The 57,671-nt window shown below is 35.9% G+C and carries 59 protein-coding genes and 1 riboswitch; of the genes, 54 read left to right on the forward strand and 5 right to left on the reverse strand.

The window, feature by feature from the left end; genetic code table 11:
- Window positions 1–228 precede the first annotated feature (228 nt).
- From RU96_RS07540 to RU96_RS07600, 12 genes are all read left to right on the forward strand, one after another.
- The gene (locus RU96_RS07540) at window positions 229–2,139 is read left to right on the forward strand and encodes a cell division site-positioning protein MapZ family protein (protein WP_071864930.1); all 1,911 of its coding nucleotides are present in this window, start codon (window positions 229–231) and stop codon (window positions 2,137–2,139) included.
- Window positions 2,140–2,271: 132 nt separating this feature from the next.
- On the forward strand, window positions 2,272–2,943 hold the full coding sequence (locus tag RU96_RS07545; protein ID WP_379924005.1) for an AzlC family ABC transporter permease: 672 nt from the start codon (window positions 2,272–2,274) through the stop codon (window positions 2,941–2,943).
- Entirely contained in the window at window positions 2,933–3,256 is a 324-nt protein-coding gene (locus tag RU96_RS07550; RefSeq protein WP_211269905.1) for an AzlD domain-containing protein, read from the forward strand. Before RU96_RS07545 ends, RU96_RS07550 begins: the two co-directional genes overlap by 11 nt.
- Before the next feature lie 31 nt (window positions 3,257–3,287).
- A complete protein-coding gene (locus tag RU96_RS07555; RefSeq protein WP_071864932.1) occupies window positions 3,288–4,157 on the forward strand; it encodes a CvfB family protein in 870 nt (289 codons plus the stop codon).
- Window positions 4,158–4,246: 89 nt separating this feature from the next.
- Window positions 4,247–4,693, forward strand: a complete 447-nt coding sequence (gene fur / locus RU96_RS07560) for a ferric iron uptake transcriptional regulator (RefSeq protein WP_071864933.1) — start codon at window positions 4,247–4,249, stop codon at window positions 4,691–4,693.
- 111 nt (window positions 4,694–4,804) lie between these two features.
- Window positions 4,805–5,695 (forward strand): site-specific tyrosine recombinase XerD, encoded by an 891-nt coding sequence (gene xerD, locus RU96_RS07565; protein ID WP_071864934.1) that lies wholly within the window; start codon window positions 4,805–4,807, stop codon window positions 5,693–5,695.
- 14 nt (window positions 5,696–5,709) lie between these two features.
- Complete coding sequence (locus RU96_RS07570; RefSeq protein WP_071864935.1) at window positions 5,710–6,462, forward strand: segregation/condensation protein A; 753 nt, start codon at window positions 5,710–5,712, stop codon at window positions 6,460–6,462.
- A complete protein-coding gene (gene scpB / locus RU96_RS07575) occupies window positions 6,452–7,036 on the forward strand; it encodes an SMC-Scp complex subunit ScpB (RefSeq protein WP_071864936.1) in 585 nt (194 codons plus the stop codon). The genes RU96_RS07570 and scpB overlap by 11 nt, the downstream gene beginning before the upstream one ends.
- Window positions 7,036–7,755 carry a pseudouridine synthase gene (locus tag RU96_RS07580; RefSeq protein ID WP_071864937.1) on the forward strand — a complete coding sequence of 240 codons (720 nt, stop codon included), beginning with the start codon at window positions 7,036–7,038 and terminating at the stop codon, window positions 7,753–7,755. The genes scpB and RU96_RS07580 overlap by 1 nt, the downstream gene beginning before the upstream one ends.
- A 52-nt stretch (window positions 7,756–7,807) precedes the next feature.
- A riboswitch (FMN riboswitch) is annotated at window positions 7,808–7,930 on the forward strand.
- 131 nt (window positions 7,931–8,061) lie between these two features.
- Entirely contained in the window at window positions 8,062–8,655 is a 594-nt protein-coding gene (locus RU96_RS07585; protein ID WP_071864938.1) for an ECF transporter S component, read from the forward strand.
- A 581-nt stretch (window positions 8,656–9,236) separates the two neighbouring features.
- On the forward strand, window positions 9,237–10,739 hold the full coding sequence (locus RU96_RS07595; protein ID WP_071864940.1) for a YfcC family protein: 1,503 nt from the start codon (window positions 9,237–9,239) through the stop codon (window positions 10,737–10,739).
- Between the two features lie 181 nt (window positions 10,740–10,920).
- Window positions 10,921–12,261, forward strand: coding sequence for a M20 family metallopeptidase (locus RU96_RS07600; protein WP_071864941.1), 1,341 nt, complete (start codon window positions 10,921–10,923; stop codon window positions 12,259–12,261).
- A gap of 162 nt (window positions 12,262–12,423) precedes the next feature.
- On the opposite strand, the gene RU96_RS07605 is transcribed toward RU96_RS07600, so the two are convergent.
- Window positions 12,424–12,651: a ferredoxin gene (locus tag RU96_RS07605; RefSeq protein WP_071864942.1), complete on the reverse strand. Its 228-nt coding sequence runs from the start codon at window positions 12,649–12,651 to the stop codon at window positions 12,424–12,426.
- A 30-nt stretch (window positions 12,652–12,681) separates the two neighbouring features.
- Between RU96_RS07605 and RU96_RS07610 the strand changes: the two genes are divergently transcribed.
- The 17 genes from RU96_RS07610 (at window position 12,682) to RU96_RS07690 (ending at window position 31,554) form a co-directional block, all read left to right on the forward strand.
- Window positions 12,682–13,710, forward strand: a complete 1,029-nt coding sequence (locus RU96_RS07610) for a helix-turn-helix domain-containing protein (protein ID WP_071864943.1) — start codon at window positions 12,682–12,684, stop codon at window positions 13,708–13,710.
- Entirely contained in the window at window positions 13,694–15,082 is a 1,389-nt protein-coding gene (locus tag RU96_RS07615) for a RecQ family ATP-dependent DNA helicase (RefSeq protein ID WP_071864944.1), read from the forward strand. The genes RU96_RS07610 and RU96_RS07615 overlap by 17 nt, the downstream gene beginning before the upstream one ends.
- A 74-nt stretch (window positions 15,083–15,156) precedes the next feature.
- On the forward strand, window positions 15,157–15,765 hold the full coding sequence (locus RU96_RS07620) for a LysM peptidoglycan-binding domain-containing protein (protein ID WP_071864945.1): 609 nt from the start codon (window positions 15,157–15,159) through the stop codon (window positions 15,763–15,765).
- A 74-nt stretch (window positions 15,766–15,839) separates the two neighbouring features.
- The gene (cmk, locus tag RU96_RS07625) at window positions 15,840–16,514 is read left to right on the forward strand and encodes a (d)CMP kinase (RefSeq protein ID WP_071864946.1); all 675 of its coding nucleotides are present in this window, start codon (window positions 15,840–15,842) and stop codon (window positions 16,512–16,514) included.
- Between the two features lie 280 nt (window positions 16,515–16,794).
- Window positions 16,795–18,057, forward strand: a complete 1,263-nt coding sequence (gene rpsA, locus RU96_RS07630) for a 30S ribosomal protein S1 (RefSeq protein WP_071864947.1) — start codon at window positions 16,795–16,797, stop codon at window positions 18,055–18,057.
- 245 nt (window positions 18,058–18,302) lie between these two features.
- Entirely contained in the window at window positions 18,303–19,613 is a 1,311-nt protein-coding gene (gene der, locus RU96_RS07635) for a ribosome biogenesis GTPase Der (RefSeq protein ID WP_071864948.1), read from the forward strand.
- Between the two features lie 238 nt (window positions 19,614–19,851).
- The gene (locus tag RU96_RS07640; protein WP_016172327.1) at window positions 19,852–20,127 is read left to right on the forward strand and encodes an HU family DNA-binding protein; all 276 of its coding nucleotides are present in this window, start codon (window positions 19,852–19,854) and stop codon (window positions 20,125–20,127) included.
- A gap of 208 nt (window positions 20,128–20,335) precedes the next feature.
- Window positions 20,336–21,094, forward strand: a complete 759-nt coding sequence (locus RU96_RS07645) for a C39 family peptidase (RefSeq protein ID WP_211269904.1) — start codon at window positions 20,336–20,338, stop codon at window positions 21,092–21,094.
- A gap of 703 nt (window positions 21,095–21,797) precedes the next feature.
- Window positions 21,798–23,486 (forward strand): dihydroxy-acid dehydratase, encoded by a 1,689-nt coding sequence (gene ilvD / locus RU96_RS07650; protein ID WP_071864949.1) that lies wholly within the window; start codon window positions 21,798–21,800, stop codon window positions 23,484–23,486.
- 5 nt (window positions 23,487–23,491) lie between these two features.
- The gene (gene ilvB, locus RU96_RS07655) at window positions 23,492–25,201 is read left to right on the forward strand and encodes a biosynthetic-type acetolactate synthase large subunit (RefSeq protein ID WP_071864950.1); all 1,710 of its coding nucleotides are present in this window, start codon (window positions 23,492–23,494) and stop codon (window positions 25,199–25,201) included.
- A 1-nt stretch (window position 25,202) separates the two neighbouring features.
- Window positions 25,203–25,679 (forward strand): acetolactate synthase small subunit, encoded by a 477-nt coding sequence (gene ilvN, locus RU96_RS07660; RefSeq protein WP_071864951.1) that lies wholly within the window; start codon window positions 25,203–25,205, stop codon window positions 25,677–25,679.
- Between the two features lie 50 nt (window positions 25,680–25,729).
- Window positions 25,730–26,725, forward strand: a complete 996-nt coding sequence (ilvC, locus tag RU96_RS07665) for a ketol-acid reductoisomerase (RefSeq protein WP_071864952.1) — start codon at window positions 25,730–25,732, stop codon at window positions 26,723–26,725.
- Between the two features lie 18 nt (window positions 26,726–26,743).
- Window positions 26,744–28,000 carry a threonine ammonia-lyase IlvA gene (ilvA, locus tag RU96_RS07670; protein ID WP_071864953.1) on the forward strand — a complete coding sequence of 419 codons (1,257 nt, stop codon included), beginning with the start codon at window positions 26,744–26,746 and terminating at the stop codon, window positions 27,998–28,000.
- Between the two features lie 272 nt (window positions 28,001–28,272).
- Window positions 28,273–28,542, forward strand: coding sequence for a 30S ribosomal protein S14 (rpsN, locus tag RU96_RS07675; protein WP_071864954.1), 270 nt, complete (start codon window positions 28,273–28,275; stop codon window positions 28,540–28,542).
- A gap of 126 nt (window positions 28,543–28,668) precedes the next feature.
- Complete coding sequence (locus tag RU96_RS07680; protein WP_071864955.1) at window positions 28,669–29,718, forward strand: hypothetical protein; 1,050 nt, start codon at window positions 28,669–28,671, stop codon at window positions 29,716–29,718.
- Window positions 29,718–30,974 (forward strand): tetratricopeptide repeat protein, encoded by a 1,257-nt coding sequence (locus RU96_RS07685; protein ID WP_071864956.1) that lies wholly within the window; start codon window positions 29,718–29,720, stop codon window positions 30,972–30,974. Before RU96_RS07680 ends, RU96_RS07685 begins: the two co-directional genes overlap by 1 nt.
- Before the next feature lie 19 nt (window positions 30,975–30,993).
- Complete coding sequence (locus RU96_RS07690; protein ID WP_071864957.1) at window positions 30,994–31,554, forward strand: ReoY family proteolytic degradation factor; 561 nt, start codon at window positions 30,994–30,996, stop codon at window positions 31,552–31,554.
- 76 nt (window positions 31,555–31,630) lie between these two features.
- On the opposite strand, the gene RU96_RS07695 is transcribed toward RU96_RS07690, so the two are convergent.
- Entirely contained in the window at window positions 31,631–32,539 is a 909-nt protein-coding gene (locus tag RU96_RS07695; RefSeq protein WP_071864958.1) for a YitT family protein, read from the reverse strand.
- A gap of 151 nt (window positions 32,540–32,690) precedes the next feature.
- On the opposite strand from RU96_RS07695, the gene RU96_RS07700 reads away from it, so the two are divergent.
- From RU96_RS07700 to rpmG, 4 genes are all read left to right on the forward strand, one after another.
- Entirely contained in the window at window positions 32,691–33,053 is a 363-nt protein-coding gene (locus RU96_RS07700; protein WP_071864959.1) for a nucleotide pyrophosphohydrolase, read from the forward strand.
- Window positions 33,040–34,260, forward strand: a complete 1,221-nt coding sequence (locus tag RU96_RS07705; RefSeq protein ID WP_071864960.1) for a CCA tRNA nucleotidyltransferase — start codon at window positions 33,040–33,042, stop codon at window positions 34,258–34,260. The genes RU96_RS07700 and RU96_RS07705 overlap by 14 nt, the downstream gene beginning before the upstream one ends.
- Before the next feature lie 469 nt (window positions 34,261–34,729).
- A complete protein-coding gene (locus RU96_RS07710) occupies window positions 34,730–35,185 on the forward strand; it encodes a hypothetical protein (RefSeq protein WP_071864961.1) in 456 nt (151 codons plus the stop codon).
- Between the two features lie 240 nt (window positions 35,186–35,425).
- The gene (gene rpmG / locus RU96_RS07715) at window positions 35,426–35,575 is read left to right on the forward strand and encodes a 50S ribosomal protein L33 (RefSeq protein ID WP_016172256.1); all 150 of its coding nucleotides are present in this window, start codon (window positions 35,426–35,428) and stop codon (window positions 35,573–35,575) included.
- Window positions 35,576–36,001: 426 nt separating this feature from the next.
- Here the strand turns inward: rpmG and RU96_RS07720 are convergent, their stop codons facing one another.
- Window positions 36,002–37,021: an AI-2E family transporter gene (locus RU96_RS07720; RefSeq protein ID WP_071864962.1), complete on the reverse strand. Its 1,020-nt coding sequence runs from the start codon at window positions 37,019–37,021 to the stop codon at window positions 36,002–36,004.
- A 353-nt stretch (window positions 37,022–37,374) separates the two neighbouring features.
- On the reverse strand, window positions 37,375–38,304 hold the full coding sequence (locus tag RU96_RS07725) for an ABC transporter substrate-binding protein (protein WP_071864963.1): 930 nt from the start codon (window positions 38,302–38,304) through the stop codon (window positions 37,375–37,377).
- Between the two features lie 204 nt (window positions 38,305–38,508).
- On the opposite strand from RU96_RS07725, the gene RU96_RS07730 reads away from it, so the two are divergent.
- The 13 genes from RU96_RS07730 (at window position 38,509) to RU96_RS07790 (ending at window position 49,480) form a co-directional block, all read left to right on the forward strand.
- Window positions 38,509–39,309, forward strand: coding sequence for an ABC transporter ATP-binding protein (locus RU96_RS07730; protein WP_071864964.1), 801 nt, complete (start codon window positions 38,509–38,511; stop codon window positions 39,307–39,309).
- On the forward strand, window positions 39,299–40,282 hold the full coding sequence (locus RU96_RS07735; RefSeq protein ID WP_071864965.1) for a FecCD family ABC transporter permease: 984 nt from the start codon (window positions 39,299–39,301) through the stop codon (window positions 40,280–40,282). The genes RU96_RS07730 and RU96_RS07735 overlap by 11 nt, the downstream gene beginning before the upstream one ends.
- 2 nt (window positions 40,283–40,284) lie before the next feature.
- A complete protein-coding gene (locus RU96_RS07740; RefSeq protein ID WP_071864966.1) occupies window positions 40,285–41,274 on the forward strand; it encodes a FecCD family ABC transporter permease in 990 nt (329 codons plus the stop codon).
- A gap of 226 nt (window positions 41,275–41,500) precedes the next feature.
- A complete protein-coding gene (locus RU96_RS07745) occupies window positions 41,501–42,064 on the forward strand; it encodes a 5-formyltetrahydrofolate cyclo-ligase (RefSeq protein ID WP_071864967.1) in 564 nt (187 codons plus the stop codon).
- Window positions 42,057–42,752, forward strand: coding sequence for a rhomboid family intramembrane serine protease (locus tag RU96_RS07750; RefSeq protein ID WP_071864968.1), 696 nt, complete (start codon window positions 42,057–42,059; stop codon window positions 42,750–42,752). Before RU96_RS07745 ends, RU96_RS07750 begins: the two co-directional genes overlap by 8 nt.
- Before the next feature lie 20 nt (window positions 42,753–42,772).
- A complete protein-coding gene (locus RU96_RS07755; RefSeq protein ID WP_071864969.1) occupies window positions 42,773–42,979 on the forward strand; it encodes a YqgQ family protein in 207 nt (68 codons plus the stop codon).
- Between the two features lie 6 nt (window positions 42,980–42,985).
- Window positions 42,986–43,951 carry an ROK family glucokinase gene (locus RU96_RS07760; RefSeq protein WP_071864970.1) on the forward strand — a complete coding sequence of 322 codons (966 nt, stop codon included), beginning with the start codon at window positions 42,986–42,988 and terminating at the stop codon, window positions 43,949–43,951.
- Between the two features lie 15 nt (window positions 43,952–43,966).
- A complete protein-coding gene (locus RU96_RS07765) occupies window positions 43,967–44,362 on the forward strand; it encodes a rhodanese-like domain-containing protein (protein WP_071864971.1) in 396 nt (131 codons plus the stop codon).
- A gap of 114 nt (window positions 44,363–44,476) precedes the next feature.
- Window positions 44,477–45,433 (forward strand): LacI family DNA-binding transcriptional regulator, encoded by a 957-nt coding sequence (locus RU96_RS07770; protein WP_071864972.1) that lies wholly within the window; start codon window positions 44,477–44,479, stop codon window positions 45,431–45,433.
- 485 nt (window positions 45,434–45,918) lie between these two features.
- Window positions 45,919–47,226, forward strand: coding sequence for an ABC transporter substrate-binding protein (locus RU96_RS07775; protein WP_071864973.1), 1,308 nt, complete (start codon window positions 45,919–45,921; stop codon window positions 47,224–47,226).
- 72 nt (window positions 47,227–47,298) lie between these two features.
- Complete coding sequence (locus tag RU96_RS07780) at window positions 47,299–48,162, forward strand: carbohydrate ABC transporter permease (RefSeq protein ID WP_071864974.1); 864 nt, start codon at window positions 47,299–47,301, stop codon at window positions 48,160–48,162.
- Window positions 48,162–48,983, forward strand: a complete 822-nt coding sequence (locus tag RU96_RS07785; protein WP_071864975.1) for a carbohydrate ABC transporter permease — start codon at window positions 48,162–48,164, stop codon at window positions 48,981–48,983. Before RU96_RS07780 ends, RU96_RS07785 begins: the two co-directional genes overlap by 1 nt.
- A 143-nt stretch (window positions 48,984–49,126) precedes the next feature.
- On the forward strand, window positions 49,127–49,480 hold the full coding sequence (locus tag RU96_RS07790; RefSeq protein ID WP_071864976.1) for a DUF488 domain-containing protein: 354 nt from the start codon (window positions 49,127–49,129) through the stop codon (window positions 49,478–49,480).
- A 106-nt stretch (window positions 49,481–49,586) separates the two neighbouring features.
- Here RU96_RS07790 and RU96_RS07795 read toward each other — a convergent pair whose 3' ends face one another.
- Window positions 49,587–49,754 (reverse strand): DUF3042 family protein, encoded by a 168-nt coding sequence (locus RU96_RS07795; protein WP_016172239.1) that lies wholly within the window; start codon window positions 49,752–49,754, stop codon window positions 49,587–49,589.
- 174 nt (window positions 49,755–49,928) lie between these two features.
- Here RU96_RS07795 and RU96_RS07800 point away from each other — a divergent pair, with 174 nt between their 5' ends.
- From RU96_RS07800 to tsaD, 8 genes are all read left to right on the forward strand, one after another.
- Complete coding sequence (locus RU96_RS07800) at window positions 49,929–51,089, forward strand: galactokinase (protein ID WP_071864977.1); 1,161 nt, start codon at window positions 49,929–49,931, stop codon at window positions 51,087–51,089.
- 21 nt (window positions 51,090–51,110) lie between these two features.
- Window positions 51,111–52,100, forward strand: a complete 990-nt coding sequence (galE, locus tag RU96_RS07805) for a UDP-glucose 4-epimerase GalE (RefSeq protein ID WP_071864978.1) — start codon at window positions 51,111–51,113, stop codon at window positions 52,098–52,100.
- Window positions 52,101–52,111: 11 nt separating this feature from the next.
- Window positions 52,112–53,593: a UDP-glucose--hexose-1-phosphate uridylyltransferase gene (gene galT / locus RU96_RS07810; RefSeq protein WP_071864979.1), complete on the forward strand. Its 1,482-nt coding sequence runs from the start codon at window positions 52,112–52,114 to the stop codon at window positions 53,591–53,593.
- 95 nt (window positions 53,594–53,688) lie between these two features.
- The gene (locus tag RU96_RS07815) at window positions 53,689–54,681 is read left to right on the forward strand and encodes a LacI family DNA-binding transcriptional regulator (protein WP_071864980.1); all 993 of its coding nucleotides are present in this window, start codon (window positions 53,689–53,691) and stop codon (window positions 54,679–54,681) included.
- Window positions 54,682–54,908: 227 nt separating this feature from the next.
- Complete coding sequence (gene tsaB / locus RU96_RS07820) at window positions 54,909–55,634, forward strand: tRNA (adenosine(37)-N6)-threonylcarbamoyltransferase complex dimerization subunit type 1 TsaB (protein ID WP_071864981.1); 726 nt, start codon at window positions 54,909–54,911, stop codon at window positions 55,632–55,634.
- Window positions 55,618–56,148, forward strand: a complete 531-nt coding sequence (gene rimI, locus RU96_RS07825; RefSeq protein ID WP_071864982.1) for a ribosomal protein S18-alanine N-acetyltransferase — start codon at window positions 55,618–55,620, stop codon at window positions 56,146–56,148. The genes tsaB and rimI (RU96_RS07825) overlap by 17 nt, the downstream gene beginning before the upstream one ends.
- Window positions 56,141–56,617 carry a ribosomal protein S18-alanine N-acetyltransferase gene (rimI, locus tag RU96_RS07830; protein ID WP_071864983.1) on the forward strand — a complete coding sequence of 159 codons (477 nt, stop codon included), beginning with the start codon at window positions 56,141–56,143 and terminating at the stop codon, window positions 56,615–56,617. The genes rimI (RU96_RS07825) and rimI (RU96_RS07830) overlap by 8 nt, the downstream gene beginning before the upstream one ends.
- Window positions 56,607–57,620, forward strand: coding sequence for a tRNA (adenosine(37)-N6)-threonylcarbamoyltransferase complex transferase subunit TsaD (gene tsaD / locus RU96_RS07835; RefSeq protein WP_071864984.1), 1,014 nt, complete (start codon window positions 56,607–56,609; stop codon window positions 57,618–57,620). The genes rimI (RU96_RS07830) and tsaD overlap by 11 nt, the downstream gene beginning before the upstream one ends.
- The last annotated feature ends 51 nt before the right edge of the window (window positions 57,621–57,671 follow it).

A 57,671-nucleotide genomic window follows, 5' to 3' on the forward strand; every position in this document is an offset into this window, starting at 1 on the left:
CCAACACAAAATATTATAGAACCGTTTTATTGGCGTAACAGTTTTTTTAATTTCTTTAAATTTCTATTTAAAAGCTATTTATGGATTTTGACTGACTTCAATTTTCTTAATAAAATCCTAACTTCCTATCCTAAGCGGAAACGTTTATAATAGACTAGATAGTTTGGCAGAAATTTTGCCAGCTAATGTGAAATCAAAGTTTTATGCAGAAAGGAAGCAAGAAAAACAGTGATTAACAAATGTCCCCACTGTGGGTTTGAGCCTCTTGATGGTCAAATGGTTTGTCCGCGTTGTGGTGAAGAAATAAAAGAAAATATTGCCGGAAAACTTGCGACGATTAAAGAAAACAATCTTGATAATAATGATTCAGTTAAATGGTCAGACTTTAAAGATGTCTCCATTGGTTCTGTGATGGAAGAATCACTAAATGAAGCGACAAAAGAAGATGATCTAGCGGATGTCAATCCTATTTTAGCTGACTATATTAAAAAGCATAAAGATGACTACGAAGAACCTGAAACGCCTAAACTAGGAGATGTTTCTGAAAAAAGTGAAACGACACCTGCAGCATCTTTAGAAACTGAGCAGCCTAAATCATCCCCAGAAATTGTAGCTGGAGAAGAAAATGGCAATAGTGTAGATAATGATGAAAAACTAAGTGAAGAGACTAATCCTGCAAAGTCACAACCTATTGAACCTGAGATAACAGCAGATGAAGAAGAACCTTCAAATGAAACGAAGATAGCAGCACTAAACGACCAAGAGATAATTGATAGCTCTGCAACTAAAAATGAAAGTATCGAAAATGAAGAAACTGAAGAGCAAGAAGCAATAGATGATTCCGTCGATTCAGCTAGTATAAGTCAAACAAACACACCAGCTGATAAAGTTGATGATGAGACGGCTAGTGATTCTGAGTCTTTGGTTTCAAATCCAGCTAAGACAGCTAATAGCTCAAAAGAAGAACGTGTATCAGAAATTGGTAATACAACAAAAGCTCCCCGTAAAAAATGGCCATTTGTGCTCTTGGCAACCGCAATTATCTTAGGTGGTGGCGGCTATGGCTATTATGTTCACGACCAAAACGTTAAAGCGCAAGCTCGTCAAGAACAACAAAAAATAGAAGCGCAAGAAACTAGTATCAAAGAAAAACTCGCCGATTTTTATACGGATACAAGTCATCAATTTATTAAAGCTGATAAAACAAATACACAACTTGAAGACTTAACTAAAGAAGTAAATGAGTTGAAAAAGAAAGCCAATACTGCTGAGACAAAAGGGCAGCTAACGGATTTAGCTAATGAAATCAATAGCCTTCAAGAAAAAATGACGATTGTTGCAGCGGTAAATAACTTATTTGAAAGTCCTGTCGTCAATGGTTCACAAGTAAAAACAACGGTTGCAATTAAAGGAGACGATGTAAACGTTGATCCTTTAACTACAGATGACGAATTTTCTAAAGCCATTAACAACGTTATTAGTGATGCCAAGTCACAATTAAATGACTTAAATGCCGCTAAAAAGGCAATGGCTGTCATTTATGCCGATGACAAAGTCAAAGACAGCGTATCACGTCAACAATATCAAACGGCTCAAAAAGCCGTAGCAAAATTATTTGATGGGGCTCAAAAGAAAACTTTAACGGAAAACTTGAAAAAAGTTGATGACACTCTAACGAAAAAAGAAGCTGCCGCAGCAAAAAAACAACAAGAAGCCCAAGCAGCAGCTGAACAGCAAGCAACAGAACAAGCGGCAAAAGCACAAAGCGAACAACAAAATAATAGTTTGCCGGCAGAAGCCTCACCTAATATGCATCCAAATAATAATAACGACCCTATTATGGCGACAAATCCGAGCGCTGTGGCAGATACTAGTAATCCAGCTTGGGTTTGGAATGCCGGAATCAAAGAAAAAGTCATTCAAATATGTATTGATCGAGGCTATATCGTAGCAGGTGGTTATTATTTAGAGCCTGTGACGATTGAAAATGGCGAAGGATATTACAATCTATTTGCTACAAATACTAAATCTTCCTTATTAAAAGGAATTTCTGAAAAAGCGTTGCCTTATTACATTGTTACGATTAATTGTAAAACGGGTTATTTCCGTGGCAATGGCAACGACCATACGATTAGATAAAAGAACGAATTTTATTTATTTTCTGACGATTTCTTGTCAGTCCCTCTTTTTTTCGTTATGATTAAAAGCAAACGAAAAGAAGGGGGTATTTTTTTGGAAGAAACACAGCGCTATGAAAGTTTCCAAGATGGAATGAAGGCTTGCGTACCAACTATGTTAGGTTATCTGGGAATTGGTTTTGCCGCAGGCGTCGTGGAAAAAGGGGTTGGCCTTTCGCTGCTTGAAATTTTACTATTATCTTTATTAGTTTATGCTGGTAGTGGACAATTTATTATTTGTGGCTTATTAGCTATTCATGCACCAATTTCAACTATCATTTTGACCGTCTTTCTGGTCAATTCTCGCCATTTTTTGATGAGTCTATCTGTTACAAATTATTTTAAACCATATTCTATCTTAAATAATATTGGAATCGGCACGCTTTTAACCGATGAATCTTATGGTGTGCTAACTACAGCCCTCCAAGAAAAACGCCCTCTAACAACGCATTGGATGCATGGCCTGAATATAGCGGCTTATCTTACTTGGGTGCTAGCAAATATCACGGGTGGTTTATTGGGACAATTTATTCCAGATCCGAATCGTTTTGGATTGGATTTTGCTTTAACTGCGATGTTTTTAGGTTTATGTCTGTTTCAAGTTGAATTACCTCTGAAGAAAAGAACAACGCAAACGTTACAAGTTTTAATGAGTGTCTGTATTACTTTAATTGTATTTATGCGTTTTACTTCTGCTGAAATTGCAGTAATTGTGGCGACTTTAATTGGTTGCTTAGTTGGGACGGTGACGCATGATGATCAGTAGTAATATACTTATTCTCATTTTAGGCTGTAGTATTGTCACCTGGATTCCCCGTATTTTACCTTTTCTTTTCGCCAAAAAATTAATATTTCCCCCAAAAGCGGAAATATTTTTGTCTTATTTACCCCTTTGTATTTTATTTGCGCTGTTAATTCAGAGCCTGCTTCATTTTAGAGCAGGAAATTGGCCGACAATTAAAGGTGCAGAAGTACTTGCCAGCATCCCTGCTTTAATGGTAGGTTACTATACGAAGGACTTGATGAAAATTGTAGTTGTCGGAATAATCGCAATTGCTTTAATCCGTCTTGTTATATAGTTTAGCGCAAAGCGCAACAAGGAGAAAAAATATGAATGATTTATTAGCTACTATTATTACTGGTATGGTCATAGATGAAAATGACACAGCCTATTTTATCCAAAAAAACGGCGTTACCTTTCGCTTGCCAAAAGGTGAAGGTGAACATCAATTAGGTGAAAGCGTCACAGGATTTGCTTATCAAAACCAACGCCATGAAAATGCCCTCACCACTGAAATCCCCAAAAGTCGGCAAGGACATTACGCTTTTGCGACAGTTATAGCCTCAAGACGAGATTTGGGCGTTTTTGTTGATATTGGCTTACCAGATAAAGAAATCGCCGTTTCACTTGATGAATTGCCTACTTTAACAGAATTATGGCCGAAAAAAGGGGATCGACTATTGGTTGCTTTACGGGTCGATCAAAAAGGACGTATTTGGGGCACTTTAGCAGAGGAAAAAGTTTTTCGTTCCATGAGCAAAAAAGGAAAAGAAGAACAAAAAAATCAAAATATTACCGGTACTGTTTTTCGCTTAAAAATTGCCGGAACTTATATTTTAACCGAAGATTTCTATCTGGGCTTCATCCATCCTAGCGAACGTTATCAAGAACCGCGTCTAGGAGAGGTAGTTTCAGGGCGTGTAATTGGGGTTCGTCCAGATGGTGTTTTAAATGTATCTCTTAAACCTAGAGCGTATGAAGCGATTAGTGACGATGCTGAAATGCTTTTAGCGTATTTACGCCGAGCAAAAGAAAATAAAATGCCATACACCGATAAATCGGATCCTGAAGCAATTAAGGAAATGTTTGGTATTAGTAAAGGCCAATTTAAACGGGCAATGGGAAATCTCTTAAAAGCAAAATTAGTTGAGCAAAAAGACGGTTTTACTTATCTAATTGAGAAAACAGACCTTGTATAATTCTTGCTTTTTCCTTATAATAAGTATAATCTAAGCTTTATAGTAAAACGTTAGTTTATAATTATTATAAAAAAGGTTGCGGAGGATACATGGATACTATAACTACAATGAAAAAAGTGAAACAACAACTTCACGAAGCCGGATTCAAATTAACTCCGCAGCGGGAAGCGACATTATTGGTTTTATTGGAAAATGAAAAAGACCATCTTTCCGCCGAAGAAGTTTTCTTTTTTGTAAAGCGAAAAAGTCCGGAAATCGGTTTAGCGACAGTCTATCGGACGTTAGAAATTTTAACTGAATTGCATGTAGTAGATAAAGTGAATTTTAATGATGGTGTGTCTCGTTATGATCTCCGCAAAGAAGGCGCACAACATTTTCATCATCATTTGTTATGTATTGAATGTGGTAATATCGAAGAAATTGAAGAAGACTTATTAGGCGATGTAGAAGAAATTGTTGAAAGTAAATATCATTTTATCGTGAAAGATCATCGCTTGACTTTTCATGGAATATGTCAGAATTGTCAAAAAAAATGAAGTTATGCCAGAGTCCGACATTGGCTTTGGCGTAGCTTATTTTTTTTCTGTTATAAACGGTTACGATTTGGTATGATAATAGAGATGTTATAAAAGAGGATATGGTGGAAGATGCAAGAACAAATTACCGATTATTTACATTATTTAACGATTGAACGGGGATTATCTGAAAATACAAAAAAAAGTTATCAACGTGATCTTTTACAATATTTGGCTTTTTTGGAGCAATCAAAAATTACTGCTTGGCAAGAGGTCGATCGTTTTACAGTGGTTAGTTTCTTGCAGACACTAAAAGAAGATAATCGCTCTAATGCCACAATTGCGCGTATGATTACTAGTCTACGCCGCTTCCATCAATTTTTACGTCAAGAACGTTATACAGATCATGATCCAATGCAGCATATTGATTCACCGAAAAAGCAACAAAAACTGCCAGATACATTAAGCTTAAACGAAGTAGAGCAACTGCTACAAACACCAGATACTAAACAGACACTAGGTTTACGCGATCGCGCTATTTTAGAAGTGATGTATGCAACAGGGCTGCGGGTAAGTGAATTAGTTAATTTAAAATTGAACGATCTCCATTTAGAAATGGGGCTTTTACAGACTTTGGGTAAAGGGGACAAAGAACGCATTGTTCCTTTAGGCGATATTGCGATTAAATGGGTTCAACGCTATCTTTCAGAAGCAAGACCCTATTTAACACGAAAAAACCCAGAAGAGGCCTATCTTTTTGTTAATAATCATGGTACTAAACTTAGTCGGCAAGGAATCTGGAAAAATCTGAAACGAATCGTACAAATGGCTGGAATTTATAAAACCGTGACACCTCATACATTACGGCACAGCTTTGCTACGCATTTATTGGAAAATGGGGCCGATCTAAGGACGGTACAAGAACTATTGGGGCACGCCGATATTTCGACCACCCAAATTTATACCCACATTACGAAAAAACGCATGACGGATGTTTACAAACAATATTTTCCCCGTGCATAGAAGTTGGTGAACTTATGAGTGAGATTAATGTCAAGTTGGCTGTTTTTGAAGGGCCGCTAGATTTATTGCTTCATTTAATTCAAAAATTAGAAATCGACATTTACGATATACCAATTGCCGCAATTACCGAACAATATATGCAATATATTCATGCTATGCAAACACTAGAACTTGAAGTTGCGGGGGATTATTTAGTGATGGCTGCAACTTTGATGGCAATAAAGTCAAAAATGCTTTTACCAAAGCAAGAGCTTGTGGCCCAAGAAGACGTCTATGAAGAAGACCCACGTGAAGTTTTAGTTAGTCAATTATTGGAGTATCGCAAGTTTAAGTATGCTGCTGAAGTGCTATCAGATAAGGCAAAAGAGCGTGGCGATTACTTTACTAAAGAACCAATGGATGTAGACGACTATAAAGAAGATAATCCATTATTACCAGCCAATCAGTTTAATACAATTGATCTATTTCTAGCATTTCATAATATGCTAGAAAAAAAGAAAAAAAGACAAGTAATTGAAACAACTATTACTTCAGATGAAGCAACGATTGAAGACAAGATGACTGCTATTAAACGAAGCTTAGCGAATTTAAAACCTAGTGAAGGAAAAAGCTTAACTGACTTTTTACAAAGCTATACTAAAAGTGAAGTCGTAACGACTTTTTTGGCCGTATTAGAATTAATGAAGACTGGTAGTGTAACAATTAGTCAGACGGAAAATTATGGGGAAATTACCCTATTTGCAACAGGAGAAAAAGATGAAAATTAGTGAATTAGAAGCTATATTATTCGTAGTTGGCGACGAAGGAATTGGCTTAGAAGAATTAAGCTATTTATTAAATACGAAAACTGCGCAAACTTATGAAATGATTCAAATTTTACAAAAGCGTTATTACGAGGACAGTGATTCTGCGCTCCATATTTTAGAAGTAGGGAACCATTTCGTCTTAACAACTAAAAAAGAATTTGCTCCTTTACTAAAAAAATATGCCCAATCACCACTTTCAAATAGTCTTTCGCAAGCCGCCTTAGAAACTTTGGCAATTATTGCATACAAACAACCACTGACTAGAATGGAAGTCGATGAGATTCGTGGCGTGCAATCGAGTGGATCGGTGCAAAAATTAGTTGCAAGACAATTAATTGAGGAAAAAGGTCGTGTTGATGGTCCTGGCCGGGCTATCTTATATGGTACAACTGATTATTTTATGGATTATTTTGGGCTAAAATCTTTAGCCGAACTACCCGATATTGAAGCAATGGAAAATGAGTTAACAGAAGATGTCCCAATGGATTTATTTTTTGACCGTTTCAATGAAACAGAAAATGGAGGACAAGAATAATGGAAAGATTACAAAAAGTTATCGCACATGCAGGAATTGCTTCGCGTCGTAAAGCTGAAACTTTAATTAGTGAAGGTCGCGTCAAAGTTAATGGGACAACCGTGACAGAATTAGGGGTTAAAGTGAGCACTAAAGATCAAATTGAAGTTGATAATGTTCCAATTAATCAAGAAGAACCCGTTTATTTCATGTTTTATAAACCTCGGGGTGTTATTTCTGCTGTTAGTGATGACAAGGGCCGTAAAGTTGTCACAGATTTCTTTAGCGGAACCACAGAACGAATTTATCCGGTTGGTCGTTTGGACTACGATACTTCTGGTTTGTTGTTGTTAACCAATGACGGTGCATTTGCCCAAAAGTTAACTCATCCCAAACATGAAGTGGATAAAGTGTATGTCGCAAAAGTCAAAGGAATTCCAGAAAAGCAGCAGTTACGTCCATTAAGTCGAGGCTTGCGTTTTGAAGGAGTAAAGTATGGCCCAGCCCATTATGATGTTTTATCAACGGATACTAAAGCACAAACTGCAATTATTCAGTTGACAATTCATGAAGGCAAAAATCATCAAGTTAAAAAAATGTTGCAAGCAGTTGGCTTACCTGTTCAAAAACTAAAACGGGAAAAATACGGAAATTTAACATTAGATAATTTACGTCCAGGCGAATATCGTCCACTACACAAAAAAGAAGTTAGTCAGCTTTTAAATTTAGCTAAGAATTAATACTTGTAATTTTTTTTGTTTCTTATATAATGTAAGTGTAATTAAATAAAAGGTTCGTCTTCAGGGGCAGGGTGTAATTCCCGACCGGTGGTTATAGTCCACGAGCCGCATTAATATGCGGTTGAATCGGTGCAAATCCGATACCGACAGTATAGTCTGGATAAAGAAGATAGGGCTTATTTGAAGTAACCTATTTCAGATAACTCTAACTCTATTTTCCCTGCATGGAAAATAGAGTTTTTTATATGAAAAAGATTATTTCAAAAAGGTTCGATTGAAGATGGGTCCTTAATTAGGAGGATTTCAATGAAGAACACAAAGGTACAAAAAATGGTGGCTGTCGCATTGTTTGCGGCAATGGGTGTTATTTTGCAGTATGTGGCGTTTCCGGTTATACCAGCTTTTTCATTTATGAAAGTTGATTTCAGTGATATACCGGTGATGCTAAGCATGTTTTTATTTGGGCCAATGGCAGGGATTGCAACAGCATTTATTCGCTCTTTACTACATCTATTAACAACTGGATTAGAGTTAAGTAATCTGGTAGGGGATGTGGCAAGCTTTTTTGCTAGTTCACTTTTTACATTGCCAATGTATTATTTCTTTAAAGGAAAAAATAAAATTGGCAACAAAGTTTTAGGTGTTACTAGTGGAATTTTAGCTATGACAATTTTTATGAGTATTGCAAATTATTTTGTCATTACACCTGTCTATTTAAGTGTATTAGGCTTAACGGCTGATAAAATGTTAGGTGTTTCATTAGCCCAATATATTGCAATTGGAGTTGTTCCCTTTAACTTATTAAAAGGAGCAATTGTCAGTGCTGCTTTTCTAGTTATTTACACCAAGCTACTTCCTTTTTTAGAACAAAAACGACGTAAACAACAACATTGCGGGTAAAAAAAGATTTCTTAAGGCTGTGACCAAAGAGTGGTCACAGCCTTTTTCCTTTTTTTATTTTAAAAGAGTCCCGTCGTTTTTCTATTCTTAAGCTAACAATATTTTATAAATGAATAAAAGTTACCTGACAATAATTTTTGCTACTCAAGTTATTTCTTCAATGCCAATTTTTTGTTGGGGAATTTTGTACAAAAAAACAAGTTGATTTTTTTGATGAAATAAAATACAAAAAGTGGCAAAATGATAAAGCGTTTTCAAAATAAAGGTAACGTATATGCACTGAATTGTATAATAATCAAAAAGGCAGTGTATAAAGAGAAATTCTTCGCATTTTCAAGTAAGTATTTTTCATATTATAAAAAGAAACTAGCGGTACAATTATTGTGGGAGTGGAACAAAAGCCGTGCTATCAAGTTCTACTTACAAATTAGTCAACTATAAAATGAATATACATAATGAAACAGCGAAAAGACGATAAAAAAACTTGTGTAATTATTTCCCAGATTGTCTTATCTCTGATAAAATAACTATGTAATCTATTTTATAGTTACAAAATATAGGAAAAGAGAGGAAGAGAAAAAATGGAAAATACGCAAACGAAGAAAAAATTCCAGATGCCTTCTGCGTACACGGTATTATTTATTATCATTGCATTCATCGCCATTTTGACTTGGTTCATTCCAGCCGGTCATTATAAAGTGGACGATGCTGGTAACATTTTAGCGGGAACCTATGAACGTGTGGCTCAAAATCCACAAGGTTTTTACGACGTGATGATGGCACCAGTTTTAGGGATGCTAGGTTCTGAAACCACAGATCCAGCTATTTCTATTTCATTTTTCATCTTAATCGTTGGTGGGTTCCTTGGAATCGTCAATAAAACTGGCGCATTAGATGCAGGAATCGGTTCAATCGTAAAACGCTTTAAAGGCCGTGAAAAGAACTTAATCTTTATTTTATTACCAATTTTTGCCTTGGGTGGTTCAACTTACGGTATGGCCGAAGAAACTATTCCGTTTTATTCATTACTAATTCCAGTTATGATGGCGGTAGGTTTTGACTCAATCGTTGCGGTATCAATCGTTTTGATTGGTTCACAAGTTGGGTGTTTAGCATCTACAGTGAATCCGTTTGCGACTGGTGTTGCTTCTGATGCGGTTGGTATTTCAATGGCTGATGGGATGTTATTACGTATCATCATGTGGGTTGTTTTAGTTGCGATTTCAATTGCATACGTTTACCGTTACGCAGCTAAAATTGAAAAAGATCCAACACAGTCCCTTGTTTACAATCAACGTGAAGAAGACATGAAACACTTTGATATTGATGCTATCAATCGTCAAGAAGGGGTTACAAAAAAACAACGCAATGTAAATATTTTATTTATTGTAACGTTCTTATTAATGATTTTAAGTTTAATTCCATGGGAAGAGTTTGGCATCAATATTTTTGCTGACTTTACAAAATGGTTATCTGGTCTACCGGGTTTAGGCATGGTACTTGGTAAAGATATGTTACCATTTGGTCAATGGTACTTCCCTGAAATTACAATGTTGTTCTTATTAATGTCAATTGTTGTAGCGATTGTTTATGGCTTTAAAGAATCAGAATTTATTTCTGAATTTTTAACCGGCGCTTCTGATTTAATCGGTGTAGCAATTGTTGTGGCTGTTGCCCGTGGTATTCAAGTTGTCATGAATAACGGTATGATTACTGACACAATTCTAAACTGGGGTGAAAAAGGTCTTTCTGGTCTTTCATCAATCGTCTTTATTATCTTGACATTTGTTTTCTATATTCCAATGTCATTCTTAATTCCATCAACTTCAGGTCTTGCCGCTGCTACAATGGGTATTATTGGACCTATGGGTGAATTTGCAGGGGTTGGTAAAGACTTAGTAATTACTGCTTACCAATCTGCTTCAGGGTTAGTAAACTTAATTACTCCAACTTCAGCAATTGTTATGGGGGCTGTTGCGATTGCACGAATTGATATTGGTAAATGGTGGAAATACATTACCAAATTAATTGCAATTTTGTTTGTTGCGATTTGTATCTTACTTGCAATTGGAACACTACTTTAAGATAGACATTTTGCTTAAAGTTGGCTAAGATAGGTTTAACTTCATATCTATAACTGAGTTTCTCAGTTTTAAAAAGAGAGTTTCGGTTATTTTTGAAGCTCTCTTTTTCTTATTTATTGGTAGTATAGTAAGAGTGTGAATGTTGTTCACCTTTTGCTTTTAAAATTTAGGAGGTAGTTGTATGAAACAATTTGTTACCCAAAAACATCATGAAGAAGCGGTGGAGGCTTTAAAAAAACTGATCCAAGTCCCTTCAGTTTTAGATGAGTCTGATAGTGGCGCAGGTCATCCTTTTGGTAAAAACGTTGTAAAAGCTTTAGACCAAGTTTTAGAAATTTGTGATGGCATTGGTTTCCGCACTTTCAAAGATCCTGAAGGCTATTATGCTTATGCTGAAGTGGGTGAAGGTGAAGATTTATTTGCTATTTTATGTCACATGGATGTTGTACCAGCAGCTGACCAAAAAGGCTGGAATACTGATCCTTTTGATCCAGTTATTAAAGACGGAATTATTTATGGCCGTGGTTCTCAAGATGACAAAGGCCCTTCCATGGCTGCACTATACGCTGTTAAAGCTTTAATGGATAGTGGTGTGGAATTTAATCAACGCATTCGTTTTATCTTTGGTTCAGATGAAGAAAATTTATGGCGTTGTATGGAAAAATATAACGAAAAAGAAGAAAGTGCTACAGCGGGAATCGCCCCTGACCATAGCTTCCCACTAACTTTTGCTGAAAAAGGTTTACTACAAGCATATCTTGTTGGTCCTGGGACAGACAAAGTTGCGGTTAATGCTGGCGGCGCATTAAATGTTGTTCCGGATACAGCACCATATGAAGGTGAGTATGTGGAGGCTGTCAAAGCAAGTTTAGATAAATTAGGTTTCCCTTATGAAATGGAAGGCGATGCTGTTGTCGTTCAAGGTAAGAGTGTCCATGCAAAAGATGCGCCAGAAGGAATCAATGCGATTACACGTCTAGCTATGGCTTTAAGTGAATCAGTTGACTTTGCACCTTTAAATTTCTTGGGTAAATTAGTCAAAGAAAATGCAACAGGGGAAAACGTTGTCGGTAAAACACAAGATGAACAATCAGGTGAATTAACGATGAACTTTGCCAGCTTAGTAATCTCACCAACAGAAACTAAAATTGGTGTGGATATGCGCTTACCTGTAACAGTGAAAAAAGAAGATTTGGAAGCAAAAATTGCTGAAAAGGTTAAAGAATATGATTTAACTTATGAAGAATTCGATTGGTTGGATTCTTTATATGTACCACAAGATTCTACTTTAGTAAAAACTTTATTAGCAACTTATCGCGAAATGACAGGGGATATGTCAGAACCTGAAATTTCTGGCGGTGCAACTTTTGCCCGGACGATGAAAAACTGTGTTGCCTATGGTGCAATGTTTGAAGATACCCCTGACTTTATGCACCAAGCGAATGAACAGTGGGAATTAGATCAAATGTATAAAGCAATGGACATTTACGCAGAATCAATTTATCGTTTATGTGCAAAATAAATTTTGCTTAATGCTGAAATGTAATTAATACAAATACCCAAACGGAGAAAGTTACCGATAGCTTGTTTCTTACTTGATATCAGTGGCATTCTAACGTTTGGGTATTTTGATTTTATTTGAACTAATTTTTATAGTAATAAAGAATAAGCTTAAAAAATATCGCTAGCGTCTCTTTTCTTTTTCAAGTAAAATTGCTCTGACAGGGCATTTTGCAGCGGCTTTAAGAACAGCTTTTTGTTCGGTAGTGCGAACAAATTGTTGACTGGCTTCAGGTTCTTCCTTAAATAAAACAATCCCGTCTTCATCGTAATCAAAAATATCAGGAGCATAAATAGCGCAAAGGCCGCAAGCAATACAGCGTTCTGGTACCAGACGGCAAATAGTTGTCATTTTTAAACCAACTTTCAGGAGGCGTATTTTGTGAATCAATTTATTTTAGCGTTATTTTCTATGACTGACAAGTTAAAGACTAGTACGCTTTTTCATTTATTAACGGGTAAACGAACGTCTGCTATTATGAGTTATGCTTACTTTGTGGATTTATTGCCATTTTTGGGTAGTCAACCTGAACTTTCTCAAGCAGTCTTTAATAAAAGTATTGCCCAGCTGGAAAAAGAACGATTAATTAACCAACTCTCTAATGGTTTATACGCTATCAGTCCTGAAGGTAAGAAAAAAAGCGATACTTTTAAAACGAGTCGTTTAAAACAAGTAGACTATTTTAATTTTGGTCGCAGCGATATAAAGTGTTTTCGCCTGTTGGCTTATTTTGTTCAACAAGTTGTGCAAACGTCAGAAAAACCACTTCGTCCATTAGAAACAAGCCCGCTTTATACGCGACCAGTTATGCAGCTTTGTAAAGAAAACCAAGTAAGTAAAGCTAGTTTATCTAAAGAGTTAACGACTTTATTTCAGGCGTTACCTCAAAGTGACGGGGATTTTTTAGCCCAACAGTTAAGTGGCAATGATGTTTTGCCACAAACGAATTATCAGTTGTTACCGGCTAAATTTCAAAGTCCACCTTGGGATAGTCTTTACTTTGCGAGCTGTCTTCATCCATTACTAAATGAAATAAAAAAGTCAGATTCTAAGACGTATTGCTATCAACTTTTAAAAGGTCTTTTGCGGCAGAATTATAACAGTAGTATGCTTTTGACCCGTAAACAACTATTGTCAGGGCAAAGTATTTTACAAGTTGCAGCTAATCGCCAATTAAAAGTAGGGACAGTTTCAGATCATATCATTGAATGGGCTCTTTTTGATCGTGATTTTTCTTTTGAAGCCTTTATTTCCCCTAAGGCGTACACCTATTTAGAGTCTTTGCCAATAACAGATATATTTACCGTTTCTTATCGGGATATTTATAACCAATTTCCTTTAGAATTTGTCGAATTTCGTTTATATCAAATAAAAAAGAAAAGAGAGGCTTTTCATGGCGTTAGAAGATAGTTTAAAACAATACTTTGGTTTTAACCATTTTCGCTCAGGGCAAAAAGAAGTTATTGAAGCCTTACTGTTGAAAAAAGATGTTTTAGGTGTTTTGCCAACTGCAACTGGTAAAAGTTTATGCTACCAACTGCCAAGTTATTTAACTCCAGGTTTGACAATTGTTGTTTCACCGTTGATTTCTTTGATGGAAGATCAAGTAAGTCAATTGAATCATCAGAGCGTTCAGGCAGTAGCTTTGAATAGTCAGTTAACCTTTTCGGAAAAAGAATTCGTTTTAGCTCACTTATCAGAGTATAAATTTTTATTTGTTAGTCCGGAAATGTTATGGCAAAAGAAGATTTTACACATTTTAAAACGACAAAAAATTGCTTTTTTTGTAATTGATGAAGCCCATTGTGTTTCACTATGGGGGATTGATTTTAGACCAGAATATCGTCAATTAGGGAAAGTCAAAAACTATTTAGATAATCCCACCACTTTAGCGTTGACTGCAACAGCTACCCCTTTTGTACAAGATGATATTGCAAAACTATTATTAACTAAAAACTATGAAAAAATCCAAAGATCAGTGGACCGCAAAAATATTGCCCTATTTGTGCGCCAAACAGAAGATAAATTTACGACTTTAACTGAGCTATTAAAGAAAATCGGAGGCCCGGGGATTATTTATTGTGCTACCAAAAAAACAGTGGAAGCTTTATATCACCAGTTAAAAAATGAGTATAATATTGGTTATTATCATGGCGGATTAGATGGTAGTGAAAGAAGTCGTTTACAATTGCAATTTCAAAGTAATCAATTGGATATTTTAGTTGCGACAAATGCTTTTGGAATGGGCATTGACAAAGGCGATATTCGCTTTGTGATTCATTTTGATTTACCAGATAGTATTGAAAATTACGTTCAAGAAATCGGGCGTGCAGGCAGAGATGGCAAAAAAAGTCAGGCAATTTTACTTTATCAAAAAAATGATGAAAAAATTCATCATTACTTCAAACAAATGCGCCAAGATGAACGTAGTGGTTTTCAACAATTATTAGCTGAAAAAACCAATCAAGCCTTTAGCGAGCTGCAAAATAAGTGGTTTGATTTAAGCCAGAGCATAGGTAAAGAAGAAGTATTAGCCGCAATAACGGTAAACGACCAGGTTAAAAGCAAAAAGTTAAATCAAATGTTGGCTTATATTAATCTTACGACCTGTCGCCGAGAATTTATTTTAGAGAATTTTGCTGAAAAAATAGAAATAAAACCCGACGATTGCTGTGACAATGATGGTTTAGACTTAAAACAAAGTCACGTATCATTCAAGCACAATCAACAACGCTTCAGTTGGCAAGAGATTTTCCTAAAATTATTTAAAGAAAACGATTGAAGTCATATTTTTGCGACAACAATAAAAGGGCTATGGTATAATACACTGCGAAAGCTTTTCAGGAGGTAGGAACATTGAGTAAAAAGAAAAATGATTTTGACAACGAAACACAAGAACCATGGGAACAACCAATTTATGATACTGATGAAGAAACATCATCACGCGCGCAACAAAGACGCCAAAAACGTGGCACTTCCAAGTTTTTAGTTATTTTGGTTATTTTATTGTCACTATGTATTTTAGTGCCAGCGGGTTTTGTAATGTGGTTAACACATGATAAGAAAAACGCCGATTCAACACCATCGACTGCTTCTTCATCATTAGTGTCTACGACAGAAGAATCATCAACAGAAGAATCATCAACTGCTGAAAGTTCAACAACCGAATCTTCTGAAAGTGAAACAAGCTCAAGTTCTAGTGAACAAACAGAGCCAAGTTCAACAGAAAACAATCAAGATCAAGCGCAACAAGAACAAAATCAACAAGGGCAAAATCAGAATCAACAAAATCAACAAGACCAAAACGCTCAAACGGGTGAACAATATATTACAGTTTTAGATGGCGAAGGGCCAAATCAAGTAGCTGCTCGTGCAGGAATTTCAGTGGATCAATTGTATCAACTAAACGGTATCGATCCGAATAATTTCTTATTATATCCTGGTCAACAATTACGAATTAAGTAAAAAAATAGCCGGTCCAAAAATCACGGCATTTTTGGTTCGGCTTTTTTAATGTCTAAAGAATAGGTGGCAAACAAATGGAAAAAATTAATATTGCAATCGATGGACCAGCGTCTTCTGGAAAAAGTACAGTGGCAAAAATTTTAGCAAAAGACTATGGCTTTATTTATACCGACACAGGTGCGATGTATCGCAGTGTTACATACCTAGCTATTAAGCATGGTGTTGCTTTTTCTGATGCAAAGAGTTTAGTGAACTTAATCCATCAATATCCAATTACCTTTAAGCAGACCGAAGCAGGACAGCTAGTTTTTATTGACGGAGAAGACGTGAGTCAAGCTATTCGCCAACCAGATGTTACTAATAATGTTTCTGAAGTTTCTGCTCATGAGCTGGTGCGAAAAGAATTAGTCAAACAACAACAAATCATCGCTGAAAACGGTGGTGTAGTGATGGATGGACGTGATATTGGTACGGCTGTTTTACCAAATGCTCAAGTAAAAATATTCTTAGTTGCTAGTGTTTTAGAAAGAGCGCAACGTCGTTATAAAGAAAATCAAACCAAAGGGATTCAAACTGATTTTGAAACTTTAAAAGCTGAAATTGAAAAGCGGGATTATATTGATTCACATCGAGAAGTTTCACCTTTGAAACAAGCAAAAGACGCAGTTTTAATTGATACAACGGGTAAATCGATTGAAGATGTTGTAGCGACAATTAAAACAGTTGTAAAAGATAAAGGTTATTTGTAATTTTTAGGGCTTGCACAGGTTGGTGTGAGCCTTTTTATTTGGTGAAATGTTTTTTATATCGTTATAATAGACTTAGATGTTACGCTACATATTGCAGTAAAACATTTTTTATCTTGGCAATTTTACTAGAAACTTCATTTTAGCAAAAAACTGATAAAACAAAGTAAATTGCAAGAAATAATGGAAATCGCTTTATTTTTAGGTTAGAATAATTTAAACTTAAAGTTGTAGTGTGTAGTGCACAGCGAACGATTAATTGTTGGTTAGGAGGACATATGTCATGACAGAATTTGAAAACAATCAAGTAGAAAACGGCGAATCTATGGCGGATGCGTTAGAAAGCTTCCAAGAAGTTAACGTGGGGGATATTGTTAAAGGTGAAGTTTTAGCCGTAGAAGACAAACAAGCCATCGTAGGAATCGAAGGCGCCGGTGTTGAAGGGGTAGTTCCTGTAAAAGAATTATCTACACTTCCAATTGAAGACATCAATGAGGTAGTTAAAGTAGGCGATGTCTTAGAACTAGTCGTTATCTCTACGATTGGTAAAGATAAAGAAAACGGCAGCTATCTTTTATCAAAACGCCGTCTAGATGCGAAAAAAGTTTGGGAAGAAATTGAACAAGACTTTAAAGATGGCAAAATTATTGAAGCCCCTGTAACCAATGTAGTTAAAGGTGGTTTGGTCGTGGATGTTGGTGTCCGTGGATTTGTACCGGCATCAATGGTTGAAGATCATTTTGTAGCTGATTTTGAAGAATATAAAGGAAAAACTTTAGCTTTCAAAATCATTGAAATTGAACCTTCTGAAAATCGTTTGATTTTATCACATAAAGCAGTGGTTGAATCTGAAAAAGCAGTTCGTAAAGAAGAACTATTAAATTCAATTCATGATGGTGACATAGTCGAAGGAACAGTGGCTCGTTTAACAGACTTTGGTGCTTTTGTTGACTTAGGTGGAATTGACGGCTTAGTTCATGTCTCTGAAATTTCCCATAGTCATGTGGCTAAACCAAGCGATGCGTTAAAAGTGGGCGATAAAGTACAAGTGAAAGTATTATCAGTGGATCCTGAAAAAGAACGTATTTCTTTATCCATCAAAGATACTTTACCTGGACCTTGGTCAGATATTGAAGAAAAAGCAGCAGTTGGTACGGTTTTAGATGGAACTGTAAAACGCCTAACTAGCTTTGGTGCCTTTGTGGAAGTATTCCCAGGTGTTGAAGGTTTAGTGCACATTTCTCAAATTTCTCACAAACACATTGCGACTCCTCATGAAGTGTTACATGAAGGCGATGAAGTAAAAGTGAAAGTGTTAGAAGTGAATCCTGAAGAACACCGCATTGCCCTTTCTATCAAAGCGTTAGAAGAAAAACCAGCTGAAGAAAAAGTTGTAGAAGAAGACAGCTATGATCTACCAGAAGAAAGCACTGGTTTTACAATGGGAGATATTTTAGGTCAAGCTCTATCAAATAGCGATGAAGCAAATGACGAAGCTTCAACTTCTGAAGATGCTGAAGAAATCGTAAAAGAAGACGAAGAATAATTTCTTATAAGTTGTCAAAAATAAAGAGATACTGCATAATTTCTCTAAAGAGATGCAGTGTCTCTTTTTCATTAGGATAAAGGCATCTTAAAAGGGTTGCATAATTTTACTTGCATGTTGTCAATCCTTTGGGTAAACTAAGAAAGATTGTGCAAGTGGACTGTATTATCAGCTAAAAATTGTTATGATAAAGATAAAGTTTTCTTATAAAAGAAAATGTTTCAAAGAATTAAGGAGGTAGAGTAATGGCAAATCCAACTCTTGCGATTGTCGGCCGTCCGAATGTAGGGAAATCGACAATTTTTAACCGGATCGCCGGCGAGCGTATCTCAATTGTTGAAGATACTCCCGGCGTGACTCGAGATCGTATTTATGCAAATGGGGAATGGTTAGGTCGAGATTTCAGTATTATTGATACAGGCGGGATTGATTTAGGTGATGAACCTTTTATGGATCAAATCAAGCATCAAGCAGAAATTGCGATTGATGAAGCAGATGTAATTATTTTTGTCACAAGTGCTAAAGAAGGAGTTACGGATGCTGATGAAATGGTGGCACGAATTTTATATCGAAGTAACAAGCCAGTCATTTTAGCCGTGAATAAAGTCGATAATCCAGAAATGCGGGCGGAAATTTATGAATTTTATTCCCTTGGTTTAGGCGATCCGTATCCTATTTCCGGTAGTCACGGTTTAGGATTAGGGGATGTATTAGACGAAGCAGTTAAACACTTTAGTGATGAAATGGAAGAAGACGATGAAGGCGTTATTAAGTTTAGCTTAATTGGTCGGCCTAATGTTGGTAAATCTTCTTTAATCAATGCTATTTTAGGAGAAGATCGCGTGATTGTTTCTGATATTGAAGGTACAACGCGCGATGCGATTGATACGCATTTTTCTTCTGAAGACGGGCAAGAATTCTTAATGATTGATACTGCTGGTATGCGTAAACGAGGAAAAGTTTATGAAAGTACCGAAAAGTATTCTGTTATGCGGGCAATGCGTGCTATTGAACGCTCTGACGTAGTTTTAATGGTCTTAAATGGCCAAGAAGGAATTCGTGAACAAGACAAACGCGTAGCAGGTTATGCTCATGAGGCCGGTAAAGGAATGATTATCGTAGTCAACAAGTGGGATTTAGTTGAAAAAGAAACAAATACGATGCGGGATTTTGAAGCAGAAATCAGAGAAGAATTTCAATACTTGGATTATGCGCCAATCATTTTCGTTTCAGCGGTTACCAAACAACGCCTAAATAAATTACCTGAATTAATTGAAGAAGTGAGTATGAATCAAAATCTTCGTGTACCATCTGCAGTTTTAAATGACATTATTATGGATGCGGTGGCTATTAATCCGACACCGACAGATAAAGGCAAACGTTTGAAGATTTTCTACGCAACCCAAGTGGCAGTGAAACCACCAACCTTTATTATTTTTGTTAATGAAGAAGAGCTGATGCATTTTTCTTACGCACGCTTTTTAGAAAATCAAATTCGTAAAGCGTTCACTTTTGAAGGGACACCAATTCGCGTTATTCCAAGACGGCGAAAATAGCGATTTTATCATATTTTTACCGCTTTATCAAAAGATAACGCTCCCTTTTGATAAAAAGCCTAAGTGAAGTGAAAAATACAGTTTAAACTGCCCAAAATCCTTGATATTACAAGGTTCTTATGATAACGTAGTATCAGAATATTGATACTGATCAATATTTTTTACAGAAGTTTGGACCACTCAAACTTTTGTGAATTGATGTTTACATCAAGACTCTTTTTAGGAGGTGAAATCATCCATGGCAAATAAAGCTGAATTGATCGAAAAAGTTGCACAAGCTACTGACTTAACTAAGAAAGACGCTACTGCAGCTGTTGATGCTGTTTTCTCAACAATCCAAGATGCTTTAGCTAAAGGTGAAAAAGTTCAATTAATCGGTTTTGGTAACTTTGAAGTTCGCTCTCGTGCGGCTCGTAAAGGACGTAACCCACAAACTGGTGATGAAATTGAAATCCCTGCAAGCAAAGTACCTGCGTTCAAACCAGGTAAAGCATTGAAAGATGCTGTGAAATAATTGCAGTGAAAAGACCGTTGGGGCTTTCGGGCTCTGACGGTTTTTTATTTTGTGCTAAACTAAAAGTAGCAAAAAAGTAGCTCTCGAAAAGAATTAGACGTTATTTCGTAATTCCCAAATTCACTATTGACCCATTAATTAAGTTCTTTTTAGTTTCATTTAAGTTAAGTATGCGATTCTTTAGTTAGCACACAAGGGGGGAAATGAATTGGTAAGTATAAAAAAAGCGTTATTGGTTCTAATTGTACTTTCGGGTTCTTTTTTACTTCAGAGAAATCTTTCTAAAGAAAGTGATCATACCGCAATCTCAACAGAGAATGTGACGGTAAAGACAAGTTCGCCAGAAGCACAGAGTCAAAATACCTTGCTAAATGTACCGTTAGAAAGTCAATTTGAAGGTGAGGTACCTTTAGAAAATGGCTGTGAAATAACCGCACTTTCGATGTTATTACAATATTATGGTTTTCAAACAAATAAAAATGAGTTAGCTGCTGAATTAACGTATGTTCCTGTTTATGAAGATGAAGCCAATAATATTCATGGCGATCCACAAGAAGGTTTTGTGGGGAATATTTATGGGGGCGATATGGCAATGGGTGCTTTTGTCGAACCAATTGAAAAAGTAGCCCGTGCAGTTGTAAAAGATCAATATCAAGTTGTCAGCTCGCGAGATACAGATTTTGAAACGTTATTAGAACAAGTGCAAATGGGTACGCCAGTTTGGATTGTGAGTACTGTTGACTATGAGATTCCAAGTGAAGGTGATTTTATGTTATGGCAAACCAAATCCGGTAGTGTTTCTGTGACAGGATTGTGTCATGCGGTTGTTATAACAGGTGTTGAAGGAACCAATGTCTACGTTAACAATCCTTACGGTCAAAAAGATGAAGAAATTGATCGTGCCGTTTTGGAGGAAATTTATGAAAAAATGGGTTCACAGTCGCTTTATTTAGTTGAAGCCGAATAATAAAGTTTGAAATCTTTTTAGGAAAAATTATTCTGGTGAAAGGAAAGTAAAGCTCATAAAATTTGTAAAAGTTTTGTCGTATGAACCTTAAAATCGCTTCATCGGAAAAATTTGTTATTTATAAATGTGTTATTAAAAAATGTTATTTGTTTGTGCTATCTTTTAGGGGTATTAAGCAACTAAAAAATTGTTAATATTGTCATTGAATCGTCCTTAAGCTCATGAGACTTAAGGGCTTTTTTTGTTTAAAGAGGAGAAAAGGCAATAGAAGATTTATTTGGTTAGTAGATGTTATTATTTTAGAAAATTTTATTAACTGATAAAAGTTAAAACTAAAGATTTTTATTCTGTCCGGAATATAATTTATTGATTATTTGAAAAATAATTATTTTTGTTGCTAAAGAAAGAAAATAAAAATAATTCTGAAAATTAATTGACATTAAAGAATGAACACGATATATTTAAAAAAATTAATTAAAAACAAACTATTTTTAAGGACAGGGGAAAACCTTTATGCGCAAATATAACTTGAATTGTCAAAACGTCATTTTAATTATCAAGTTGAGGACTTAAAACACGGAAGTTGAGTAAAAATCCGATTGTTTGAGTCCTATTTGCTTTAGTCAGAGGGATTCTTACAAAAGCATCCCAAAAAAATTTGGGGTGCTTTTTTTCTTAAAGGTTAAAAATGGGAGCTGATAAAATGAGAAGTGATCAAATAAAAAAAGGAATCGATGCAGCACCTGCCCGGAGCTTGTTATATGCAACTGGTCAAGTTAAAAACATTCAAGATATGAATAAGCCTTTTATCGCTATTTGTAATTCTTATATTGATATTGTTCCAGGTCACGTTCATTTAAAAGAGCTTGCTGAAGTGGCAAAAGATGCTATTCGGAAAGCTGGAGGGATTCCATTTGAATTTAATACTATTGGGGTTGACGATGGCATTGCGATGGGACACATTGGCATGCGTTATTCATTACCGAGTCGCGAATTAATTGCGGATGCTGCTGAAACTGTAATTAATGCTCATTGGTTTGATGGTGTCTTTTATATGCCAAATTGTGACAAAATTACGCCAGGGATGATTATGGCTTCTGTCCGGACAAATGTCCCGTCTATTTTTTGCTCAGGTGGTCCCATGAAAGCAGGGATTGACAAAAAAGGACATCAAGTAACACTATCGACGATGTTTGAAGCAGTCGGAGCATATAAAGACGGCCAAATGACAGAAGACAATTTTAATTTTTTAGAACAAAATGCTTGTCCCACGTGTGGTTCATGTGCAGGGATGTTCACGGCAAATTCGATGAACTGTTTGTTAGAAATTTTAGGCTTAGCTTTACCGGGTAATGGGACAGTTCTAGCAGTTTCAAATGAACGAAAAAAATTAGTTGAAAAGTCCGCATATCATTTAATGGATCTTGTGAAAAAACAAATAAAGCCACGGGATATCGTTACAAAAGATGCAATTGATGATGCTTTTGCATTAGACATGGCGATGGGAGGGTCCACCAATACGGTCTTGCATACCTTAGCAATTGCCCACGAAGCTGAGATTGATTACAACCTAGAAGATGTGAATGCGATTGCCAAGCGTGTCCCTTATTTAGCAAAAATTGCGCCATCTTCTATCTACTCGATGCATGATGTTCACAAAGCCGGTGGCGTTTCTGCCATCATTAATGAATTAGTTCACATTGAAGATGCCATTCATCCTGAGCGCATAACTGTAACAGGAAAAACAATTCGCCAAAACGTTGCGAAGGCAACCATTCAAAACAAAGAAGTTATTCATCCCAAAGAAGATCCTTATAGTCCAGTTGGTGGCTTATCCATTTTATACGGCAATATTGCTCCAGCTGGTAGCGTTATAAAGGTTGGGGGTGTTGATCCAAGGATTGAAGTCTTTACTGGTAAAGCAATCTGTTTTAATTCGCATGATGAAGCTGTCGCAGCAATTGATGATCACACTGTTCAAAAAGGACATGTCGTCGTGATTCGATACGAAGGACCAAAAGGTGGACCGGGGATGCCTGAGATGTTAGCACCAACGTCTAGTATTGTCGGACGAGGTTTAGGCAAAGATGTCGCATTGATTACTGACGGCCGATTTTCAGGCGCCACCAGGGGAATTGCAGTTGGTCACATATCTCCTGAAGCAGCAAGCGGTGGTCCACTGGCTTTAGTCAATGATGGGGATAAAATTACCATCGATTTAGTTAACCGCAAAATTGACGTCGCCCTCTCAGAAGAAGAAATGGCTTCTCGCCGGGATAAGTTGTCACCTTTTAAACGGAAAGTTCAAAAAGGTTGGTTAGCTCGTTATTCGGCTTTGGTTACTTCAGCCCATACAGGTGGCATTATGAAATTACCAGAAGAAATGGAGTGAGATCTATGGCAAGTACACAAAAAAATGCAATCGTTTCAGACAAAATTTCCGGAGCAAAGCTGTTATTAGAGAGTTTAGTTAAACAAAACGTTGAAATTATTTTTGGTTATCCTGGCGGTGCTGTCTTGCCATTATATGATGCCCTTTATCAAAATAACATTCCCAATATTTTAACTCGCCACGAACAAGGAGCAGTGCATGCAGCCCAAGGATACGCTAAATCGACAGGCAAACCAGGAGTTGTGATTGTAACAAGTGGGCCTGGAGCGACTAATGTCGTGACTGGTATTGCAGATGCTATGAGTGATTCTGTGCCGTTAGTGGTGATTACAGGTCAAGTAGTCACAGAAGGAATCGGCAAAGATGCTTTTCAAGAAGCTGATATTTTAGGTATCACACTGCCGATTACAAAAAATAATTATCAAGTTCGTAATATTAACGATCTACCAAGAATTATAAGTGAAGCGTTTCACATTGCAACTACTGGCAGAAAAGGGCCAGTTGTAATCGACTTGCCTAAAGATATGACGGTTTGTCAAACGCTAGGACAAGCTGATTGTCCGGTTGATTTGGAGAGTTATCATCCTAATACTGAACCTTCACCACTTCAAATTCGGCGTTTAATGGAAAATTTAGCGACAGCAAAACGTCCCGTGATATTAGCCGGCGGTGGGGTGGTAGCCGCAGAAGCTTCAAAAGAACTTACCTACTTTGCAGAGAAATATCAAATTCCTATTATTGCAAGTTTGTTGGGATTGGGTGTTGTTTCTTCTGATCATGAATTGTTTTTAGGCATGGCGGGAATGCATGGATCTTATGCAGCGAATATGGGGTTAGTTGAGTGTGATTTACTCATTAATCTTGGTTGTCGCTTTTCGGATCGACTTGCTACTTCCTCAAAAGATTTTGCCAAAAATGCGACGGTGGTTCATGTGGATATTGATCCAGCAGAAATTGGCAAAGTGATTCCGACTACAATTCCAATTGTTGCCGATGTGAAAAAAACACTTTTGGCGCTGTTAGATTGTGAATGTGCCATCCCAGATACTCGTGAATGGCAAAATCTTTGTCAAAAGCGCAGAAAAGAGCAGCCTTTTAAGTATGACCGCTGTGATAATTCAGAGATTAAACCACAAAAAGTGATTGAACTTGTCGGTAAATTAACTAAAGGTAATGCGATTGTGGCAACTGATGTTGGACAACATCAAATGTGGGTGGCCCAATATTATCCTTTTAAATTTGCAAAGCAATTAATTACTAGTGGTGGTTTAGGAACAATGGGATATGGTATTCCTGCTGGGATTGGGGCTAAATTGGGTAATCCGACTAAACAAGTTGTCGTTTTTGTTGGAGATGGTGGCTTTCAAATGACGAATCAAGAATTTGCGATTTTAAATGAACACCAATTAGCAATTAAATTCATTTTACTTAATAACAGTTCTTTAGGGATGGTGCGTCAGTGGCAAGAAGTTTTCTTTGACAATCGCCGGTCTCAGTCTGTTTTTGAAAATTCACCAGATTTTGTCATGTTAGCAAAAGCTTATGGAATTGAAGCCGATCGAGTTGATGATCCTGAGACGATGGAAGCCGATTTTACTACTGCTTTTAACAAACCTGGACCAGGCCTCATTGAAGTGGTTGTTTCTGCTACAGAACATGTTTTACCAATGATTCCGCCAGGTAAAGCTAACGATCAAATGATGGGGGTGGATTAAAATGAAACGGATGATCACCGCCTTAGTCTACAATCAAGTAGGGGTATTAAGTCGTATCAGTAGCGTTTTATATCGGCGCCAAGTGAATATTGAAAGTATTTCAGTTGGACAAACTGAAGATCAGGAAATTTCGCGAATGACTTTTGTTATTAGTGTAAATGACTTAGCGGAAGTTGAGCAGGTGACAAAACAATTAAACAAACAAATTGCAGTCGTAAAAGTTTCTGATATTACCGCTGAGCCCCATTTAGAAAGAGAATTGGCACTAGTGAAAGTGAATGCTCCAGCTTTTACTCGTACCGAAATTAAAACGATGATTGAACCATTTCGAGCTGATATTGTGGATGTTGGTTTAAAAACAATCGCAGTTCAAATTGCAGGCTCTTCAGAAAAAGTTGATGCTTGTATTGATATTTTACGTCCATATGGCATTAAAGAAATGGCACGTACCGGCATCACCGGTTTTACTAGAGGTTAATCGCAAGGAATTGCTGTTAATAGAATTTCAAATATATGGAGGTCATGAATATGGTAAAAGTTTATTACGAAAATAGCGTCTCACAAGATGCATTACAAGGAAAAACCATCACAATTGTCGGTTATGGCTCACAAGGTCATGCCCATGCGCAAAACTTACGTGATACCGGTCATAACGTTATAATCGGCATTCGTGAAGGTAAATCTGCTCAAGCAGCTCGTGAGGATGGTTTTACAGTCAAAGCTGTCAAAGATGCCACTAAAGAAAGTGATGTTGTCATGATCTTAGCTCCTGATGAAATTCAAGGTAACCTATATGAAAAAGAAATTGCCCCTAATCTTTACGCGGGTAATGCGTTAGCTTTTGCTCATGGCTTTAACATTCACTTTGATGTTATCACACCGCCTAAAGATGTTGATGTCTTTTTAGTAGCACCCAAAGGACCAGGTCATTTAGTTCGGCGCACCTTTACAGAAGGGTTTGCGGTACCTGCGTTATTTGCTATCTATCAAGATGCTACTGGCTACGCCCAAGAAATTGCCTTATCTTACGCCAAAGGAATCGGCGCAACTCGGGTTGGTGTTTTAGAGACAACTTTTAAAGAAGAAACCGAAACAGATTTATTTGGTGAACAAGCTGTTTTATGTGGTGGTTTAACTTCACTGATTGAAGCAGGCTTTGAAACACTTGTAGAAGCGGGTTATCAGCCTGAATTAGCGTATTTTGAAGTTTGTCACGAAATGAAATTAATCATTGATTTGATTTATGAAGGTGGCTTTGGGAAGATGCGTCATTCTATTTCAAATACTGCCGAATACGGTGACTATGTTTCTGGTCCAAGGGTAATTACAGCTGAAACCAAAAAACATATGAAATCAGTTTTAACGGATATTCAAAATGGCAAATTTGCCCAAGGATTTATTGCTGATAATCAAGCCGGTTTCCCTGAATTTAAGAAAATGCGAGTAGAAAATGCAGAACATCAAATTGAAGAAGTCGGTACACAATTACGAAAAATGATGCCTTTTGTGACAAAAAAAGATTAGTATTAGGAGGTGGAAACCTTGGACTTGATTACAGATGTTGAAGTGAAAGACGCCTACCAAGTATTAAAAAAAGCAGTGACGCACACACCTTTACAATATGATCGCTACTTATCGGAAAAATATGGGGCAACTATTTTATTAAAGCGAGAAGATCTACAAAAAGTGCGCTCATTTAAGTTACGAGGCGCTTATTATGCGATTAAACAATTGTCCGCAGAACAACTAGTAAACGGTGTGGTTTGTGCCAGTGCTGGTAATCATGCCCAAGGTGTAGCTTATACTAGTTGTGAAATGAATATTCCAGCGGTCATTTTTATGCCCACCACAACGCCACAACAAAAAATTGCACAAGTTGAATTTTTTGGCGGTAAAAAAGTTTCAATTCAATTAATTGGCGATACTTTTGATGCTTCGGCTAAAGCGGCAAAAGAATTTGCACGAAAACAAAAGATGGCCTTTATCGCACCTTTTAATGATCATAATATTATTGCCGGCCAGGGAACATTAGCACTGGAGATGATGCGCGATGCTAAAAAAGAAGGTTTTAAACCAGATTATATTTTAGCTGCAATTGGTGGAGGTGGGCTAATTAGCGGTGTGGCGGCTTATGTAAAAAATACCAGTCCATCTACGAAAATTATTGGCGTTGAACCAAAAGGCGCACCGTCAATGCAGGCTGCCTTTGACAATAATGGTCCCATAGCTTTAAAGCAAATTGATAAATTCGTCGACGGTGCAGCCGTTAAAGAAGTTGGTTCACTCACGTATTTTCAGACTAAAAATTATTTGGATTATTTAGTAACAGTAGATGAAGGTGCGGTTTGCTCGACAATTTTAGAATTATATACAAAACAAGCAATCGTGGCAGAACCAGCTGGTGCCCTCAGTGTAGCCGCTTTAGAAGTTTTAAAAAAGGAAATTAAAGGTAAAACTGTTATCTGTGTAATTAGTGGTGGAAATAATGATATCAGTCGCATGGCAGAAATTGAAGAACGGTCGTTGGTGTATGAAGGATTACAACATTATTTTGTAGTGAATTTTCCCCAGCGGCCAGGTGCACTAAAAGAATTTGTCAGTGAAGTTTTAGGACCCAATGACGATATAACGCGTTTTGAGTATACCAAAAAAATAAATCGAGGCACTGGACCAGTAGTATTGGGTATTTTGCTTAAACAAACTAGCGACTTAGCTACGCTGTTAACCCGATTAGCTGAATTTGATCCAACATATATTGATCTACAAAAAGAGCCCTCTCTTTATTCTTTGTTGGTTTAGCGGTGGTGACAGAAACAATCAACTTCAAGAAATAAGACAAAATTTAAAGAAAATAACTTTTCAAATTTTCTCTTATTAAAAATGGAAACTGTTTTTGTTACAGCTTCTTTTTAAGTTGTTGGCGTTAAAAGGTGATATAATTTGGTACTGAAGTTGTCTTATTTGCAGTGAAAAGATAAATATGTTATATTTATAAAGCGTAAGAATTACGTTTTATAAAATAAATAAGCTCAAGAAATTGTCTGTTAGCGTAAAAAGAAAGGACAGTTTAAATGGCAAAAAAATCTAAAATTGCAAAAGCAAAAAAACAAGAAGCGATGATTGCTCGCTATTCGAACATCCGCTATGAATTAAAACAAAATCACGATTACGAAGCGTTAGCAAAGTTACCCAAAGATTCCAATCCCAATCGATTGAAAAATCGGGATCGCATCGATGGACGTCCAAGAGGTTATATGCGAAAATTTGGAATGTCACGGGTTAAATTTAGAGAATTAGCCCATGAAGGTAAAATTCCCGGCGTGAAAAAAGCGAGCTGGTAATTAATAATGTTTTTTTAAACTTCTCATTAAATTTGGGAAGTTTTTTTTCTTTTTTTGACAGTGAAAAAACGGCGAAATCTTTTGGTTCTCTAGCTTTTAATGATAAACTTGTAATAGGAGGAGCTTATGAAAAAAAGCTATCAGAAGAACCACTTTACCACTGCAATTTTTTATGGTGAAACATTAAATAAAAGTATTCATTTTAAAAGTAATTCTATCCAGCACGTCATAATCATCACAAATCAAAAATATTATGATCGTTCTTTTGAAAAGATAAATCAACTTTTTAAAGGGATTGATGAGATTGATTGGTATGTCTGTCGTAACCAGACTTATTGTAATAACGTCGAAGAGTTGATGAGTTTACTTCAATTCTTAGAACGTTTTCCTAAAAATCGCCACTATTTGTTTTGTGCTTATGGAAATGAAGGCGTGATGCAGTTGACGGGTTTTGTAGCTCAGACAACTGTTTTAAAAAGTCAGTATTGGTGTCTGCCAGTTTCGGTACGCTCGTTAGCTAAAGCACTTTTAGTGGAACAAGCGATTATGAAACAAAATAATCAAGTCTTATTGCAAGTTAGCAATTTGCCACAAGCAATCTATTTTGATCAAACATTGACAGAAGCACAACGAGATGGAAAATTAGTGGACTTACTTGTTTTCATTCGTGCAGGTCTTATTTGTGATTATCAATTTTTACAAAATTTATATGTAAATTTTTCTACGCAACAGAAAGTCTACCGTCGCTCTTTTTCTGCTTTAATCACAGAGCTAATTGATTATTATGCTCGTTCAACTGAAATTGAGACGTTTGGCCAGTTATTTGAATCGGCTTTTTATCAGACTGAAAATGGACATTTATTGTCTTCTAACATGAAGCGTCTTTTTGGCATTATTTTTCATTTGTTTTGGAGTGATGCAATCCATGAACTTCATTTTAATTTGAAAAACTTTTTAATCTGGTTTAATCACTTGGGTTATCCTATTTTTTTACCCGAACAAATTTCTTTAGCTGACTACCAACTACAAGTTTTGGCTCAAGCGCAAAAACAAGAAGCGATAACGGTATTAGAAGAAATAGGTAAAACAGGCTATAATCAGGAAATAACTGTCCAAACGTTACAACAAGCAATGACAAAATATCAAGATATATTAAAGGAGATTAGTGAAAGTTAATGGAAACTTCTTATAGCGAACAAATGTTACAAGCATTAGAAAACGAAGATTTAGTAAGTGCCAATTTGGCATTTAATCAAGCTTTAATTCATGATGAAGACAGTGAATTGCATGAATTAGCACAGTATTTGGTACAAATTGGGTTTTTAGAAGAAGCAGAACAAACTTTTTTACATTTATTAGAAAAGTATCCCAATAATGAAGAACTCTATTTGGGATTGGCTGAAGTTGCAATTGAAAATGATAACAGTGACCAAGCGTTAAACTTTATTGAAAAGGTACCAAAAGATAGTGATTATTATGTTCAAGCGTTATTGTTGTCAGCTGACCTTTATCAAATGATTGGTATCCCTGAGGTAAGTGAAGCAAAATTAACCGAAGCTGCCAAAATTCTACCAGATGAATCATTAATTCAATTTGCATTAGCAGAATTGTTTTTTAATACAGAACGCTTTGGTGAAGCAGCTACGATTTATCAAATATTATTAAATTCAGGCATTACTGAGATGGCAGATATTTTGTTAGAAGAACGGCTTGGAACAGCACTAAGTATGGAAGGGCAATTTGAAGAGGCAATAATTCATTTACGTCGCGCTTTAGAAACAGAAGTCACCGATGACCGACTTTTCCAAATCGCTTTTGTTTACCGGCAATTAAAAGAAAATGAACAAGTTATTCAGTTTTTAGAACAATTACGGAATTTAAATCCGCAATATCAGTCACTTTACTTGTATTTAGCTGAAGCTTTACAAGATGAAGAACAATTAGAAGAGGCTCAAGAAGTGATTGAGGCTGGAATTAAAGAAAATCCTTTCAATGTCGATTTTTATCAATTTGCTTCTGAAAATGTTTATCGCCTTCACGATGACAAAAAAGCTGAAGAATATTTACAAAAAGCTTTAGAAACCGGAGATAAATTAGATCAAACACTCTTTATGCTAAGTAATTTATACTTAAAACAAGAAGAATATGAAGAGGTAATCGCTACAATTAATGAAATGGATAATTCAGATGACGCCTATGCCCAATGGAACTTAGCTCATGCTTATAATCAATTGGAAGAATTTACCGAAGCTGCTGTTCATTTTGAAAAAGCTAATCTTGAATTGCATCATGAACCGGAATTTATGAAAGAATATGGTATTTTCTTACGAGAAGAAGGAAAAATTCAAGCAGCAAAAGAATTATTGGAACACTACTTGGCCCATGAACCAGGAGACTTAGAAGTGCAATCGATTGTGGAGGCTTTATCTTAAAGAAAAGAAGGTGAGGACGATGATTATTGACGTCAAAGAAAAGAAAAATTTTCTCAACTGGTTTGTTACCCATGCTTCTTTTAGTCGCCGAGAGGTTTGCTGGATTTTAAATTATTTGGCTAATCACGAAGCAATTTTAAACAATGTTCACTTTGTTGAAAATGCAGATGCCACCAATCGCGGTTTACAAATTCGCGATTTAACTGTACAAGGAGAGCCACTCAAATTATTTTTACAAGGTAAAACTTTTGAAGATAGCGATCAAATTTTTCATGAAATTCGCTTGAATTGGAAAGAACCGCTCTACATTGAGTGTCTTTTTGAAAATACTTGGGATAGTTCAAGTTATTTAGCGATATTAGAAGATAATCCGTTTATGAAATGGAATGAAAATATTGATGCAGATGTATTGGAAAGTATCAATCAATTTCTAGTAACAGAAGAGCAAAGGGCTCAAATTAAGCAATTATACGAAGAAATTGATCAGGCTTTAGAAATGGGCGATGAAGAAACTTTCCTGCGTTTATCTGAAGCTGTTAATAAAAAATTACAGCACAAGGGACAAAAAACAGCTGAATAGATCCAGCAAACGACGCTAAAATGATAGTCTAAATTAGTTTTTGAGACTATCATTTTAGCGTCGTTTGCTTTTTAGTTTATTTTTGTGAAGACGGAGAATTTTTCAAGTTTTTTAAGAAATTTTTCTTTGGTCGTTTGTAAGTAAAGCCTTCACCGGTCACTTCATGTACGTTAATGACAGAAATAAAAGCTTGTGGATCATATTCTGCGATAATTCGCTTTACTTCCATAACTTCACGGGAAGTCACAACCATATATAAAATATTTTTATCTGTGCCTGAGTAAGCCCCTTCGCCTTTTAAAAAGCTCGTACCCCGACCAGTCACCGCCATTAAAACTGGTGCCATTTTTTTAGTCTCATTTGAAATCACTAAAATTCCTTTAGCAGAATACCCACCATCCAAAATTGCATCAACAATATTGGCAAAAACATAAGAAAAAATTAGCGTGTACATCATTTTTTTTAAGTCAATATAGGTTAAAGAAGCCAATAAAATTAAAATGTCAAAACAAAATAATGAACGACCCACTGAGATTCCTTGTTTTTTTTCTAAAATACGGGCGATAACGTCACTGCCGCCGGTGGTTCCGCCAACACGATAAACAATACCACTGCCAAAACCTGCTACAATCCCCGCTAATAAAGCAGAAATCAATAAATCGTGTTCTAAATTAATCGCCAGTGGGACTTTTTGCCAAATAAATAACCAGATAGATAAACTCGTCGTCCCAAAAATGGTATAGTAAAAAGACCGTTTACCTAAAATTTGACCACCTAAAATGATAATTGGAATATTTAAAATAAAAGTACTATAAGCCGGATTAATCCCAAATAGCCCTCTTAAAATTAACGTAATCCCAGTCACGCCCCCTTCAGCGAGGCTATTAGGAATATTAATGTAAATTAAACCAAATGCGTAAATGCAAGTACCAATTAAAATTAAAACCAAATCACGTAATAACGGTGTATACTTATTTACGTTCATAGTTTCACCTTCTTTTTATTTATTAAAAAACAAAATAGGATAACGATTGTTGTAGATATAATCAAATGTAGCACGAAAAATGCAGATAGACAATTAGTGGGTAGTTTGAATTGATCCTTTATTTTGATAAGATAATGGTAGGAGTGATCACATGACAGAAAAAACATTACAACAAATGCAACAAGAAGTTGATGCGTATATTGCTCAATTTAAAGTCGGCTATTTTTCTCCGCTAGCTCAAATGGCGCGTATGACAGAAGAAGTAGGCGAATTAGCTAGAGAAGTAAACCATTATTATGGAGAAAAGCAAAAGAAAGCAGATGAAGCACCAAATACAGTCGCCGAAGAATTAGGAGATGTACTTTTTGTTTTGTTATTAATGGCGAATTCTCTAGATATTGATTTAACAGAAGTTTTCGACCAAAACATGGCAAAGTTTAATCAACGCGATTCATACCGCTTTGAGCGAAAAGATGGCAAACGTGCACCGGAGGATGAAAATGAAATTAGCTAATTTACCCAAAGAATTTCAACTAGCTTTACCGGTGATGGCCCAAATTGAACAAGCGGGCTTTGAGGCATATTTTGTCGGTGGCAGTGTCCGTGATATTTTACTTGGTCACAAGATACACGATGTAGATATCGCTACAAGTGCTTTTCCAGCAGAAATTAAAGCTATTTTTCCTCGGACAATTGATATTGGGATTGAACATGGGACAGTCTTAGTCTTACACCAAGATGATCAATATGAAGTGACAACTTTTCGGACCGAATCGACTTACCAAGATTTTAGACGACCTGATCAAGTGGAGTTTGTTCGTTCCTTAACAGAAGACTTAAAACGACGCGATTTTACGATTAATGCCTTTGCATTAAAAGATGATGGAGAAATAATCGACTTATTCGATGGTTTAATGGATTTACAAGATCATGTTTTACGAGCTGTTGGCAATCCCCATGAACGTTTTCATGAAGACGCATTACGTATGATGCGGGGGTTACGTTTTGTCAGTCAATTAGGCTTTGCTTTTGAAATTGAGACGTTTGATGCCATCAATGAAAATCACGCTCTATTAGAAAAAATTTCAGTTGAACGAATTTATGTGGAATTTAGCAAGCTTTTGTTAGGTAAATTTCGTAATCAGGCCATTCGTTTTTTAGTTGAGACGGAATGTTATTTGTATTGTCCTGGGTTCCGGTATTATGGGGAAGCATTACTACGCTTTGCAGATTTAAAACCAATTTCTTTTGCTACTGCGGCGCAAGGGTGGACAGTTTTATTTGAGCAGATGGGCATTGGGCAAAATTTAATTCGGCCTTTTTTAAAAAAATGGAAGGCTTCCAATGATTTAATTCAGGAAGTACAAGCACTTCACTGGGGATTAAAGGTACGCCAAGAGCAGCCGTTAAAATCTTGGGAAATCTATCAGCTAGGACTAGAGAATAGCTTAGCAGTAGAAGCATTGACCCCTTTTTATAATCTAGTGCCCGCAGAAACTGAAGTAAAAGATATTTATGCAGCATTACCTATTAAACATTTGCGTGAACTTGCGATTAATGGCAATGATTTATTACAAAAATTCAAATTAAAGCCCGGCAAATGGCTAAAAGAAGTTTTAAGTCAATTGGAATATCTAGTAGTGACAGGGAGTTTAGCCAACGATGCTATAACGTTACTAGCTAAAGCTGAGACACTTTTGGCAGATGTTAAACAAGATTGATATCACGACAAGTAAATCCATTTCAGTCACCATGGATGATAGCAGGATGCTAGATTTAAAATTACCCGCAAACTTTTGATTACTTGAAAATATTTGATAAACGTTATCATTATTCAACATGAACAGCTAGAAAATAATACTGCAACTAGCATTTAAAGTGGGCATTTAAATTTAAAAAGAGTCAAAGTGAAAACTATAATAACTGTCTGACTTGGGCATTAACGCAAAATAAAAAAACAGCATGTACTCATTATTAATCTGCTAAAAAGGAAGCAGTTAACAAAAGACTTCTAATCGAGTGGAATTAAATTACGGTTTTTTTTTGAGATAATGGCATTAACTGTAAGCATTTTCTTAACTTACGTGGTAAAATTGTGCTAAACTTATTAATGGATTGAAAAAATTGTTATATCGCAATCATTGTTTCAAAATTTGAAATGATTTGTTGACGATAGAAGGAGGAAATTAGATGGCTAGAGAAATGACAGCATTGAAATTTTATTTCCGTAATGGAGAAACTTGGACGATTAATCGTCGCTTTATTGGTGATTTGTGGATTAAACAAATTACTACAAGCTATGGTCGTATCAACGGAAGTGAATTTGTAGAAATTCACCCATGTGCAGGTTTTAAAATCGAAATTTATCCAGAAGGTGATCATGTCGCTACCCACGATATTAACTTAGGTGGTTTAGAATCAGGGATGTTTGCCCGTGCTTTGAAATATCAAGATATTGAACGGATGGAAATCTTGTTTAAAACAGGCAAACCAGATATGGTGTATTTCCCATACAAAGACAAAGATAGTGAAGGTTTGGATAATGTTTACCAAACAACTAAAGTTAGCGAAGAAACCAAAAGCCTATACATCGTCATCAATCCAGAACAAACAGTTGAAGATGTTTATGGAGAATATTTCGAATAAAATTAATCTTAAACCTCACAATAATTTTTGTGAGGTTTTTTGTGTAAAGATTCCTTTCAAGTTTAGTCATGATGAAAGTCTAAATGAATAATATTAGTAAATTACTACGGTTATTTATCGTCAAGTAAAACTACTTAACAAAATTCGCTGAAAAGACTAGCATTCAAAGAAAAAACATGCTATCATACTAAAGTCTGAGAGAAATCTTAGAGTATCAATGAGGATATGGGAGGGAAAAACATGCGCGTAAACATCACATTAGAGTGCACTTCTTGTAAAGAACGTAACTATTTAACAAGCAAAAACAAACGTAACAACCCTGACCGCTTGGAAAAAAACAAATATTGCCCACGCGAAAGAAAAGTTACTTTACACCGTGAAACTAAATAATCCTTTGAAAAACCCTTTAAGACCAGTGTTTTAGAGGGCTTTTCTTTTTTTGGTTTAGAAAAGGGTTTAGATTTATTATGCATTTAGGTATGAAGTTCGTTTGTTAACCTTCGATTTTTTGTTATTTAGTTCCCTACGTAAAGAATGTGGATAAGAAAACCGTGTGTTTTTTTCTCGCGAAAAACGTCTTTTAGGAAAAAAATCTTTGCGATACTAAAAAACTTTTCAGTCGTAGTAAACATCCTTTTCTTTTGAAGGTACAAAAAAGCCACCTGATTTCGCAGGTGACTGGGTGATTAGAAATAATTTTTTTGTGTAGCTATAAAAACTAATCTGAAAAGTTTATGTGTAATTTAAAAGTAAGTTTTAGCGCGTTAATAGCTTTTGTGCTAGTTTTTTTATTTAGAATATTTAAAAAGGGTCTGCCTATTCTTTTGAATGGGGGATTTTTTTTACTTTCATTACATCTAAGAAAAAAGTAAAAATAGGAATGCCCACAATAAGCCCCCAAATGCCAAATAATCGTTCTGAGAGAAGTAGAATGACAAAAGTATAAAAGATCGGTAATTCTGTGCGGCTTGACATAAATTTAGGATTTAAAACGTATGCTTCCAAAATATGAATGCCAAGAATCATAATTAAAATGAAAAGTAAATCCCACATTCCACCTTGCGAATAGGCAATAAATGATAATGGGATACTGGAAATAATTGCACCGGCAACAGGAATAAGACTAAATAAAAATACCATTAAACCTAAACTTGGCAGTTGATGAAAATTCATAATCGCTAAGCAGATGAGGGTGATGACTGTATTGACAATGGCGATGAAAAATTGAGCTTCTAAAACAACGCCAAAAGTATTAATAAATTTTTGAGCAAAATAAAATACGTCTTGGAAATACCAACCAAAATCACTCGTTAAAAATAATTTGGAGAAGTCTTTGACTTTTTTCAATTCAACAGTAAAAAAGAAGCTAAGTAAAAAAGATAATGCAAGCGAAACTGCTAAATTACCAAAATCGTGGAGGTAGCCGATAATAAAACTTGCACCACCTTTTAGTTGGTCGAGAAATTCGCTGCGTTGGACGTATTTTAATATCCAATTAATGACTTGGTTAGAGCTTGTTGGTTGATTATCATAAAAATCAATGACTGTTTCGACTAAATTCCACGTTTGATGGAATAAAATCGGAATGTACTTGGTCATTGCGATGTATAAGAGTAGTAATAAGCCACCGTAAAGAATAAGAACTATAATAAAAGGTCTTAGCTCTACAAATCGTTGAACGAGATGGACAAAATGAACTGCTAAATAAGTAAAAATAAACGTCAGTAAGATAGGAGTCATCAAACTACGTGCCAAGTACAATAAAAATACAATGCTTAAAAGTACTACGTAACGCCTTAGCTTTAAATTGGCGATAAAATTTTCATAAAGTTTCAAAAAGCACACCCCATTTTGATGAATTTTTCTTTAGTATAGCGTTATTTTGCGGGCAAACGTATTAATTACTATTAAACGAACAAAATTGTTAGCTTAAAATAAGTATAACAGGAGTGTGACATATGCGCATTCATGAAAGTACTGTTAAGAAATGTACTAAAATTTTTTATGGTATTTTTTGTTATGGGTAGCTACTAAGGCAATCAATGGCATTTGATTTAACTATAATTGGTAGCGTGGCTAAATTTAAAAGTGTTTATCCCTTAAATTTGAGCTGTTTTATAGTGGGATTAAAAGCAAGTTAATAAATAGGACACCTGCTTATTAAAGCAAGTGTCCGTTATCTTTTGCGTTTATTTCAAATGTGATTTTACATCTTCAATCATTTCTTGGTAAGCGATGGGACCATTGTATAGCCAACTTTTTTCGGGACCAAATTCCCAGAGATTCCCATTTTTTACTGCTGGAATGTTTTGCCAAAGGGGATCTTTAAACATTGCCGCCCCTTTATCGCTATTAACCAAAATTAAATAATCACAATCAATTTGAGCTAATTTTTCTAATGAAACAGCAGACCAGTCAGAAGTTGCTTTTTCACTAATCTCTTTGGTTAAAGTCGGTACTTCAAAACCTAATTGTTGATACAATAAATCACCACTAGAGCGATTATCTGCTACCATAAAGGCTGAATTATTGGTAACCCACAATACTGCTACAGATTTATTTTTTATTTTATCTGCATAAGCATTTTTCGTTTCTTTTACGAGTGCTTCATAATCTTGAAGTACTTTTTTGCCTTCTTTTTGTTTGTTTAAGACGTTAGCAATATCAGTTAATTTATCTTGCCACGTCACATTTTCTCCGTTTTTTACCACGTAGGTTGGGGCAATTTTAGCGTATTTGTCATATTTTGCGCCTTCAACAAGACCGTTTGATTCAATTAATAATAAATCAGGCTCATAAGACAATACTTCTTCATAAGGTAAGTCGTAATTAATGAGGGGAACATCTTTTAAATCTTTATCTAGGTAATCTTGATGTGTACCGCCACCCACTGTCCATTGGGCCACAGGCTTTTCACCTAAAGCGACCAAGTAGTCTTCTAAATAACTTCCAATAATTTTCTTGGGGTGATTGGGAACTTTAACTTTATGATCGAGTTGATCAGTAAGGGTACGGCTCTCTTCTTTAGTAGAAGTATCTTTATTTGTCCCGCAAGCGGCAAATAAAAAGAGACTGGTTACTAACAATAAGCTAGTTGTAATTTTTTGATACTTTTTCATAACGGCGTCCTTTCTTTCATGTAGAATAAAACTGGTGTCTAATTAATTGAGAATCATTATCATTTAAAAATACTAGCATAGTTCATTTTTTTGTCAATTATATTTTTAAAAGGCAATGAACTGAAATCAATTTTGCTACTATTGACGAATCTACAAATTAAAGCGATAATTGATAATCATTATCAATGAAAGTAGAGAAGTGCAATGACTACCTTGGAAGCAAAAGAAATAACGGTGGGTTATCAAAAGCAGATTATTATTGAGGGCTTATCTTTAGAGTTGCCGGTGGGAAAAATAATTGGCTTAATCGGCCCAAATGGCAGCGGTAAATCGACATTGTTAAAAACGTTGGCACGGATTATGCAGCCACAAAAAGGAGTAGTAAATTTAAATGGGGTTAGTATTGAAACAATCCCAACTAAAGAAGTGGCCCAACAAATTGCGCTATTGGCCCAAAATACAGAACAAAATCTAGAATTGACCGTTAAAGAGTTGGTTTCTTATGGACGCTTTCCATATCAAAAAGGATTGCGACAGTTGGATCAAAAAGATCAAGAAGCGATTGACTGGGCGCTAGCGGCGACTAGTTTGACTAAACTAGCGGATCGTTCACTACAAGCTCTTTCAGGAGGACAACGACAACGGGTTTGGTTAGCGATGGCATTAGCACAAGATACAGACATTTTAATTTTAGATGAACCAACAACTTTTTTAGATCCAGCGCATCAATTGGAAATTTTACAACTTTTGCAAAAAATCAATCAAAAATATCAAAAAACAATTGTCATGTCTATTCATGATTTAAATTTGGCTTCCCGTTTTTCAGATATTTTAATTGGTTTAAAACAGGGGGAAATTATTGCTAGTGGTACGCCGCAAAAGGTAATGACCACTGAAAATTTAGCACGCCTATTTTCTATTCAAGCAGAATTAACCGTGGATATTAAAACTGAAAAGCCACTTTTAATGAATTATGAATTACAGGTGACAGATGATGAAGACTAGACGACTTATTATAGTATGGAGCTTGCTAATTTTTCTAGCCTCTTTGATTTTGTTCTTTTCATTAACAAATGGGGCAGCAGATATTTCCCTAACAGAAATTAGTAATGCATTTTTTCACTTTGACAGTCAAAATCAATCCCAACAAATTATTATAAATTTACGGTTGCCTCGTATTATTGGTGCTTTTTTAGTCGGTAGCGCCTTTGCGTTAAGTGGAGCCGTGATGCAAGGGGTAACACGAAATCCTTTGGCAGATGCAGGCTTATTAGGGATTAATAGCGGCGCTTCACTGGGATTAGCACTTGTTTTTATTTTTGTTCCTAAAGCATCTATTACTGCAACAATTTGGTTTTCATTTGGTGGCGCTTTTTTAGCTGCTTTTTTGATTTTTTTAGTTAGTAGACGTTCTGTTGCTTCTCTAACACCAACACGTCTTATTTTAGCTGGTGTGGCGATTAGTAGTCTTTTTACTGCAATCAGTCAAGCACTGGGGCTAGTATTTGATTTACAACAAGATATAGCTTTTTGGTTTGTTGGCGGGGTTGCTAATATAACTTGGCAGCAGTTGCAACAAGTTTGGTGGTTGTATTTGATTGCTGTTGGGGGATTGCTGTTTTTAGCTGGAGGCATCAATTTGTTAATTTTAGGCGACGATAATGCAATGGCGTTAGGGAAAAAGCCTGAACGGATTCGATTTGTAACCTTAATACTGGTAGTTTTCTTGGCGGGAATTGCGGTGGCATTAGTGGGACCAATTAGTTTTATTGGGTTGATGGTTCCTCATGTTTTGCGTCATTTTACGGGTGATAATTATCGTAAATTATTACCTTTAGTTCTTGTTGGTGGTGGCTTTTTTGTAGTCTTAGCAGATTTATTAGCCCGATTACTAAACCCGCCATTTGAAACACCATTAGGCCTTTTGATTACAATCGTTGGGGTTCCTTTCTTGTTGTTTAGGATTTGGAGGAGCTAGTCATGAAGAAAAAATATGTTTATACTAGTTTGACAGTTTTATTGCTTCTTTTATTTCTGGCTAGTATTTTATGGGGAAAAAACAGAATAAGTATAACGGCTATTTATAACCTGCTGACAGGTACGGCTAGTCAGGCTCTTCAGTTCACTGTTGTTGAATTAAGGTTACCGCGAACCGTTTTAGCGCTATTAGGCGGGGCCGGTTTAGGAGCCGCTGGTTTTTTATTGCAAGGTGTCACACGTAATGATTTAGCGGATGCTTCTATCTTAGGTATTAACAGTGGTGCTGGTTTTTTTGTTCTCATTTATTTAGGCTTTTTTGCACAAGGGAATGGTTTTTTATTACCTTTATTAGCTTTAAGTGGCGGGCTAGTTGCTGTTTTTTTGGTTTATGCCATCGCCAATCAAAAAGGGCCCTTTATCGCAGTCGATAAGTTACTATTAGCAGGTGTGGCGGTAAACGCTGGCTTTGGTGCTTTAACGTTGTTGGGTACGATCAAAGTTGCCCCAGATCGCTACCGTTTTGTAACCAATTGGCTTGCTGGTTCTTTATGGGGAGCAAACTGGAGTTATGTTTTCATTTTATTTTTTTGGCTGTTTATTTTAATTACCATTACATTGGTGCAGCTGCCTTATTTGGATTTGTTGCAACTAAATGATGAACAAGCACTAAGTATTGGGGTAAAAGTCCGTAAAATACGACTACGTTTTCTATTTTTAGGCGCAGCGATAGCCGCTAGTTGTGTCGCATTTTGTGGCAATTTAGCGTTTGTTGGTCTGCTAGCACCTCATCTTACTAAAAGACTTTTAAAAGATCGCGCGACGCAACGTTTTCCGTTAACTTTATTAATTGGGGCCTGTATTGTTTTAGCTGCTGACACATTAGGACGACTACTTTTAGAAAGTGGGGAGTTGCCTGCTGGTGTGATGGTCGCAATTTGTGGCGCACCTTATTTCTTAGCTCTTTTAGTTCAAAAACCCAAAATGCAATAATATAGGACAAATTAGCTTTTAACCCAATAGACAAGAGGTAAGTATTATTAACTTTCTTCTTGTCTATTTGGTTAAAATAAACGCAAAAAGATCCTCTTAAAGCAAGGTTTGCTATTTTGTGTCTTTTTCGATACCATGCAAGTAAGAGTCTTTGCTGTAGATCAGAACAATTTAGCTACTGATCTAATCTTCATGTAAAAGATTTCCAAATAAAGGAGCGATTCGTTTGGATAAAAAAGCATTGCGCAAAAAAGGAATTGCAATTTTGCAAGAACTGGCCACCGATAAACAAAAAAAACAAAATAAAGAAGCCATTATCCTGCGCCTATTATTTTCTAGTAAAATATGGCGTGAAGCAAGTTGTGTTGGTGTTATTCGTGCTACGGGAATTGAATTAGATACTCAACCTATTTTTCAAAGGGCGTTTATGGAAGGAAAAAAAGTAGTAGTCCCAAAAGCACCGCAAGACCGTTTATTAACTTTTCATCCTGTGGACGAAAAGACGCAATACTTACTTTCTGATTTTGGCGTAGAAGAGCCATTGGTCCAACAGCAAGTGGAAAAGTCTGAAATTGATTTATTAATTGTGCCAGGATTAATTTTTTCTAGCCAAGGTTATCGAATTGGATTTGGAGGCGGTTATTATGATCGCTTTTTAACAACATTTCAAGGCCAAACGGTTGGCCTAGCTTTTAGTGAGCAGCTGCGAGATGATTGGCAACCAGCGGAATTTGATATACCCGTAAAGAAAATAATTACCGATTTTAGAAACGAGGTTTTTTATGAATAAGGAATGGAATTTGACATGGAAACGTTGGCTCAATCAACCAATTGTTACTTACAGTTTTTTGGCTATCCAAACTGTAGTTTATTTACTAATGTTTGTTCCGAGTTTAGAAATTGAAACAAAAGGAGTAATGTTTGGTCCTTTTGTCGCTTACCTTCATCAATACTGGCGTTTTATCACACCGATTTTTATCCATTTTTCCTTGACGCATTTCGCTGTAAATTCGATTGTTTTATATTTTATCGGACAACAAGTAGAAGCGATTTATGGCCATTGGCGCTTTTTCATTTTGTATTTATTAAGTGGTGTAATGGGTAACTTTGTTAGTTTCGCTTTTAATGATGCTGGCATTCGTTCTGCTGGCAGTAGCACAGCTATTTTTGGCGTTTTTGGGTCATTTTTACTATTAGGATATTATTTCCGCAACAATCCTGCTATTCAGGGGATGGTCAGACAATTTGCTCTTTTTGTGGGGCTTAGTTTATTATTTGGAATCTTTGATCGTTCTATTGATATTTGGGGACATATTGGTGGTATCATCGGCGGGCTTTTATTAGGAAATGTCGTTGCATTACCTCAAAATCATGGCCGTTTTTCAATTCATACCAGAATTATTTCTGGGGTGATTTTTGGATTTCTTTTAGTGATTTGTCTTTTATATGGTTTAAAAAAATATGGATTGCCTGTATAATATGCGAGGAAGTGTGTTAAATGGAAACTCTTTACGATGTTCAACAATTATTTAAGCGTTTTGGTATATATATTTATGTTGGCAAGCGCATTTATGATATCGAATTAATGTTAATTGAGTTAAAAAAATTGTATGAAGGTCGCTTAATTGATCATGATACTTATATGACTTGTTGGCGTATATTAAAACGCGAACACCGTATTGAAGAAAGTCGACAGAAAGGATAATTGTGCATGGACAAAAAAATTATTGGAATTGATCTTGGAGGGACAACTGTCAAGTTTGCAATTTTAACTGCAGAAGGTGAAATCCAACAAAAATGGAGTATTGAAACCAACATTTTAGATGAAGGCAGTCATATCGTACCAGAAATTATAGAATCAATTAATCATCATTTATCTTTATATAATATGAAACCAGAAGACTTTATTGGAATTGGTATGGGAACTCCTGGTAGTGTTGATCGTAAAGCAGGGACAGTAATTGGTGCCTATAATTTGAACTGGACGACATTACAACCTGTCAAAGAACAAATTGAATCAGGAACAAAAATTCCGTTTGCAATTGATAATGATGCAAACGTCGCAGCCCTTGGGGAACGTTGGCTAGGTGCAGGGGAAAATAATCCTGATGTAGTCTTTATTACACTTGGAACAGGTGTTGGTGGTGGAATTATCGCCGAAGGTCACTTGTTACATGGTGTAGCAGGTTGTGCTGGCGAAATTGGACACGTAACAGTTGATCCTGACGGTTTTATGTGTACATGTGGTAAAAAAGGCTGTCTAGAAACTGTTTCTTCTGCCACTGGCGTTGTGCGCGTAGCACGTCACTTAGCTGAAGAATATGCAGGCGACTCTAAATTAAAAGCACAATTAGATGAAGGTTATGATATTTCTTCTAAAGATGTTTTTGAATACGCTGAAGCAGGCGATCTTTTTGCACTAATGGTCGTAGATAAAGTCTGCTATTATTTAGGTTTAGCATGTGGTAATTTAGGTAATACCTTAAATCCATCTGCAATTGTCTTAGGTGGTGGCGTTTCTGCTGCGGGTGAATTTTTACGTAGCCGCGTTGAAAAGTACTTTGCTGAATTTACTTTCCCACAAGTAACAGAAAGTACAAGTATTAAATTAGCCCAATTAGGCAATGAAGCGGGCGTTATTGGCGCAGCTTCACTAGCATTGGATATTGTGAAATAGGAAGGAAAGCAAAAAATGTCTCCCATTATTATTATTGATATTGTTTTAATTGCCATTTTATTAGGAATTGGAATTAATGAATTATATATCCGCATCATGGCAAAAAAATCTGCTACAACAATTGATCAAGAAACATTTCGAGAAGGAATGCGTAAAGCGCAAATAATTGATGTCCGTGAAAAAGATGAGTTTGACGCAGGACATATTTTAGGAGCTCGCAATATACCTTATTCTGTTTTGAAAAACTCAATTGGCAGTATTCGTAAAGATCAACCCGTTTATATTTACGATCAAAAACGTGCGATTGCTGTTCGAGCTGCCAACAAATTACGTAAAGCCGGCTATACCAATCTTTATCTGCTTAAAGGTGGCTATCAAAGCTGGGAAGGTAAAGTGAAAAAGAAAAATTAATTTTAAGCTGTAACGGGGCATTCTCCGTTACAGCTTTTTTTGTTAAACTAGAGATAAATACATATTAAAAATAAAAAATGCTTTACTATTAAGTAATCATTTAAAGGAGATAAAATGGCTACCTTATCTGATGTTGCAAAACGTGCCAATGTATCAAAAATGACTGTCTCGCGGGTGATAAATCATCCTGAGCAAGTAACAACTGAATTGAAAAAACTAGTCTATCAAGCAATGCAAGAACTGAACTATCATCCAAATATTGCGGCAAAGGCATTAGTTTCAAATCGGTCTCAAATTATTAAGCTGTATATTTTAGAAGAATTAGATACTACAGAACCCTATTATATGAATTTATTGATGGGAATTGCTCGTGCTGTGGGGAAAGCTCATTATTCTTTGCAACTAGTTACTAGTAATGGAGTGGACCATGGTTCTTGTGATGGTTATATATTGACCGGTGTACGCACGCAGGACTTTGATTGGATAAATACTTTAACTAAACCAGTAATACTATTTGGCGAAAATACTCATGATATTGATTTTGTGGACAGCGACAATCGTTATGGAACTGCGACAGCGACAAAATATGCGTTAAAAGTAGGATATCAAAACATAATTTTTGTTGGAATTGACGTAGCAGAACCTTTTGCAAAAGAGCGAGAAAAAGGCTATTTAGATGTTATGTCAGCAAATAAATTACCTTCTACAATTTTTCGTCTACCCAATCGTTCCACTCAAAGTGAAATCTTTATTGAAGAACAATGGGATTCATTTGAAAAAAATACTTGTTTCATTTGCTCTTCGGATCGCTTAGCTATTGGAATTGAAAGAGGATTAATCAATTGTGGTGCAAAAGTACCAGAAGATTTTGGCATTATTGGGTTTGATGGGGTATTTTTGGATCAAGTGAGTTCCCCAAAACTAACAACGATGAAACAAGATATTATCAAAATGGGTGAAGCTTGCGGTGAAATGCTAGTTAAAAAAATTGAGGAAAATGGCCAGACGCAAGGGTATCGCAGGTTTTTACCAGAGTTGGTGGCACGAGAATCCACGCGTGCGGATAAATAATTTTAATAAAAATCACTTCAATCAAAGAAATTATAATCGAAATACTCAGCTGCAAGAAATGAAAAGTAATTTAAGAAAATTAATGTTTAAATTTTAGCTTATTTAAAAAGAACTTGTTTTTTAACACTGCTTCTGTTTATATCAAAAAAAGATTTGTGACAAAACTTTTGCCATAAATCTTTTTTTGTATAAATAAGAAAGGCACTGATTTTCCCCAGAATAAGTCCGTCACATTCTGTGAATCAATTTTACAAGTAAAATGGCTACGACAAACGTTATATTACTTTTTTACGCAAAAAAATTATAATTTTAAGCAATCGGTTGCGTTATCAATATCATTGGTTTTATTGAGTTTTATAAAAATGAAAAAAATATTTTTTATTTTGTTACCGGTAACAATTGATAAACTATTGATTTAAAAAGAAAACGATTGCATAATAGAAATGTAATAAGAAATAAGGGACAACACGAAGGAGGATTCAGAAATGAAGGGATTTTGGAAAAAAGTGGGCGCAGGATTGTTACTATCTGGTGTAGCATTGACTATTGCTGCGTGTGGAAATGCAGGAGACAATAGCAGTAGCAACAGTGGTGGTTCATCAGATCAAACTGAAATTGATATTTTTCAGTTTAAAGTAGAATTCAAGGACCAATTTGAAAAGCTAGCCAAAGAGTATGAAGAAAAAAATCCAGACATTAAAATTAATGTTGAAACGGTTGGTGGCGGATCAGATTATGGTGCAGCCTTAAAATCAAAATTCTCATCTGGTAATGAACCAAATATCTATAATATTGGCGGACCTGAAGATGTTAACATGTGGATCGATAGCTTAACTGATTTAAGCGACACAGAAGCTGCCAAACAAGCTTTAGATGGTACGTTAACAGGTGCTACTAAAGACGGAAAAGTTTTAGGATTACCATACAACATTGAAGGTTACGGCGTACTTTATAACAAAGAAATTTTTGAAAAAGCCGGTATTGATGCTTCTTCAATTAAATCTTTAGATGACCTAGAAGCTGCTGCTAAAACTTTAGATAGCAAAAAAAGCGAGCTAGGTATTGATGCACCGTTTGCCTTAGCTGCAAAAGAACAATGGATTACAGGTTTACATGGATCAAATGCTTTCTTAAATGCAGAGTTTGATAACGATGTAATGAAAGCGTATGAATCTAAAACAGTCGAATTCAAATATGGTGATCAATTTAAAAAATATCTAGATATTAGCAATAAATATTCTGTTCAACCAACAAATAGCTTGGATTATTCACAACAAATTGAGCAATTATTCTCAAATGGAAAAGTTGCCATGACACAACAAGGTAACTGGGTATATCCAACAATTGAAGGGATTAATAAAGATCTTGCAAATAAAAATATCGGTTTATTACCAATTCCAATTGATGGTGTAACAGAAGGAACAATTCCTGTTGGCGTACCAATGTATTGGGGTGTTAATCCAAATGCAAGTGATGAAGAAGTTAAAGCTTCTAAAGATTTCTTAGATTATTTATATACTTCTGATGAAGGTAAGAAGATTGTTTTAGAAGACTTCAAATTTGTACCTGCGTATAAAGGCTACGACACTGATAAAATTTCTGATCCACTTTCAAAAGATGTTTACACTTATTACACAGATGGCAAAACAACTGGTTGGGTATTCATGGGTTATCCAGCAGGCTGGGGTGAACAAACACTAGGTGCTGAAATTCAAAAATATGTTGCCGGTGATGCATCTTGGGATGAAGTTGTGAAATCTGCACAAGATAAATGGGCAGACGAACGTAAATAATTAAGCTTAAATTGAAAACACGGGAGAAAAGTATGCTCTCTCGTGTTTTCTCTTATAAGGGGGAGTTAACGTATGAAACATCAAAGGAAGACTTGGTTTTATTTATTTGCTGCACCAGTAGTAATTGCACTTATTTTAGTTGTTGTTGTGCCATTTTTATATGGTATTTATTATTCATTTACCGATTGGGATGCTGTTGCCAGAGGGAATTTTGTCGGTTTAGAAAACTATCAAAAATTACTTCAAGATGAAGGTTTCCGTAATGCCATTTGGTTTACAGTCAAATTCGCGGTAATTTCAATCGCGTTAATTAATATCATCGGTTTAGGCCTAGCGTTATTAGTGACGAGTAAATTTAAAGGCGCAAATCTTTTACGGACAATTTTCTTTATGCCGAACTTAATTGGCGGCTTAATTTTAGGTTTTATTTGGCAATTTATTTTTATTAATGCGTTTTCAGCAATGGGTGATTTTTTTGGTAGTCCGGGTTTGAAAACTTGGTTATCAACTACTCAAACTGGTTTTTGGGCCATGGTTATTGTGATGTGTTGGCAGATGTCAGGGTATATTATGGTTATCTATATTTCTTATTTACAAGGTGTAGATGAATCGTTATTAGAAGCGGCTGACTTAGATGGTGCCACACCTTGGCAAAAATTTTGGAACGTTCGTTTTCCTTTAATTATGCCTGGTTTCACAGTAAGCTTATTTATGACTCTTTCTAACTGTTTCAAATTGTACGATCAAAACTTATCTTTAACTAATGGTGGTCCTTATAATTCAACTCAAATGGTTGCAATGAACATTTATAATACAGCCTTTGTTGAAAATAAAATGGGCTATGCACAATCCAAGGCGGTAATTTTCTTCTTGTTTGTTGCTATTATTTCATTAACTCAAGTTTATGTCACAAAAAGAAAAGAGGTCGAAGCATAATGAAAAATATGACAAAAAGTCAACTTTTGCGGGCAGTGCTCGGCTTAATTTTAGGTTTATTTTGGTTAGTTCCTTTTTATTTAATGATTTCGAACTCTTTTAAATCCAAACAAGAAATTTTTACGAATCCTTTGAAAATTCCTGAAAACTTTACTTGGGCTAACTACCCAGAGGCCTTTAAACAATTAGACTTTATAAAAACTTTGTTTAATTCCTTATTAATTACTGTTGTTAGTGTGATTGTTATCATTATTTTTTCTGCCATGTGTGCTTATGCCCTAGAACGGACGAAAAGTAAATTAAGTGGAATTATCTTTATGGCCTTTGTTGCGGCGATGTTAGTACCTTTCCAATCAGTTATGATTCCATTAGTATCTTTATTTGGTAAAGCACAAATGTTAAACCAAGTCGGGATTATTTTCATGTATCTTGGTTTTGGCGGAAGCATGTCGATTTTCTTGTACCACGGTGCTTTAAAATCTATCCCCAAAGCATTAGATGAAGCGGCTATTATCGATGGCGCATCCCGTTTCCAAGTGTTTTGGCATGTGATTTTTCCAATGTTAAAACCAACCACAGTTACTGTGGCAGTGTTAAATACCATGTGGATCTGGAATGACTATCTATTACCATCGTTGGTAATTAATTCACCTGAAACACAAACAATTCCATTGAAAATGTTCTTCTTTTTCGGACAATATACCAAACAATGGCATTTAGCGTTGGCTGGTTTAGTCATTGCTGTTTTACCAGTAGTAATTTTCTACTTTATTATGCAAAAACAAATCATCAAAGGTGTTGCAGAAGGTGCTGTGAAATAAGCCCTGCGATGTAATCTTCCTCTTAATTATAGCCAGTAGCCCTTGCGCTACTGGCTATTTTAGCATTTTTCCAATAAGAAACTGGTATAATAATAGTGAAAACTTACTTTGTAGATTTATGAAATAGAAATGAGGGGATTTTATTGCTTAAACTCAAACGGATTTACGAAAGCTATGAAAAAAGTGATGGATACCGCGTCTTAGTCGATCGCATGTGGCCACGAGGAGTAAAAAAAGTAGATGCTCATGTTGATCTTTGGCTAAAAGGGGTTGCACCAAGTACAGAGTTAAGAAAGTGGTTTAATCACGATCCATCAAAATTTGATGACTTTAAAGAACGTTATCAAGACGAATTAAAAAAAGAACCACAAGAGGCTGCTGTAAAAGAGCTTTTGGCAGTTATGGCTAAAAATGAAACAGTTACCTTGTTGTACGGGGCAAAAGATGAACAGCATAATCAAGCCGTTGTTTTAGCGGCTTATTTAGCGACATGCTAAAAATAGCGCTTGCTTTAGTTTAAGTGTGGAATATTAAAGGTAATATAAAGGCCCAAAGCTAGATTAAACGTCTAACTTTGGGCCTTTTGTTGAGCAAAATTTTATTTTAGCGAGCGACGCGTTTGCGCATTGCTTTTTTGCGATTTTCTTCAATCATCGCTTCTTTTTCATCAATTGGATCAATCACTTGTTTTTTAACAGCCGTTACAAAAGCTCCCGCTGCTGCAACAGTAGCTAATGTGCCCACTAAAACACCAGATACAAATTTTTTCATCTCAATCACTCCGTTCATACTTTTATTATATTATGTAACAAGTTATCTAAAAATAAAAGTTAAAAGCCTTTTCTTTTGTTTTCTGTCGGTCTTTTAAATTAATAAAAGTTATTGAAAAAGTTTAGTAAATTATTTATAATAAATTTACTAAATAAAGTTAACGGGGTGTTTTGAATGGAAAAGAATTTACAAGCAATTTTTAATGAAAAGTTTGGTGGACAAGCAAGTGGTGAGTATTTTGCACCAGGGCGCATTAATTTGATTGGTGAGCATACTGATTATAATGGGGGCTACGTTTTTCCAGCTTCAATTACAATTGGTACTTACGGGTTAGCGCGAAAAAGAAAAGATAAAAAAGTGCGGCTTTATTCAGAAAATTTTGCTGAAAAAGGCATAATTGAATTTTCTATCGATGATTTGGAATTTAAAAAAGAACACGATTGGACCAACTATCCCAAAGGAATGATGCGCTTTTTAAAAAATGATGGCTTTGCAATTGAAAGTGGCATGGAAATTCTTTTTTATGGTACTATTCCAAATGGAGCAGGGCTTTCATCTTCTGCATCGATTGAACTATTAACGGGTGTTATCTTGCAAGATTTATTTGAGCTTGATGTGAAAATGATTGAATTAGTTGAAATTGGCAAACGGGTAGAAAATAAATTTATTGGAGTCAATTCTGGAATTATGGACCAGTTTGCCATTGGCATGGGAAAAAAAGATCAGGCCATCTTATTAGACACCAATACACTGGAGTATGAGTTAGTGCCAGCTGATTTTGGTGATTATGTTGTGGCGATCATGAATACAAATAAACGTCGTGAATTAGCTGATTCAAAATATAATGAACGTCGTAGTGAATGCGAAGAGGCTCTAAGCCGCCTGCAAACTAAATTATCCATTAAATCGTTAGGTGAGCTATCAGAAGCAGAATTTTTACGTAATACTGATTTAATTGAAGACGAAATCTTAATTAAGCGGGCCAAACATGCGGTAACAGAAAATGAGCGCACAAAAAAAGCTAAAGCAGCCTTGGTTAAAGGTGATTTAGTAACTTTTGGTAAATTATTGAATGCATCTCATGCCTCATTGCAGTATGATTATGAAGTGACAGGTAATGAATTGGATACTTTAGTTGCTGCAGCCCAAAAACAAGCAGGAGTTTTAGGAGCGCGTATGACAGGTGCAGGTTTTGGCGGCTGTGGCATCGCATTGGTTAAAGCAAGTGCGTTCAATCAATTTTCAGAAAATGTGAAAGCTATCTATAAAGATAAAATTGGGTACGATACAGATATTTATAAAGCAAATATTGACGATGGTGCCCGCAAGTTATAATAAAAATTTGGAGGTTTTATGATGGCAATTTTAGTATTAGGCGGAGCAGGTTATATTGGATCTCACGCGGTGGATCAATTAATTAACAAAGGCTACGACGTTGTGGTAGTGGATAATTTATTAACGGGTCACAAACAAGCAATTCATAAAGAAGCGCGTTTTTATGAAGGCGACGTCCGGGATAAGCCTTTTTTACAGACTGTTTTTCAAAAAGAAAATATTGAAGGTGTCATCCACTTTGCCGCTAGCTCTTTAGTCGGTGAGTCAGTGGAAAAACCGTTAAAATACTTTAACAATAATGTTTATGGTATGCAAATTTTACTTGAAGTAATGCAAGAAAATAATGTGAAAAATATTGTCTTTTCTTCAACTGCAGCGACTTATGGCGAACCAGAAGTTGTTCCGATTAAAGAAACAGCTGAAACAGCCCCTAAAAATCCTTATGGCGAAAGTAAATTAATGATGGAAAAAATGATGAAGTGGTGTGACAACGCTTATGGTATGAAGTATGTCGCCTTGCGCTATTTTAACGTCGCCGGAGCGAAATCTGACGCTTCCATTGGAGAAGATCATGATCCTGAAACGCATTTAGTACCGATTATTTTACAAGTCGCGTTAGGCCAAAGAGAAGCACTGCAAATTTTTGGTGATGATTATAAAACGCCAGATGGTACATGTATTCGTGATTATGTTCAAGTAGAAGATTTAATTGCTGCCCATATTTTAGCTTTGGAATATTTAAAAGCAGGAAATGATAGTAATGTTTTCAATCTAGGAAGTAATAATGGTTACTCCGTTAAAGAAATGTTAGAAGCAGCTAGAGCTGTCACTGGCAAAGAAATTCCTGCTAAAGTCGCACCAAGACGAGCAGGAGATCCAGCGGTATTAGTGGCGTCTAGTGAGAAAGCAAAAGAAATTTTAGGCTGGCAACCAGCTTACACTGATATTAAAGATATTATTAAAACTGCTTGGGATTGGCATGTTAGTCATCCTCATGGGTATGAAGACTAGGAGGCAAAATAATGAGTATCAGTCAAACAGTAGTTGATTTTGCTACCTTGGCAATTCAAGCTGGGGGTTATATGGAACTAGACCGCCTTTATTTGCAAAACCGAATTATCGCTTTAATCGGTGAAGATAGTCTAGAAGACGTTTTACCCCACAAACAATTGGAAAGTTCACTGGTCTTATTAGATCGATTGATTGAAAAAGCAAAAGATAACGGTGTGATTGATGATAGCTTTGCGCAAAAAGAAATATTGGAAGCGCAATTAATGGATTTTCTAACTCCACCGCCTTCTGTTGTTAATGCGTTTTTTGCCCAACACTATGCTAAAGTACCGGCTGATGCTACGGATTACTTCTTTAAATTATGTCAAGAAAATGACTATATTAAAACGCGAGCGATTGCAAAAAATATTGTTTTTCCGACTGAAACAGAATATGGTACTTTAGAAATTACGATTAATCTTTCAAAACCTGAAAAAGATCCTAAAGATATCGCCGCCATGCGCAATGTTGTTGACGTTAATTATCCTAAATGTATGTTATGTATGGAAAATGAAGGATATAAAGGCCGTCAGAATTATCCAGCTCGTAGTAATCATCGAATTATTCGGATGAACTTAAATGGAGAAAGCTGGGGATTCCAATATTCACCTTACGCTTATTACAATGAACATTGTATTATTTTGTCAGAAGAACATCGACCGATGAAAATTAGTCGGGCCACTTTTGAACGTTTGTTGAGTATTATTGAAGTTTTCCCCCATTATTTTGTTGGTTCTAATGCGGATTTACCAATTGTTGGGGGTTCTATCTTATCTCATGATCACTATCAAGGTGGAAGACATACTTTTGCCATGGCCAAAGCACCAATTGAAACAGAAATTAGTTTGAGTGTTTTTAAAAATATCAAAGCTGGGATTGTCAAGTGGCCAATGTCTGTTATTCGCCTGCAAGGAAGTAATAAAAATGAGCTGATTAATGCTTGTGACTATATTTTACAAGCTTGGAAACAATATTCAGATGAGAGTGTCTCAATAAAAGCATACAGTGAAGATGGAACACCTCACCATACAGTTACACCAATTGCAAGAAGAAATGGTGAACTATATGAGGTGGATTTGGTTTTACGAGATAATAATGTTTCAGAAGAATTTCCAGATGGCATCTTTCATCCTCATCCAGAAGTCCAACACATCAAAAAAGAAAATATTGGTCTGATTGAAGTAATGGGCTTAGCAGTATTACCCCCAAGACTATTAAATGAGTTAGAAGAAGTCAAAAAATATGTGCTGAAAAAAGCTAATGATATGGCGAGCTATCATCAAGTCTGGGCTGATAACATGATGAAGCACTATCAATTTACAGAAGCTAACGCGATGGAAATCATTCATGCTGAAGTTGGTCAGATTTTTGCTCAGGTACTAGAAGATGCAGGTGTCTTTAAGCGAGATACTACTGGACAAGCAGCGTTTTTACGTTTTACCGCTACACTTTAAAATTTGTGATGCTGCATAAGCAGGATAATGTAGGCGAATTTTTAATTGAAATTTCTTACTGCAACGTGTCACTTAGAAAATAAAGGAGGTGTCAAATGGCGACCATTAAAGATATTGCCAAAAAAGCTAATGTTTCTGCCGCTACTGTCTCACGAGTTTTAAATTATGATACTGGTCTGGCAGTGGGGCAAGAAACCAAACGAAAAATCTTTGAAGCAGCTGAAGCGCTAAATTATACAAAATATAAAAATAAGCAAAAAAAAGCGGAGCAAGTTATCCGCTTAGTACAGTGGTATAATGCAGAAGAAGAATTAGCTGATTTATATTATTTAGCGATTCGTTTAGGGATTGAAAGAAAAGCGGAAGAATTAAATATTCAGCTCGTAAAGGAATCTCTTTTTGAACTTTCTCAAATGAAGACAGATGGAACAATCGCGTTGGGAAAATTTGATGCCAAACAGATTAAAAGGCTAAAAGAAATGGGACAACCACTTCTTTTTGTTGACTATGACACCATGTCAGCCGGATTTGATTCATTAGTCGTCGATTTTCATCAGGCTGTCGATTTAGTTATCGATCACTTTATTAAAGAAGGCCATGAAAGAATTGCGATATTAACTGGTATCGAGTATACCAAAGACTTTCATAATGAAATTATAGATCCGCGGCTGACGATTTTTAACGAACGCCTAGAACAATTACGCCTTTTAAATTCTGAATATGAAATTACCGCCGATTTTACAGTAGAAGGTGGCTACCAAGCTGTTCATAAATTTTTACAAGTTACAAAAAAACTACCCACGGCTTTATTTGCAACTAGTGATGCAATGGCAGTGGGGGCTTTGAAAGCTATTCAAGCATTTGGGTTGAAGGTACCAGAAGATATTTCTGTTATTGGTTTTAATGATGTTAGCGTGGCTAAATATGTCACACCCGCACTATCCACTGTTCAAGTTCCAACAGAATGGATGGGGGAATTGGCATTAGAAACGATATTGCAACTTACAAAAGATGAAGCGCCGGTACCAAGAAAGATTACTCTTGGTACAAAATTAATGCTAAGAGATTCAACTTTAATTTCTCAATGATGAAAAGTTACCGTAGCCTTAAGAAATTTGGCTACGGTAATTTTTTTTAGCGGAAAATTGTTTAAGTGTTTTTACCAGTAACAATTCTATACAACAAGTTTATTACCCGATATTGCTTGGGTGAATTGTTTAGCTTTTTTTATTATTTACTTACTTTTTACAAGTGGTTATTTAACTTTTATAAATATGTGGTAAAATACACTAGAGTTAAAGGAGAGGATAACAGCGTGAAGATATTGGCGTTTGATACATCAAATAAAACATTAACTGTCAGTTTAATGGAAGATACTCTTTTATTAGGAGAAATCACCACTAATGTAAATAAAAACCACAGTGTAACCTTAATGCCAGCTATAGCTGATTTAATGGAGAAAGTCGGGTTAACACCACAAGATATTGATCGGATTGTAGTCGCACAAGGTCCTGGCTCTTATACGGGTCTGCGAATTGGGGTAACGACAGCTAAAACATTGGCAGATACATTAAATTGTGAATTAGTCGGTGTTTCAAGTTTAGCTGTACTCGCAGCAAATTGCCGTAATTATAATGGCGTGATTGTACCGTTATTTGATGCAAGAAGAAATAATGTTTATACAGGTCTTTACAAATGGCAAGAAAATGAATTACAAACAGTTAAAAATGACACACATATTGCCTTAACCGATTTATTACCACAATTGGCTTTTGAAAAGGAAATTTTATTTGTTGGTGAAGATGTGATTAAATTTTCTGACCAGATAAAAACAGCATTGCCACATGCGACAATCAATCAGGTTCCTCATTGGCAAGTGCCAAATGGTGCTGTCTTAGCAGAACTAGGGGCAAAAAAAGCACCTGTTTTAGAGATTGATGCTTTTTTACCATTATATTTAAAACGAGTAGAGGCAGAAGAAAAATGGATAGCAAGCCACCAGGATTGGACAGGTGATGAGAATTATGTTGAAAAAATTTAAAGCTCTTTTGCCAAAGCCTCCGTTTAAATCAGCAGGATATACTTCACGGCCTTATCCTGTAAATACCAAATGGCTTGTGCGGGAAGTGACAAATGAAGATATTAAAGCTCTATTAGCAGTGGAACGAGAAGTTTATCATGGCAAATTACCTTGGACAAAATCAGCTTTTTTATCTGAATTGATTTCACCACTGCCACATTTGTATTTATGTGTCGAAAACGAGGATATCTTAGCTTTTGGCGGATGTAGGATTATTGGAAATGATGCCCATATCACCAATATTGCTGTTCATCCTAAATTTCAAGGTGCAGGTATCGGGACTTTTTTATTAGAAGAGCTTGAAACTTTTGCGCGCCAACACGGCTGTCTTACGATGTCTTTAGAAGTGCGTCTTAGTAATCGTGACGCTCAGCGTCTCTACCGCAAGTTGGGTTACGTTTCACGAGCGATTAAACCTGCCTACTACGACCAAACCAATGAAGACGCTTTGGATATGGTGAAATATATTGAATAATTTTAAGATTAAAGAAAAAAAAGATTACAACTTGACGGAATTGGCTGATTCATTGTATAACTTGGCAGAGGCTGCCTATCAAACCGGAAGCCCCTGGAAAAAAGAGCAATATCTGACGGATTTAACGAATGCTTTAACCAATTATTTTATTATTGAAGAAAAAGGAACAATCGTTGCTTTTTTAGCCTATCAAAAGATTGTTGATGAAGTTGAAGTTGCTAATCTAGCAGTTCATCCTAAGTCTCAAAATAAAGGATATGGCGGAATATTAATGAAATTGGTAGATAAAATTTCTGGTGTAAACCAAATCTTTTTAGAAGTCCGGGTAAAAAACTTCTCGGCTAAAAATTTATATTTAGCCCATGGTTATGAAGTTATTAGCCGACGGGCAGACTATTATCAAAATCCGATCGAGGATGCTTTAATTATGGTAAAGAAAGTGAGGTCAATTTTAGAAAATGAAGTCTGAATTAATTTTGGCTATTGAAAGTAGCTGTGATGAAACCAGTGTAGCAGTGATTAAAGATGGGCATGAAATATTAAGTAATATTGTTGCATCTCAAATTAAAAGTCATCAACGTTTTGGTGGGGTGGTTCCAGAAGTTGCTAGCAGACATCATGTAGAACAAATTACGATATGTCTAGAAGATGCTTTAGCTCAAGCACAAGTAAAACCTGCGGATTTAACAGCAGTAGCAGTAACTTATGGTCCTGGTTTAGTAGGGTCACTTTTAATTGGAATTTCAGCAGCTAAAGCTTTTGCTTGGGCACACCAGTTACCTTTGATCCCAGTTAATCATATGGCTGGCCATATTTATGCGGCCCGTTTAGTGAAGCCGTTACAATTTCCATTAATGGCTTTATTAGTTAGCGGTGGCCATACAGAACTGGTTTATATGGCAGCAGATGGAACTTATGAAATTATTGGTGAAACACGCGATGATGCAGCTGGTGAAGCGTATGACAAAGTAGGACGAGTGTTAGGATTAACTTATCCAAGTGGAAAAGAAATCGATACACTTGCTCATCTTGGCAACGACACATTTAACTTCCCGCGGGCGATGATTCACGATGATAATTATGACTTTAGTTTTAGCGGTTTAAAAAGTGCCTTTATAAATTTAGTCCATAATGCCAATCAAAAGGGTACCGAATTAAGTAAAGAAGATTTAGCTGCAAGTTTTCAAGCCAGTGTAGTAGACGTGTTAACAGCAAAAACAATTAGAGCTTGTCAAAATTGGCCGGTTAAACAACTAATCGTTGCCGGTGGAGTTGCGGCAAATAAAGGGTTACGGGAACGTTTGAGTGAAGAATTACCTAAAGAAGTGCCTGGTGTTGAATTAATTGTACCGCCACTACGTTTATGTGGGGATAATGCTGCGATGATTGGAGCGGCAGCTCATGTGGAATTAGCTAAACAAAACGTAGGCGACTATCGTTTAAATGCAAAACCAGGTTTAGCATTAGCGTAATCTTTTTCAAATTGTGTTTTTAATAGTGGTAGCTTTTGAAAAAATTAATGG

The organism is Enterococcus canintestini (assembly GCF_001885735.1).
GTDB classification, from domain to species: Bacteria; Bacillota; Bacilli; order Lactobacillales; family Enterococcaceae; genus Enterococcus_C; species Enterococcus_C canintestini.

What these genes read in the sequence shown, in the direction of transcription:
- RU96_RS07545 (WP_379924005.1), top strand. Translation starts at nt 2,272, where the DNA reads ATGAAGGCTTGCGTACCAACTATGTTAGGTTATCTGGGAATTGGTTTT.
- RU96_RS07550 (WP_211269905.1), top strand. Translation starts at nt 2,933, where the DNA reads ATGATCAGTAGTAATATACTTATTCTCATTTTAGGCTGTAGTATTGTC.
- RU96_RS07555 (WP_071864932.1), top strand. Translation starts at nt 3,288, where the DNA reads ATGAATGATTTATTAGCTACTATTATTACTGGTATGGTCATAGATGAA.
- fur (WP_071864933.1), top strand. Translation starts at nt 4,247, where the DNA reads ATGGATACTATAACTACAATGAAAAAAGTGAAACAACAACTTCACGAA.
- xerD (WP_071864934.1), top strand. Translation starts at nt 4,805, where the DNA reads ATGCAAGAACAAATTACCGATTATTTACATTATTTAACGATTGAACGG.
- RU96_RS07570 (WP_071864935.1), top strand. Translation starts at nt 5,710, where the DNA reads ATGAGTGAGATTAATGTCAAGTTGGCTGTTTTTGAAGGGCCGCTAGAT.
- scpB (WP_071864936.1), top strand. Translation starts at nt 6,452, where the DNA reads ATGAAAATTAGTGAATTAGAAGCTATATTATTCGTAGTTGGCGACGAA.
- RU96_RS07580 (WP_071864937.1), top strand. Translation starts at nt 7,036, where the DNA reads ATGGAAAGATTACAAAAAGTTATCGCACATGCAGGAATTGCTTCGCGT.
- RU96_RS07585 (WP_071864938.1), top strand. Translation starts at nt 8,062, where the DNA reads ATGAAGAACACAAAGGTACAAAAAATGGTGGCTGTCGCATTGTTTGCG.
- RU96_RS07595 (WP_071864940.1), top strand. Translation starts at nt 9,237, where the DNA reads ATGGAAAATACGCAAACGAAGAAAAAATTCCAGATGCCTTCTGCGTAC.
- RU96_RS07600 (WP_071864941.1), top strand. Translation starts at nt 10,921, where the DNA reads ATGAAACAATTTGTTACCCAAAAACATCATGAAGAAGCGGTGGAGGCT.
- RU96_RS07605 (WP_071864942.1), bottom strand. Translation starts at nt 12,651, where the DNA reads ATGACAACTATTTGCCGTCTGGTACCAGAACGCTGTATTGCTTGCGGC.
- RU96_RS07615 (WP_071864944.1), top strand. Translation starts at nt 13,694, where the DNA reads ATGGCGTTAGAAGATAGTTTAAAACAATACTTTGGTTTTAACCATTTT.
- cmk (WP_071864946.1), top strand. Translation starts at nt 15,840, where the DNA reads ATGGAAAAAATTAATATTGCAATCGATGGACCAGCGTCTTCTGGAAAA.
- rpsA (WP_071864947.1), top strand. Translation starts at nt 16,795, where the DNA reads ATGACAGAATTTGAAAACAATCAAGTAGAAAACGGCGAATCTATGGCG.
- der (WP_071864948.1), top strand. Translation starts at nt 18,303, where the DNA reads ATGGCAAATCCAACTCTTGCGATTGTCGGCCGTCCGAATGTAGGGAAA.
- RU96_RS07640 (WP_016172327.1), top strand. Translation starts at nt 19,852, where the DNA reads ATGGCAAATAAAGCTGAATTGATCGAAAAAGTTGCACAAGCTACTGAC.
- ilvD (WP_071864949.1), top strand. Translation starts at nt 21,798, where the DNA reads ATGAGAAGTGATCAAATAAAAAAAGGAATCGATGCAGCACCTGCCCGG.
- ilvB (WP_071864950.1), top strand. Translation starts at nt 23,492, where the DNA reads ATGGCAAGTACACAAAAAAATGCAATCGTTTCAGACAAAATTTCCGGA.
- ilvN (WP_071864951.1), top strand. Translation starts at nt 25,203, where the DNA reads ATGAAACGGATGATCACCGCCTTAGTCTACAATCAAGTAGGGGTATTA.
- ilvC (WP_071864952.1), top strand. Translation starts at nt 25,730, where the DNA reads ATGGTAAAAGTTTATTACGAAAATAGCGTCTCACAAGATGCATTACAA.
- rpsN (WP_071864954.1), top strand. Translation starts at nt 28,273, where the DNA reads ATGGCAAAAAAATCTAAAATTGCAAAAGCAAAAAAACAAGAAGCGATG.
- RU96_RS07680 (WP_071864955.1), top strand. Translation starts at nt 28,669, where the DNA reads ATGAAAAAAAGCTATCAGAAGAACCACTTTACCACTGCAATTTTTTAT.
- RU96_RS07685 (WP_071864956.1), top strand. Translation starts at nt 29,718, where the DNA reads ATGGAAACTTCTTATAGCGAACAAATGTTACAAGCATTAGAAAACGAA.
- RU96_RS07690 (WP_071864957.1), top strand. Translation starts at nt 30,994, where the DNA reads ATGATTATTGACGTCAAAGAAAAGAAAAATTTTCTCAACTGGTTTGTT.
- RU96_RS07695 (WP_071864958.1), bottom strand. Translation starts at nt 32,539, where the DNA reads ATGAACGTAAATAAGTATACACCGTTATTACGTGATTTGGTTTTAATT.
- RU96_RS07700 (WP_071864959.1), top strand. Translation starts at nt 32,691, where the DNA reads ATGACAGAAAAAACATTACAACAAATGCAACAAGAAGTTGATGCGTAT.
- RU96_RS07705 (WP_071864960.1), top strand. Translation starts at nt 33,040, where the DNA reads ATGAAATTAGCTAATTTACCCAAAGAATTTCAACTAGCTTTACCGGTG.
- RU96_RS07710 (WP_071864961.1), top strand. Translation starts at nt 34,730, where the DNA reads ATGGCTAGAGAAATGACAGCATTGAAATTTTATTTCCGTAATGGAGAA.
- rpmG (WP_016172256.1), top strand. Translation starts at nt 35,426, where the DNA reads ATGCGCGTAAACATCACATTAGAGTGCACTTCTTGTAAAGAACGTAAC.
- RU96_RS07725 (WP_071864963.1), bottom strand. Translation starts at nt 38,304, where the DNA reads ATGAAAAAGTATCAAAAAATTACAACTAGCTTATTGTTAGTAACCAGT.
- RU96_RS07730 (WP_071864964.1), top strand. Translation starts at nt 38,509, where the DNA reads ATGACTACCTTGGAAGCAAAAGAAATAACGGTGGGTTATCAAAAGCAG.
- RU96_RS07735 (WP_071864965.1), top strand. Translation starts at nt 39,299, where the DNA reads ATGAAGACTAGACGACTTATTATAGTATGGAGCTTGCTAATTTTTCTA.
- RU96_RS07740 (WP_071864966.1), top strand. Translation starts at nt 40,285, where the DNA reads ATGAAGAAAAAATATGTTTATACTAGTTTGACAGTTTTATTGCTTCTT.
- RU96_RS07750 (WP_071864968.1), top strand. Translation starts at nt 42,057, where the DNA reads ATGAATAAGGAATGGAATTTGACATGGAAACGTTGGCTCAATCAACCA.
- RU96_RS07755 (WP_071864969.1), top strand. Translation starts at nt 42,773, where the DNA reads ATGGAAACTCTTTACGATGTTCAACAATTATTTAAGCGTTTTGGTATA.
- RU96_RS07760 (WP_071864970.1), top strand. Translation starts at nt 42,986, where the DNA reads ATGGACAAAAAAATTATTGGAATTGATCTTGGAGGGACAACTGTCAAG.
- RU96_RS07765 (WP_071864971.1), top strand. Translation starts at nt 43,967, where the DNA reads ATGTCTCCCATTATTATTATTGATATTGTTTTAATTGCCATTTTATTA.
- RU96_RS07770 (WP_071864972.1), top strand. Translation starts at nt 44,477, where the DNA reads ATGGCTACCTTATCTGATGTTGCAAAACGTGCCAATGTATCAAAAATG.
- RU96_RS07775 (WP_071864973.1), top strand. Translation starts at nt 45,919, where the DNA reads ATGAAGGGATTTTGGAAAAAAGTGGGCGCAGGATTGTTACTATCTGGT.
- RU96_RS07780 (WP_071864974.1), top strand. Translation starts at nt 47,299, where the DNA reads ATGAAACATCAAAGGAAGACTTGGTTTTATTTATTTGCTGCACCAGTA.
- RU96_RS07785 (WP_071864975.1), top strand. Translation starts at nt 48,162, where the DNA reads ATGAAAAATATGACAAAAAGTCAACTTTTGCGGGCAGTGCTCGGCTTA.
- RU96_RS07795 (WP_016172239.1), bottom strand. Translation starts at nt 49,754, where the DNA reads ATGAAAAAATTTGTATCTGGTGTTTTAGTGGGCACATTAGCTACTGTT.
- RU96_RS07800 (WP_071864977.1), top strand. Translation starts at nt 49,929, where the DNA reads ATGGAAAAGAATTTACAAGCAATTTTTAATGAAAAGTTTGGTGGACAA.
- galE (WP_071864978.1), top strand. Translation starts at nt 51,111, where the DNA reads ATGGCAATTTTAGTATTAGGCGGAGCAGGTTATATTGGATCTCACGCG.
- galT (WP_071864979.1), top strand. Translation starts at nt 52,112, where the DNA reads ATGAGTATCAGTCAAACAGTAGTTGATTTTGCTACCTTGGCAATTCAA.
- RU96_RS07815 (WP_071864980.1), top strand. Translation starts at nt 53,689, where the DNA reads ATGGCGACCATTAAAGATATTGCCAAAAAAGCTAATGTTTCTGCCGCT.
- rimI (WP_071864982.1), top strand. Translation starts at nt 55,618, where the DNA reads ATGTTGAAAAAATTTAAAGCTCTTTTGCCAAAGCCTCCGTTTAAATCA.
- tsaD (WP_071864984.1), top strand. Translation starts at nt 56,607, where the DNA reads ATGAAGTCTGAATTAATTTTGGCTATTGAAAGTAGCTGTGATGAAACC.